General features: G+C 70.8%; 44 protein-coding genes and 1 riboswitch (1 of these 45 running past the window's edge). Of the genes, 15 read left to right on the forward strand and 29 right to left on the reverse strand.

The window, feature by feature from the left end; translation table 11 throughout:
* Positions 1-195: 195 nt before the first annotated feature.
* Entirely contained in the window at positions 196-1,014 is an 819-nt protein-coding gene (locus tag ACIQMX_RS32195; protein WP_402483408.1) for an inositol monophosphatase family protein, read from the reverse strand.
* Positions 1,015-1,052: 38 nt separating this feature from the next.
* Positions 1,053-2,180 carry a ferrochelatase gene (locus tag ACIQMX_RS32200; RefSeq protein ID WP_363078959.1) on the reverse strand — a complete coding sequence of 376 codons (1,128 nt, stop codon included), beginning with the start codon at positions 2,178-2,180 and terminating at the stop codon, positions 1,053-1,055.
* 273 nt (positions 2,181-2,453) lie between these two features.
* Here ACIQMX_RS32200 and ACIQMX_RS32205 point away from each other — a divergent pair, with 273 nt between their 5' ends.
* The gene (locus ACIQMX_RS32205; protein ID WP_402483411.1) at positions 2,454-3,701 is read left to right on the forward strand and encodes an MFS transporter; all 1,248 of its coding nucleotides are present in this window, start codon (positions 2,454-2,456) and stop codon (positions 3,699-3,701) included.
* Positions 3,658-4,980: a D-arabinono-1,4-lactone oxidase gene (locus tag ACIQMX_RS32210; protein ID WP_402483414.1), complete on the forward strand. Its 1,323-nt coding sequence runs from the start codon at positions 3,658-3,660 to the stop codon at positions 4,978-4,980. The genes ACIQMX_RS32205 and ACIQMX_RS32210 overlap by 44 nt, the downstream gene beginning before the upstream one ends.
* 285 nt (positions 4,981-5,265) lie before the next feature.
* Here the strand turns inward: ACIQMX_RS32210 and ACIQMX_RS32215 are convergent, their stop codons facing one another.
* Positions 5,266-6,441 (reverse strand): hypothetical protein, encoded by a 1,176-nt coding sequence (locus tag ACIQMX_RS32215; protein WP_402483417.1) that lies wholly within the window; start codon positions 6,439-6,441, stop codon positions 5,266-5,268.
* 497 nt (positions 6,442-6,938) lie between these two features.
* Between ACIQMX_RS32215 and sepH the strand changes: the two genes are divergently transcribed.
* Positions 6,939-8,012, forward strand: a complete 1,074-nt coding sequence (gene sepH, locus ACIQMX_RS32220; protein ID WP_363075017.1) for a septation protein SepH — start codon at positions 6,939-6,941, stop codon at positions 8,010-8,012.
* 108 nt (positions 8,013-8,120) lie between these two features.
* Here the strand turns inward: sepH and ACIQMX_RS32225 are convergent, their stop codons facing one another.
* Positions 8,121-8,954 (reverse strand): sulfurtransferase, encoded by an 834-nt coding sequence (locus tag ACIQMX_RS32225; protein ID WP_363075019.1) that lies wholly within the window; start codon positions 8,952-8,954, stop codon positions 8,121-8,123.
* A 233-nt stretch (positions 8,955-9,187) separates the two neighbouring features.
* Between ACIQMX_RS32225 and ACIQMX_RS32230 the strand changes: the two genes are divergently transcribed.
* Entirely contained in the window at positions 9,188-9,964 is a 777-nt protein-coding gene (locus ACIQMX_RS32230) for a VOC family protein (protein WP_363075021.1), read from the forward strand.
* Positions 9,965-10,041: 77 nt separating this feature from the next.
* Here the strand turns inward: ACIQMX_RS32230 and ACIQMX_RS32235 are convergent, their stop codons facing one another.
* Positions 10,042-10,446 carry a hypothetical protein gene (locus tag ACIQMX_RS32235; protein WP_402483422.1) on the reverse strand — a complete coding sequence of 135 codons (405 nt, stop codon included), beginning with the start codon at positions 10,444-10,446 and terminating at the stop codon, positions 10,042-10,044.
* Between the two features lie 133 nt (positions 10,447-10,579).
* Positions 10,580-17,014 carry an RHS repeat-associated core domain-containing protein gene (locus ACIQMX_RS32240; protein ID WP_402483424.1) on the reverse strand — a complete coding sequence of 2,145 codons (6,435 nt, stop codon included), beginning with the start codon at positions 17,012-17,014 and terminating at the stop codon, positions 10,580-10,582.
* A 429-nt stretch (positions 17,015-17,443) separates the two neighbouring features.
* On the opposite strand from ACIQMX_RS32240, the gene ACIQMX_RS32245 reads away from it, so the two are divergent.
* Positions 17,444-18,541, forward strand: coding sequence for a twin-arginine translocation signal domain-containing protein (locus tag ACIQMX_RS32245; RefSeq protein ID WP_402483427.1), 1,098 nt, complete (start codon positions 17,444-17,446; stop codon positions 18,539-18,541).
* Between the two features lie 53 nt (positions 18,542-18,594).
* Here the strand turns inward: ACIQMX_RS32245 and ACIQMX_RS32250 are convergent, their stop codons facing one another.
* The 4 genes from ACIQMX_RS32250 to ACIQMX_RS32265 all read right to left on the reverse strand — a co-directional run bounded on the left by ACIQMX_RS32250 (position 18,595) and on the right by ACIQMX_RS32265 (position 24,078).
* Positions 18,595-19,245 carry a thymidine kinase gene (locus tag ACIQMX_RS32250; RefSeq protein ID WP_363075029.1) on the reverse strand — a complete coding sequence of 217 codons (651 nt, stop codon included), beginning with the start codon at positions 19,243-19,245 and terminating at the stop codon, positions 18,595-18,597.
* Positions 19,246-19,301: 56 nt separating this feature from the next.
* Complete coding sequence (locus ACIQMX_RS32255; protein WP_363075031.1) at positions 19,302-20,492, reverse strand: nucleotide pyrophosphatase/phosphodiesterase family protein; 1,191 nt, start codon at positions 20,490-20,492, stop codon at positions 19,302-19,304.
* A complete protein-coding gene (locus ACIQMX_RS32260; RefSeq protein ID WP_363075033.1) occupies positions 20,492-21,088 on the reverse strand; it encodes a DUF5998 family protein in 597 nt (198 codons plus the stop codon). Before ACIQMX_RS32260 ends, ACIQMX_RS32255 begins: the two co-directional genes overlap by 1 nt.
* 74 nt (positions 21,089-21,162) lie before the next feature.
* Complete coding sequence (locus ACIQMX_RS32265; protein WP_402483432.1) at positions 21,163-24,078, reverse strand: GNAT family N-acetyltransferase; 2,916 nt, start codon at positions 24,076-24,078, stop codon at positions 21,163-21,165.
* A gap of 172 nt (positions 24,079-24,250) precedes the next feature.
* Between ACIQMX_RS32265 and ACIQMX_RS32270 the strand changes: the two genes are divergently transcribed.
* Positions 24,251-24,532: an HPr family phosphocarrier protein gene (locus tag ACIQMX_RS32270; protein WP_123462851.1), complete on the forward strand. Its 282-nt coding sequence runs from the start codon at positions 24,251-24,253 to the stop codon at positions 24,530-24,532.
* A 178-nt stretch (positions 24,533-24,710) separates the two neighbouring features.
* On the opposite strand, the gene ACIQMX_RS32275 is transcribed toward ACIQMX_RS32270, so the two are convergent.
* The 4 genes from ACIQMX_RS32275 to ACIQMX_RS32290 form a co-directional block, all read right to left on the reverse strand.
* On the reverse strand, positions 24,711-25,418 hold the full coding sequence (locus ACIQMX_RS32275) for a GntR family transcriptional regulator (RefSeq protein WP_363075037.1): 708 nt from the start codon (positions 25,416-25,418) through the stop codon (positions 24,711-24,713).
* Positions 25,419-25,625: 207 nt separating this feature from the next.
* Complete coding sequence (locus ACIQMX_RS32280) at positions 25,626-26,438, reverse strand: M23 family metallopeptidase (protein ID WP_402483436.1); 813 nt, start codon at positions 26,436-26,438, stop codon at positions 25,626-25,628.
* A gap of 13 nt (positions 26,439-26,451) precedes the next feature.
* Positions 26,452-26,617: riboswitch (cyclic di-AMP (ydaO/yuaA leader) on the reverse strand.
* A 227-nt stretch (positions 26,618-26,844) separates the two neighbouring features.
* Positions 26,845-28,227, reverse strand: a complete 1,383-nt coding sequence (locus ACIQMX_RS32285; RefSeq protein WP_402483439.1) for a M16 family metallopeptidase — start codon at positions 28,225-28,227, stop codon at positions 26,845-26,847.
* Between the two features lie 26 nt (positions 28,228-28,253).
* Positions 28,254-29,627 carry a pitrilysin family protein gene (locus tag ACIQMX_RS32290; RefSeq protein WP_363075043.1) on the reverse strand — a complete coding sequence of 458 codons (1,374 nt, stop codon included), beginning with the start codon at positions 29,625-29,627 and terminating at the stop codon, positions 28,254-28,256.
* A gap of 247 nt (positions 29,628-29,874) precedes the next feature.
* Between ACIQMX_RS32290 and ACIQMX_RS32295 the strand changes: the two genes are divergently transcribed.
* Entirely contained in the window at positions 29,875-32,325 is a 2,451-nt protein-coding gene (locus ACIQMX_RS32295; protein ID WP_402483442.1) for a DNA topoisomerase (ATP-hydrolyzing) subunit A, read from the forward strand.
* A 24-nt stretch (positions 32,326-32,349) separates the two neighbouring features.
* Here ACIQMX_RS32295 and ACIQMX_RS32300 read toward each other — a convergent pair whose 3' ends face one another.
* A complete protein-coding gene (locus ACIQMX_RS32300; RefSeq protein WP_402483445.1) occupies positions 32,350-33,453 on the reverse strand; it encodes a CobW family GTP-binding protein in 1,104 nt (367 codons plus the stop codon).
* Between the two features lie 19 nt (positions 33,454-33,472).
* The gene (locus ACIQMX_RS32305) at positions 33,473-34,633 is read right to left on the reverse strand and encodes a citrate synthase/methylcitrate synthase (RefSeq protein WP_402483448.1); all 1,161 of its coding nucleotides are present in this window, start codon (positions 34,631-34,633) and stop codon (positions 33,473-33,475) included.
* A gap of 106 nt (positions 34,634-34,739) precedes the next feature.
* Here ACIQMX_RS32305 and ACIQMX_RS32310 point away from each other — a divergent pair, with 106 nt between their 5' ends.
* On the forward strand, positions 34,740-36,029 hold the full coding sequence (locus ACIQMX_RS32310; protein ID WP_402483451.1) for a citrate/2-methylcitrate synthase: 1,290 nt from the start codon (positions 34,740-34,742) through the stop codon (positions 36,027-36,029).
* 29 nt (positions 36,030-36,058) lie between these two features.
* Here ACIQMX_RS32310 and ACIQMX_RS32315 read toward each other — a convergent pair whose 3' ends face one another.
* Complete coding sequence (locus ACIQMX_RS32315) at positions 36,059-37,078, reverse strand: LacI family DNA-binding transcriptional regulator (protein ID WP_363075053.1); 1,020 nt, start codon at positions 37,076-37,078, stop codon at positions 36,059-36,061.
* Positions 37,079-37,175: 97 nt separating this feature from the next.
* Between ACIQMX_RS32315 and ACIQMX_RS32320 the strand changes: the two genes are divergently transcribed.
* On the forward strand, positions 37,176-38,822 hold the full coding sequence (locus tag ACIQMX_RS32320) for a sensor histidine kinase (RefSeq protein WP_363075055.1): 1,647 nt from the start codon (positions 37,176-37,178) through the stop codon (positions 38,820-38,822).
* Positions 38,819-39,502: a response regulator gene (locus tag ACIQMX_RS32325; RefSeq protein ID WP_402483455.1), complete on the forward strand. Its 684-nt coding sequence runs from the start codon at positions 38,819-38,821 to the stop codon at positions 39,500-39,502. Before ACIQMX_RS32320 ends, ACIQMX_RS32325 begins: the two co-directional genes overlap by 4 nt.
* 16 nt (positions 39,503-39,518) lie before the next feature.
* Here the strand turns inward: ACIQMX_RS32325 and ACIQMX_RS32330 are convergent, their stop codons facing one another.
* Positions 39,519-39,902 carry a helix-turn-helix domain-containing protein gene (locus tag ACIQMX_RS32330; RefSeq protein WP_363075059.1) on the reverse strand — a complete coding sequence of 128 codons (384 nt, stop codon included), beginning with the start codon at positions 39,900-39,902 and terminating at the stop codon, positions 39,519-39,521.
* 105 nt (positions 39,903-40,007) lie between these two features.
* On the opposite strand from ACIQMX_RS32330, the gene ACIQMX_RS32335 reads away from it, so the two are divergent.
* The gene (locus tag ACIQMX_RS32335) at positions 40,008-40,361 is read left to right on the forward strand and encodes a DoxX family protein (RefSeq protein ID WP_402483459.1); all 354 of its coding nucleotides are present in this window, start codon (positions 40,008-40,010) and stop codon (positions 40,359-40,361) included.
* A 105-nt stretch (positions 40,362-40,466) separates the two neighbouring features.
* On the opposite strand, the gene ACIQMX_RS32340 is transcribed toward ACIQMX_RS32335, so the two are convergent.
* On the reverse strand, positions 40,467-41,369 hold the full coding sequence (locus ACIQMX_RS32340; protein WP_402483462.1) for a helix-turn-helix transcriptional regulator: 903 nt from the start codon (positions 41,367-41,369) through the stop codon (positions 40,467-40,469).
* A 219-nt stretch (positions 41,370-41,588) separates the two neighbouring features.
* Here ACIQMX_RS32340 and ACIQMX_RS32345 point away from each other — a divergent pair, with 219 nt between their 5' ends.
* Genes ACIQMX_RS32345 through ACIQMX_RS32355 form a run of 3 tightly spaced genes read left to right on the forward strand, consistent with a single transcriptional unit; the run spans position 41,589 to position 44,531 of the window.
* Positions 41,589-42,566 (forward strand): aldo/keto reductase, encoded by a 978-nt coding sequence (locus ACIQMX_RS32345; RefSeq protein WP_402483465.1) that lies wholly within the window; start codon positions 41,589-41,591, stop codon positions 42,564-42,566.
* A 47-nt stretch (positions 42,567-42,613) separates the two neighbouring features.
* Positions 42,614-43,642 (forward strand): zinc-binding dehydrogenase, encoded by a 1,029-nt coding sequence (locus ACIQMX_RS32350; RefSeq protein ID WP_402483468.1) that lies wholly within the window; start codon positions 42,614-42,616, stop codon positions 43,640-43,642.
* Between the two features lie 37 nt (positions 43,643-43,679).
* Positions 43,680-44,531 (forward strand): aldo/keto reductase, encoded by an 852-nt coding sequence (locus tag ACIQMX_RS32355; RefSeq protein WP_402483472.1) that lies wholly within the window; start codon positions 43,680-43,682, stop codon positions 44,529-44,531.
* A 201-nt stretch (positions 44,532-44,732) separates the two neighbouring features.
* Here the strand turns inward: ACIQMX_RS32355 and ACIQMX_RS32360 are convergent, their stop codons facing one another.
* The 6 genes from ACIQMX_RS32360 to ACIQMX_RS32385 all read right to left on the reverse strand — a co-directional run bounded on the left by ACIQMX_RS32360 (position 44,733) and on the right by ACIQMX_RS32385 (position 51,530).
* A complete protein-coding gene (locus ACIQMX_RS32360) occupies positions 44,733-46,325 on the reverse strand; it encodes a cation acetate symporter (RefSeq protein WP_402483474.1) in 1,593 nt (530 codons plus the stop codon).
* Positions 46,322-46,765 carry a DUF485 domain-containing protein gene (locus ACIQMX_RS32365; protein ID WP_402483610.1) on the reverse strand — a complete coding sequence of 148 codons (444 nt, stop codon included), beginning with the start codon at positions 46,763-46,765 and terminating at the stop codon, positions 46,322-46,324. The genes ACIQMX_RS32360 and ACIQMX_RS32365 overlap by 4 nt, the downstream gene beginning before the upstream one ends.
* Before the next feature lie 131 nt (positions 46,766-46,896).
* Entirely contained in the window at positions 46,897-47,574 is a 678-nt protein-coding gene (locus ACIQMX_RS32370; protein WP_363075073.1) for a response regulator transcription factor, read from the reverse strand.
* Complete coding sequence (locus ACIQMX_RS32375; RefSeq protein WP_402483477.1) at positions 47,571-48,737, reverse strand: sensor histidine kinase; 1,167 nt, start codon at positions 48,735-48,737, stop codon at positions 47,571-47,573. The genes ACIQMX_RS32370 and ACIQMX_RS32375 overlap by 4 nt, the downstream gene beginning before the upstream one ends.
* The gene (locus ACIQMX_RS32380; RefSeq protein WP_363075077.1) at positions 48,734-49,252 is read right to left on the reverse strand and encodes a DUF1453 domain-containing protein; all 519 of its coding nucleotides are present in this window, start codon (positions 49,250-49,252) and stop codon (positions 48,734-48,736) included. Before ACIQMX_RS32380 ends, ACIQMX_RS32375 begins: the two co-directional genes overlap by 4 nt.
* Positions 49,253-49,409: 157 nt before the next feature.
* Positions 49,410-51,530, reverse strand: a complete 2,121-nt coding sequence (locus ACIQMX_RS32385) for a DNA topoisomerase IV subunit B (RefSeq protein WP_363075079.1) — start codon at positions 51,528-51,530, stop codon at positions 49,410-49,412.
* A 435-nt stretch (positions 51,531-51,965) separates the two neighbouring features.
* Between ACIQMX_RS32385 and ACIQMX_RS32390 the strand changes: the two genes are divergently transcribed.
* Entirely contained in the window at positions 51,966-52,199 is a 234-nt protein-coding gene (locus ACIQMX_RS32390; protein ID WP_024489001.1) for a hypothetical protein, read from the forward strand.
* A gap of 103 nt (positions 52,200-52,302) precedes the next feature.
* Here ACIQMX_RS32390 and ACIQMX_RS32395 read toward each other — a convergent pair whose 3' ends face one another.
* The 4 genes from ACIQMX_RS32395 to ACIQMX_RS32410 form a co-directional block, all read right to left on the reverse strand.
* A complete protein-coding gene (locus tag ACIQMX_RS32395) occupies positions 52,303-53,133 on the reverse strand; it encodes a serine protease (protein ID WP_363075081.1) in 831 nt (276 codons plus the stop codon).
* A gap of 134 nt (positions 53,134-53,267) precedes the next feature.
* Positions 53,268-54,818, reverse strand: coding sequence for an RNA polymerase sigma factor (locus tag ACIQMX_RS32400; protein WP_328950813.1), 1,551 nt, complete (start codon positions 54,816-54,818; stop codon positions 53,268-53,270).
* Between the two features lie 323 nt (positions 54,819-55,141).
* On the reverse strand, positions 55,142-56,008 hold the full coding sequence (locus ACIQMX_RS32405) for a FadR/GntR family transcriptional regulator (protein WP_363075090.1): 867 nt from the start codon (positions 56,006-56,008) through the stop codon (positions 55,142-55,144).
* 181 nt (positions 56,009-56,189) lie between these two features.
* On the reverse strand, positions 56,190-57,671 hold the 3' portion of the coding sequence (locus ACIQMX_RS32410; protein ID WP_402483482.1) for an ATP-binding cassette domain-containing protein. The gene runs 408 nt beyond the window's last position; only the last 1,482 of its 1,890 coding nucleotides appear in the window; the start codon falls outside the window, past its right edge — the gene reads right to left on this strand; its stop codon occupies positions 56,190-56,192.

The following is a 57,671-nucleotide window of genomic DNA, read 5'->3' on the forward strand; positions in this document are numbered from 1 at the left end:
GGGACGTCTCGGTGGGGCCGCGGCCCGACCCCCCCCGCCGCCGGCCCGCCCCGGGTGTACACAGCCCCGCACAAGGGGTGGGCGCGTACATGAGAAGGCCCCGCGGATGCGCATGCGCATCCGCGGGGCCTTCTCGGTTCCGGTGACGTCCACGGCCCGCTCAGCAGCCCTCGCGGGGCCGTGGACAGCCGGTTCTCAGTCGTGCCAGGCGCCCAGCTCCTCCAGCAGCGTCTGCAGGGGTTCGAAGACCCCGGGCGCAGCGGCCACCGTCAGGCCGCCGTCGGCGGGCAGTCCCGGGCGCCCTCCGGTCAGCGCGCCCGCCTCCCGGGCGATGAGGTCGCCGGCCGCGAGGTCCCACGGGTGGAGGCCGCGCTCGTAGTAGCCGTCGAGGCGTCCGGCGGCGACGTCGCAGAGGTCGATCGCCGCGGAACCGCCGCGCCGGATGTCGCGCAGCCGCGGGATCAGGACGCGTGCCACGTCCGCCTGGTGCGCGCGGACGCCGGCGACGTAGTTGAAGCCGGTCGACACGAGCGCCTGGTCGAGCGGCGGGGCCGGACGGCAGCGCAGCCGGGCGCCTTCCCCGTACGCCCCGCCCTTTGCGTACGCACCGCCGCCGAGGACCGCGTGGTACGTCTCCCCGCGCATCGGGACCTCCACGACGCCCACGATCCGTTCGCCGTCGCGTTCCGCGGCGACGGAGACGGCCCACGTGGGCAGGCCGTAGAGGTAGTTCACGGTGCCGTCGAGCGGGTCGATCACCCAGCGGACGCAGCTGCTGCCCTCGGAGCTGGCGCCTTCCTCGCCGAGGAAGCCGTCGTGCGGGCGGCGCTCGGACAGGAAGCCGGTGATCAGCTTCTCGGCGGCGATGTCCATCTCGGTGACGACGTCCACCGGGCTGGACTTGGTCGCGGCCACCCCCAGGTCGGCGGGGCGGCCGTCGCGCAGCAGCGCTCCGGCGCGGCGGGCGACGTCCAGGGCGAGGTCGAGCAGTTCGGGCAGCAGGGGGTCGGTCACGGCGCTCCCAGAGGGTGAGGGGTACGGATCGGATCGCTCTACGCGTACGGGCTGTCGGCGCCCGCGGCGGCCGGCTTGAGCGCCCGGGCCGGGCAGCAGCCGACCGGGCAGAGGTCGTGGCTCGCCCCGAGGCTCCCGAGCGCGCACCGCTCCCGGTCCAGGCCCTTCTCGGTGGCGGCGCGCTCCAGCACCAGGTCGCGCACGGCGGCGGCGAACCGCGGATCGGCACCGACCGTCGCGGACCGGCGCACCGTGAGCCCGAGCTCGGCCGCCTTCGCGGTGGCCTCGGTGTCGAGGTCGTAGAGGACCTCCATGTGGTCCGAGACGAAGCCGATGGGAGCCATGACCACGGCGGGGACTCCGTCACCGTGCAGCGACTCCAGGTGGTCGCAGATGTCGGGCTCCAGCCACGGGATGTGCGGGGCGCCGCTGCGCGACTGGTAGACGAGCTGCCAGGGGTACGCGACGCCGGTCCGCTCGGCCACGGCCGCCACGATCAGCCGCGCCACGTCCAAGTGCTCGGCGACGTACGCTCCGCCCTCGCCGTGCGCCTCCACCGGGCCCGAGGTGTCCGCGGCCGAGGTGGGGATGGAGTGCGTGGTGAAGGCGAGATGTGCGCCCGCCCGCTGCTCCGGCGACAGCTCGGCCAGCGAGGCGAGGACGCCTTCCACCATCGGCTCCACGAAGCCGGGGTGGTTGAAGTAGTGCCGCAGCTTGTCGACGCGCGGCACCGGCAGGCCCTCGGCCTCCAGGGCGGCCAGGGACTCGGCGAGGTTCTCGCGGTACTGCCGGCAGCCGGAGTACGAGGCGTAGGCACTCGTCGCGAGGACGGCGATGCGGCGGTGTCCCGCGCCGGCCATCTCGCGCAGGGTGTCGGTGAGGTAGGGCGCCCAGTTGCGGTTGCCCCAGTACACCGGCAGATCCAGTCCGTGCTCCGCGAAGTCCTTGCGCAGCGCGTCGAGCAGCGCCCGGTTCTGGGCGTTGATCGGGCTGACGCCGCCGAAGAGGAAGTAGTGCTTGCCGACTTCCTTCAGCCGCTCCTCGGGGATCCCCCGGCCGCGGGTCACGTTCGCCAGGAACGGAACCACGTCGTCCGGGCCTTCGGGGCCTCCGAAGGAGAGCAGCAGCAGGGCGTCGTAGGGAGCGGGATCGCGCAGATCGGACATGACACCGATCCTGCCACCCGCCCGCGGCCCGGTTCCCACCGACATCCGCCCCGGGGCCACGGCTCGCCGTTCCACCACATCCCCCGGGGCCACGGCTCGCGTTCCACCGGCATCCGCCCCACGGCCACGGCTCGCACGCACAGGCCGTCCGGCACCGTCCGCCGGGACGGGCCGCCGGGAATCCCGCTGTGGGGCACACCGGCGCGCCGGTAAGCTGTATCGGCCACATTCACCCCTGACACCGCGTGTGATCACGCCGTAGCGGAGCCCCTCTTGCCCAGTCCCTACCGCGCGATCTTCGCCGCCCCCGGCGCCAAGGGGTTCTCCTCGGCCGGCTTCCTCGGCCGGATGCCGCTGTCCATGATGGGCATCGGCGTGGTGACGATGATCTCCCAGCTCACCGGCCGGTACGGGCTGGCGGGCGCGCTCTCCGCGACGCTGGCGATGTCGGCCGCTGTGGTCGGTCCGCAGGTGTCCAGGCTGGTGGACAGGCACGGGCAGCGCCGGGTGCTGCGTCCCGTGACGCTCGTCGCGCTGGCCGCGGTGGCCGGGCTGCTGGTCTGCGCGCAGCAGCGGCTGCCCGACTGGACCCTGTTCGTCTTCGCCGCGGGTGCGGGCTGCGTGCCCAGTGTCGGGTCGATGGTCCGGGCGCGCTGGGCGGAGATCTACCGCAGCTCGCCGCGGCAGCTGCACACCGCGTACGCGTGGGAGTCGATCGTCGACGAGGTCTGCTTCATCTTCGGTCCGATCATCTCCATCGGGCTCTCCACCGCCTGGTTCCCGGAGGCGGGCCCGCTGGTCGCCGCCGGGTTCCTGCTCGTCGGAGTCTTCTGGCTGACCGCCCAGCGCGGCACGGAACCGGTGCCGCATCCGCATGCCCGGCACACCACCGGCTCCGCGCTGGGCTCGCGCGGGCTCCAGGTACTCGTGGTCACCTTCGTGGCGACCGGGACGATCTTCGGGGCGATCGACGTGGTGACGGTGGCGTTCGCCGAGGAGCGGGGCCACAAGGCGGCGGCCAGCCTGGTGCTGGCGGTGTACGCGCTGGGGTCCTGTCTGGCCGGGGCCGTGTTCGGCCTGCTGCACCTCAAGGGCAGGTCATCCACCCGGTGGCTGGTGGGAGTGTGTGCGATGGCCGTGAGTATGATCCCCCTCCAACTGGCCGGGAGCCTGCCGTTCCTGGCCGTGGCGCTCTTTGTCGCGGGTCTCTCCGTCGCACCGACGATGGTCACGACCATGGCCCTCGTCGAACAGCACGTACCGCGCACCAGACTGACCGAGGGCATGACCTGGACCAGCACCGGGCTCGCCGTAGGCGTGGCGCTCGGCTCCTCGGCCGCCGGCTGGGTGGTCGACGCGTCCGGGGCGAAGGCGGGGTACGCGGTGCCCGCTGTGGCGGGAGCGCTCGCGGCCGCGGTGGCGTTCCTGGGGTACCGCCGGCTCACAGGGCCGGTTCCTACGGAAGGGCGCGGGGAAGATGACCGACACCTACGCACGGACGACGACGAGCGCGTGGCGTAACTGGGCGGGGAACGTCACCGCCCGCCCGGCAAGGGCCGTGTCCCCCGCCTCCGTGGACGAACTCGCCGAGGCGCTGCGCCGGGCGTCCGAGGACGGCCTGAAGGTGAAGCCGGTCGGCACCGGCCATTCGTTCACCGCGACCGCCGCCACCGACGGGCTGCTGATCAGGCCCGATCTGCTCACCGGCATCCGCGACATCGACCGCGCGGCGATGACGGTGACCGTCGAGGCCGGCACCCCGCTCAAGCGGCTCAACCTCGCGCTGGCCCGAGAGGGGCTCTCGCTCACCAACATGGGCGACATCATGGAGCAGACGGTCGCCGGGGCCACCTCGACCGGCACCCACGGCACCGGCCGCGACTCGGCTTCCATATCCGCCCAGATCCGTGCCCTGGAGCTGGTCACCGCGGACGGCACGGTGCTGACCTGCTCGGAGACGGAGAACCCGGAGATCTTCGCCGTCGCCCGGATCGGGCTCGGCGCGCTGGGCGTCATCACGGCCATCACCTTCGCCGTGGAGCCGGTGTTCCTGCTGACGGCACGTGAGGAGCCGATGGCCTTCGACAAGGTCACGGCCGACTTCGACCAGATGGTGGCCGAGAACGAGCACTTCGAGTTCTACTGGTTCCCGCACACGGGCAACTGCAACACCAAGCGCAACAACCGCAGCGCGGGCCCCGCCGCCCCTCCCGGCAAGGTCAGCGGCTGGATCGAGGACGAGCTCCTCTCCAACGGCGTCTTCCAGGTGGCCTGCTCGCTCGGCCGTGCGGTCCCCGCCACGATCCCCTCGATCGCCAAGCTCTCCAGCCGGGCCCTGTCGGCGCGTACGTACACCGACATCCCCTACAAGGTCTTCACCAGCCCGCGCCGGGTGCGGTTCGTGGAGATGGAGTACGCCCTGCCGCGCGAGGCCGCCGTGGGTGCGCTGCGCGAGGTCAAGGCGATGGTCGACCGTTCCCCGCTGCGGATCAGCTTCCCGGTGGAGGTGCGCACCGCGCCCGCGGACGACATCGCGCTCTCCACGGCTTCGGGCCGCGAGAGCGCGTACGTCGCCGTCCATCTGTACCGGGGCACGCCCTACCAGGCGTACTTCACGGCGGTCGAGCGGATCATGACGGCGCACGGCGGCCGTCCGCACTGGGGCAAGGTCAACACCCGTGACGCCGAGTACCTGTCCGGGGTGTATCCGCGCTTCGGCGAGTTCACCGCCGTACGGGACCGGCTGGACCCGGACCGGCTCTTCGCCAACGACTACCTGCGCCGGGTCCTGGGCGACTGACCGGTCCCGTCCTGGGGCCTGGGCGACTGACCCGGTTCCGTCCCGGGACGCCGGGGGGGGCCCCCCCCCCCCGGGGGGGGGGCCCCCCCGGGGGCGGGGGGGGGGGGGGCCGGGGGGCCCCCCCCGCCCGCGGGGGGGGGGGGCGCCGGGGGGGGGGCCGCCGCGGCGCGCGGCCCGGGGCGCCCCCCCGCCCCCCCCCCGGCCCCCCCCCCGGGGGCGGGGCCCCCCCCCCCCCGGGGGGGGGGGGCCCCCCCCGGCGTCCGAGGGGCTGAGCTGCCCGGTTCCTCACTCGCTCCCGGTGTCCGTGCCGGCGGGCGCGTCGCCCTCCTGCGCCGGAGCGCTGCCCGTACCGGTCGGAGCGGGTGTGGAGCCGCTGCCGTCCCCGGTGGTCGGGCTGGGGGCGGGCGCCGGAGCCGTGGCGTCGCCGGTGGACTGCGACGGCGTGGGCGTGGGCGTCGGGTCGGCCGTGGAGGCGCCGTCCCGGTCCTGGTCCGGGTTCGCGCTCCGGCCTTCCTGCGGACCGGTGCCGGGCGCCGTGCCGTCGTCCTCGCCGGGCGTCGTGGCGTGCTGCTCCGGGTCGGCGCTCGTGGACGGTGCCGGGTCGGACGGACCCGAGCCCCGCTCGCCGCGCACGACGGAGCCGACCGTGGTTCCGTTGCCGCCGCTCAGGTCGTTGCCGGAGGCCAGCTCGAACGTGGTGATCCCGATCATCGACACGGCGAACACCACGGCCGCTCCGAGGACCGAGCGCTTCCAGCCGCGGATCCGGGTGCCGTGCGTGGTCGCGCGGGTGAACTCGTCGTCGGGCGCCGGAGCCGCGGCGAGTTGCCGGGTTCCGGCCGCCGCCTCGACGAGCCGCGTACGGTCCGGGTCGGCGGTCGCCCCGCGCAGCACGGTCGTGGCGTCCACCTGACGCAGGACGGTGGTGGCATCGGCGTCCTTCGCGGCACCGCGCCCGGGCATGTCCGCGGGGTCCACCTGCCGGAGCACGGTGGTGGCGTCGGCGTCCTTCGCAGCGCCGCGCCCGAGCATGTCCGCGGGGTCCACCTGCCGGAGCACGGTCGTGGCGTCCAGGGGGCGCAGCACCGCGGTGGCGTCGGCGGATCCGGCGGCCTCGCGCAGGGCGACCCGCGTACCGGAGGTCTCCCACCGCGCGTCCGGGTCCCCGCCGTCACGCGTCTGGCGCGTGTGGACCGTCACCTCGCGGCCCGGGTGCTTCACCTGGACCGTGACCTCGCGGATCTGCTCACCCGTGCGGCGGAAGAAGTGCTGGAAGACCGAGCCGCCGCAGGTGGCCACGATGCTCATCACTCCGGCGCCGAGAATCGTCCCGTACACGCCCAGTTGGGAGGCCGCCACCGCCGCCGCGACCGCTGCCACCGCGCTGCCCGCCACCTGGGGCAGGCTCAGATCTATCCGCCTTTCTCTGGGTTCTGTGTCACTTTCCGGCTTCTGCACCATTTCCAGCCCTTGGTTGACATCTCTCCCACCATGCAACAACAAGGGACATTTGAGCGAAGCGGATAGTTCCGCTTAAGTTGATTCTGTGAAGGAGGACACGCATTGCGGGCATCCCGCCGCCAACGGGGTACCTCAACTGCCGTGCCTCACGAGAACTTCGGCGGCGCGGCGGTCCACCCCGATGGCCCGAATGGAGTACTGTGGCGAGCCCTGGGGCCGGACTCCCGCGTGGAAGTCCGGAACCTTCGGGAGGGGGCCGAAGGAGGCACTCGATCCGGCGGCGCCGCGGCATCGCACGGAGGCCGGCTACGCGGAGTGACCATCGGTCACTTTGTGTTGCGCAAGAGGTCACCGTGTCATACCGGCGATCAAGGGCTCACGCCCGACACGCCGGGCAACACGGCAATGTTGTGGCAGGCTGCACCCGGGCAGGCCACACTCGACTAGCGGAAGCAGCGACGCACGTGACGTCGGCAGGCACCACCCGGGAGGTCCCCATGCCCGAACTGCGTGTCGTGGCCGTCTCCAACGACGGCACACGACTGGTGCTCAAGGCTGCGGACAGCACGGAGTACACGCTTCCGATCGACGAGCGGCTGCGAGCCGCCGTGCGCAACGACCGCGCGCGGCTCGGCCAGATCGAGATCGAGGTGGAGAGCCACCTCCGCCCCCGCGACATCCAGGCCCGGATACGAGCCGGTGCCTCCGCGGAGGAGGTCGCTCAGTTCGCCGGGATTCCGGTCGACCGTGTCCGCCGCTTCGAGGGCCCCGTGCTCGCGGAGCGCGCCTTCATGGCCGAGCGGGCCCGGAAGACTCCCGTGCGCCGTCCCGGCGAGAACACCGGCACCGGCCCTCAACTCGGCGAGGCGGTGCAGGAACGCCTTCTGCTGCGCGGCGCCGACAAGGAAACCGTCCAGTGGGACTCGTGGCGCCGCGACGACGGCACCTGGGAGGTCCTCCTGGTCTACCGGGTCGCCGGCGAGCCGCACTCGGCGAGCTGGACCTACGACCCGCCGCGCCGGCTGGTGCAGGCCGTCGACGACGAGGCACGCTCGCTGATCGGCGAGACCGACGACGTCGCCGCGCCCGAGCCCAGCTTCCCGTTCGTTCCCCGGATCGCCCGGCTGCCGCGCGACCGGCCGCTGGACCGCGCGCTGGACCGCCAGATGGAACGCCCGGTGCCGCCTCCGCCCCCGGAGCCGGAGGAGCGCATCGGCGGGGTCACCGCGAGCGAGCGGGATTCGCTGACCAGCCTGCTGGAGGCGGTTCCGAGCTTCCGCGGCGACATGGTCGTACCGGAACGGCCCGCACCGCCCGAGCCCCCGGCGCTCGAACCCGCCCCCCACGAGCCGGAGGCGGAGGAGCCGCCGGCCCCCGCGGCCTCGGCGGCGGGCGCGGGTTCCGCGTACGCGGACGTCCTGATGCCGCGCGCCGTCGCGGGGCACCGCGACCGGCTCACAGGTACGACGGACCGGCAGGCGGAGGCGGACGGGGTCCGGCCCGGCCGGCGGGCCGCGGTGCCGAGCTGGGACGAGATCGTCTTCGGCACCCGCCGCAAGAAGCAGGACTGAGAGAGTCCGGGTGACAGCAGCATGACGAGGGCCCGTACGCAGCCGCGTACGGGCCCTCGTGCGCGGTCCGGGCGGGTCCGGACGCTTCCGGACCGCCGGACGACTCCCCTACTGCGGGTCGGGGCCCGTGGCGACCGGACGGGACTCGTCACGCGTCCAGTGCGACCAGGAGCCCGCGTAGAGGGCGGCATCCGCGAATCCGGCGAGCTCAAGCGCCAGGACCTGGTGGGCACCGGAGACCCCCGAACCGCAGTAGACGCCGACCTCCCCGGCGTCCTCGGTGGCACCCAGCCCGAAGAACCGCGAGGCCAGCTGCTCGGCGGGCAGGAAACGTCCGTCCGCTCCGACGTTCTCCACCGTCGGGGCCGACACCGCACCCGGGACATGCCCGCCCACGCGGTCCAGCGGCTCCACATCGCCCCGGTACCGTTCGGCCGCCCGCGCGTCGAACAGCAGGCCCGAGCGGGCCAGAGCGGCCGCGCCGTCCGCGTCCAGCAGAGGCAGTGCGCCGGGCACAGGGACGAAGTCCCCCTCCTCGGGGCTCGGGATCTCCTTCGACAGCTCACCGGTCCACGCGGCGAGACCGCCGTCCAGCACCCGGACATCCCGGTGCCCCGTCCAGCGCAACAGCCACCAGGCACGGGCCGCCGCCCAGCCCAGGCCACCGTCGTACACGACCACCGAGCTGTCCCGGCTCACTCCGGCACGGCGCATGACCGCACCGAATTCCACGGGATCGGGCAGGGGGTGGCGTCCGCCGTCGCCCGCCGGCCCGGAGAGTTCCGCCTCCAGATCGACGAAGACCGCACCGGGAAGGTGCCCGGCCTCGTAATCGGGCCGGCCGTGGGGGCCGCCCAGCTGCCAACGTACGTCCAGGAGCACCGGCGGACGCGGCCCCGCCGACTCGCTCGCACATTCGGATGCGGTGATGATGGGCTTCATATGTGCCATCTTCGCGCAGAGGTCGGCACACCCGTAACAGCGCCGAAATGCATGTATCACCACAAACCGGACAGCCTCGGTCGAGTTCACGAAAAGTGCGGCGCGGCCGGGGCGCATCACGCGCCGGGTGGTGCAAGCATCTGCACGGGGCGTACACATCCCGTACCGCACAACGGCGCGCCGGCCCCGTTCCCCCTGTACGGCCACCACGATGGTCGGAGGAGAGTGTGACGATGACCGAGGCTGCCGCTCGGCGAGTGCCCGGAACACCTTGCTGGGTGAGCCTGATCGTGCACGGCCTGCACACGACGCAGAACTTCTACGCCGAGCTGTTCGGCTGGGAGTTCGGGCCGGGACCCGAGCAGCTCGGCCCGTACGTCCGGGCACTGATCGACGGGAAGGAGGTCGCGGGCATCGGACAGCTGCCGCCGGACCGGCACCTGCCGATCGCCTGGACGACCTATCTGGCCACCGACGACGCCGATCTCACGGCGGAGGCGATCCGTGCCTGCGGCGGCACGGTCGGTGTCGGGCCGCTCGACGCCGGGGAGGCGGGCCGGATGGCCATCGCCTCCGACCCGGTCGGCGCGGTGTTCGGGATCTGGCAGGCGGCCGCGCACCTCGGCACCACGCTGGCCGGTGACCCGGGCACTCCGGTCTGGAACGAGCTCGTGACCCGGGAGACGTCGACGGTCGCCAAGTTCTACCAGGCGGTCTTCGGCTACGAGACCGAGGCGGTGGTCTCGGCCGACTTCGACTACCAGACCCTCCACCTGGACGGCCGCCCGGTGGCCTCGCTGCACGGGGTCGGCAACGCCCTGCCACGCGACCGGGGACCGCACTGGATGACGTACTTCGAGGTCGACGACACGGACGAGGCCGCACAGCGCGTGGTGGAGCTCGGCGGCCACATCCTGCAACCGCCCAGGGAGGGCTCGGGCGGCAGGGTCGCCACGGTCGCGGACCCGGAGGGCGCGGCGTTCACGATCGTGCGGTCGACAGGGCGCTAAGGCGCATACCGCCGCGGACGCGGCAGGGGCCCGGCACCCCCTCGTGGGTGGTGCCGGGCCCCTGCCGCGTCCTCACTTCAGCGCGTGTAGGTGCAGTCGTTCCCGTCATCCGGGTCGCCGACCCACTGGTGGAGCTTGAAACCGTCCCCGTCCTTCCCGAAGGACAGGGAGTAGAACTCCTTCTCCCCCTCCAGTTCCAGCTCCGGCTCGGTCCGACCGGCCGAGTCGAGCAGGGTCCAGCCCCCCTTGCCGGATATCAGGCGCGGCCTGCCACCGGCCTCGTCCTCCGTGGGGAAGTCACGGAACTCGTACGTGCCTGCGGCGGCGAGATCGATCGTCGCGCCGCAGGTGCCCTTCCAGTGTCCGGGCATGTCGCCCTCCGCCACCTGCGGCGCCTCTTCGCGGGCCGCCAGGGAGCAGGCGGTGCCCAGGGTGAGGGCCGCGACACAGAGGGCACGGGCGGCGGTACGGCCGAACAGCACGGGTCGGTTCCTGTCGCTGAAGGTACGGGTGACGGTTCCGGACGGGCATCCAACCCGTCCGGCACTGGGCGGTCCCCCCGCCTTGAGCGAGCGTGCCAGGCGTCGCCGGGCAGGGGGAATTTCCAGGAACGCCCTAGTTCCAGAACGGCCCGCTCATGTGGGAGTCCACGTACTCCCACTGATCCTGCTGCGGCTTGGGCAGGGTGGAGACGTTGGCCTGGATGAAGCGGGACCCCGAGGAGGACGAGGGAGGACTATAGCTGATCGTCTCCGTCCAGGTGATGGTCTGACTGTGCTTCGACATGACCCCTTCCTTGAAGTACACCTCGTTCAGGGGGTTAGCGATGTTCTTCTCCCACCAGTCGCCGTAGCCGCCCAGAGCCGGCGACGTGTGCACGGCGGAGTTGATGGTGCTGTCGTTCATGACCTTGAAGCTGACCACGGCCGTGCCGTCGTTCTTGTCCACGGAAACGATCTTGTAGTCGAGCTTGTACGAGCCGAGGAACGCGGCGGACTGATTCTGGGTGAAGTCCTTGAAGATCTTGTTCAGGCTGTCCGACCCACCGAGACCGTGCGGCGAGTGGTGCGTCTTGTTGCCCGCGCCGACCTTCCCGCTGCGGAGGTCCGCCGCGATGTCCTGACGGGTCTCCTTGACGTGGTAGTGGTCCTTCAGCGTCTGGGTGAACCGTGAGTTCCCGTCCAGATCGCGGTGGGTGGGGCCGGTGTTCGTCGCCCACTCCCAGCCGATCCCGATGGCGGTCGGGTCATCGCCCGTGCCCGTGATGGCGGTGATCCCAGGAAGGTGGCGCACGACCGGGTCGGCCACCTTGAGCGAGGTGCCCACCATGTGGCCGCCGACGTTCACCGACGCCACGAAGGTAGTGGCGAAGACGGTCTTGGCGCCCCCTGTCACCGTGTCGACCACGTCACCGAAGGAGAAGAGCCCACTCGGGTCGGAGAAGTTGACGGGGTTGTTCCGCGAGTAGCTGTAGACGTTCAGCGTCTGGGGCGACTCCGGCCCGGTGACCGGGTCGACGCTGAGGAACCGGCCGAGCGCCGGGTCGTACAGCCGCGGGCCGAGGAGCGAGAGTCCGGTCGACTCGTCCTCCGACTTCCCGAGGAAACCGCGGTCGGTTCCCGCGGGCAGGGCCGTACCGGTGCGCTCCTGGCCGAAGGCCGTGTAGCGGCGGCGCGTGACCTCACCGGCCTGTGAGACGGCGAGCTGGGTGGACGCCTGACCGTCGCCGAGCACCCAGGTCAGCGTGCCGTCGTCGGCACGCATCGCCACGGTCGTGCCCGCGGCTGCGTAGTACCGGGTGGCCTTCGCCGCGCCGGTCCCGGTCGTGCGGAGCTCGTGGCCCTCCACGTACAGGACCGTGTCCGCGCCGGAGGTACGCAGCAACGGGTTGCCGTCCGGGTCGTAGACATACGTGCTGACGTGGTCGCCACCGGCCCGGTGCTGGGTGATCCGCTGGATGCGACCCTGCTTGTTCCAGGCGAGGTCCGAGGCGACACCACTCACGGTGCGGCTCGTCATCCGGCCCGCGTCGTCGTAACCGAAGGAGTCGTCTCCGGCCTTGCCGACCGCGTGCGGCCGGGGCTGGCCGGCGGTGTACGCGCTCTCGTCGGCGTTGTAGCCGGGGTAGGTGTAGTCCTTCGTGGTGGAGCCGGCCGCCGTCGTGTCCGTGACGGACTGGATGTTGCCGATCTCGTCGTAGGTGTACCGGGTGTCGTACGGGTCCAGGGCACTGCTGAGGTCGGCCGCGGCCGCCCCGGCGCAGCCGGTGGCGTCCGCCGTGGTCCAGCCCCGGCTGACCCGGTTGAGCTCGTCGTACGTGAAGCACTCGCTCTGGCCCGTGAGGGCGTCCGAGATGCCGTTGATCTGTCCGGCGAAGTCCCGTGTGTAGGTGTCGTCCTGAGCGGTCTTCGTGGTGCCGCCCCTGGTCGTCGACGTCTCGATGCGCTTCAGGGAGCCCAGACCGGTGGAGTCGTCGAACGTGTAGGCGCGGTTGACGGCTGCGTCCGTGGCCGTGCTCGTGCCGTAGGCACGCGAGTTGAGCCTGCCGAGGTTGTCGAAGCCGATGGCCGACTGGTAGGTGGCCAGGGGGCTGGACAGCTTGGTGGGGTTGCCCTGCGCGCTGTAGGCCGTCGTGACCGTCTCGGCGGGCAGGGAGCCCGTCGCCGGATAGGTCACGCTGGTCATGTGATCAGCGGCGTCGTAGCCGTAGGCCACGCCATAGGTGCCCGCGAGCCCGGAGACGGTGGACGGCACGCTGGTCGACTTGCCCGTCGCACGGCCGCGGTCGTCGTAGCCGGTGACGCTCTGGGTGAAGGCGGCACCGTCCGAGTAGGTGGTGGCGGTGGCGAGCTGTCCCAGGCCGCCGGGGGCGGAGTCGTAGGTGCGCAGGGACAGTGTGGTGGCGCCGTCCTTGACCGTGGTGGGCCGGTTGAGCCCGTCGTACGCGTACGTCAGCGTGGCGTTCGCGCCGTCGGTCGTGGTCGCGATCTGGCCGTTGGCGTCGTAGGTGTTGCGGGAGGGGCCCGCGTCCGGGTCGACGGCCGTCAGCCGGTCGCCCTGCCAGTTGTAGGTGTAGCCGGTGGTGTTGCCCTTGGCGTCCGTCACCTTGGTGAGCTGGCCGCTGCGGTTGAAGACGTACGACGTGGTGGCTGGTCCGGTCGGCCCGTACTCGACGACCTTCGTCGTCTGGCCGAAGACATCGGTGTAGGTGTCCCGGCGCTCACCCGCGGCCGGGATCACGGTGCTGCGGTCGGCGAAGAAGTGGGTGCGGGTGTTGCTCTGTGCCTGCTCCACTCCCTTGACCAGGATCTGGGTCTCGATCGTGCGGCCCGCCCAGTCGATGATCGGGTCGGTGTACGAGGGGAGGTCGGCGGTGGTGGGGAGGACCATGCCGGAGCCCGCGGCGGAGGAGTTGTAGAACCCCGCCGAGGTGCCCGTGACGTTGCCCGAGGTGTCGTAGCGGGTGGAGACCACGGTCCGGCCGGTGCCGCTCGGCGCCGGGGTCTGTGTCTCGCGCACCCGGCCCAGTCCGTCGGAGTAGGCGTACGAGGACGTGTAGGTGGAGCCCGACTGCAGGGTACTGCTGGTCACCTTGGACGGTCCGCTGACGAGGTCGGGGACACCGTCGGCGTTCGTCGTGGTCGGGACCGAGTAACTGAACTTGGCCGACGGGTTCCCGTCGGGGTACGCCGCGACCTCGGTGGGCCTCCAGACGGTGCTCGTCCGTCCGATGGAGTCCTGGACGATGCGAGTGGTCCTGCCGTTGGCGTCGAGGACCCGGTAGGGCACGCCCCACAGGCGCGAGGACCAGGTGGTCGTCGACATCGCCTTGCCGGGACCGGTGCCGTCCGGGTCGGGTCCGGTGACCTTGACTCCGTTGACCGGCCAGGACGTGGCGGGCGAGTAGACCGTGGTGGTGCGGTTGCCCTTGCCGTCGATCTCCGCCGTCACACGTCCGGCGTCGTCGAACTCCTGCTTGGCGCTGCGGTAGCCCGTCGCGTCGGTGTAGGCACGGACCTCGGTGGGGTTGGCGTCCGTCAGGGCGGCGTCGTTGCCCGTGACACTGGTGGAGTTGTCGTACAGCGTGACGGTGTACCCGTCCTGGTTGGCCGCGGCGCGGTCCGCACAGTCGGCGGCGTAGTGCCGCTGTTCGTCCTGGATGATCATCCAGCGCTTGACGTCGGAGTCGGGGAAGTTCGCCGTGCTGTAGGCCCGCCCGTAGGTGGTGCAGCGGTTGTCGCCGACACCGGCGAGGCCCCAGTCATTGGTGCGCATGGGCAGCCCGTAGGTGGCGCTGACCGGGTCGGTGGCGTCGTACTCGTCCTTGACCGTGTGCTCCCGCCAGCCGGTGGAGGCCAGGTCGAACGTGGTGGTCTTGGAAGGGCGGACGAACCGGGCGTCGGGCAGGCCGTCGTAGGTGGCGGTCGTGTAGGCCCAGTACTCCGACAGCACCTTCTGGTGCTCGGTTCCGGCGCCGTCGCCGGTGCTCGTCTGCAGACTCTTCCCACCGAGCCAGGCCGAGTCGGTCCACTCGGTGCCGAAGCCGTCCTTGACCTTCACGCTACGGGTGGTGGATGAGTCGGTCTTGGTGGTGCGGTCGCCGTCCAGGCCCCGGTAGAGCCAGTGGTGCGTGGTGGTGGCGTTCTCCTTGGTTCCCTTGACCACCTCCACCTGCTGGTATCCGCGCCAGTCGGACCACGTCTCGTCCTCGTCCTTGACCAGTGGGTCGCCCGAGAAGCGCCAGCCGGCGCCCCCGATGTAGGAGTAGGTGGTCGTCATGGTGGGGTCGCCATCGGAGTCCGCCCCCTTTCCGACCCCCGGATCGACGGAGATCTTCGTGACCACGTACTTCTTGAACCAGCCGGTCTTCTCCGCCGAGGCCCCCTCGGGCACCCAGCGCTGCCAGAAGCAGTTCTGGGTGTTGGATCCCTGGCTGGGAAGGTCGGCGATGTCACACGCGTCGGGCTGGGAGTAGGTGACGCTGACGACCGAACCCAGGTCCCCGTACACCTTGGTGACGCGCCGGAAGTTGATCAGCGCGGATCCGACCTGGTTGTCCTTCCACTCACCGTTGAAGTTGATGACGGGCAGCCGCAGGTCGGTTCCGTCGCCGTAGCCCTTGCGCTGGATGTAGTCCAGCCACAGGGTCTTGCCCACGGTTCCGTCAGGGTTGGGCAGCCCGTACTTCATCTGGTACTGCATCGCCGGATCCCACGCAGCGGTGTCGCTGTCGCGGACCCAGGTCTTGACCTCCCACAGCATGTCCGTGGTGAAGAAGGTCGGGAAGTACGTCATGCCGGCGCAGTTGTCGTCCGCGGCGGTGCCGTCACACATCAGGTCGGTCGGGACGTCCGGGTAGGAGTCCGGGTTCGAGGAGATGCCGGGGCAGGCCGCGGGCTCCTTGCCCAGCGGGTCGGTCTCCTTCATCCGCTCCACACAGCGGCCGACGTGCTTGAGGTCGACCTTGGCCGGCAGCTGCGCGCCGGGGATCTGCGAGGCCCAGCCGTACTCGATGCGGGTGAGGTAGCCGCCGGCGTCGTAGGAGCGCGCCTTGTCCGCGTTGGCCACGGAGCGGTAGTGGTTGGTCTGCTTGTCGTAGAAGTAGGCGTTCTCCACCTCATTGGGGTCGACCACGCGGTCGAGACCCCAGCGCCAGGCCTGGGTGCAGGGCTCGGGGAAGGAGGCGTGGCACGGCTCGCCCACGTCGTTGCCGACCACGGGCATCGTGTAGACGGAGTTGGTAGCGGCGTCGTCGCGCTCGCTGCGGCCCCAGCCGAAGTAGTAGCGCATGCCGTTCTGGTCGGACACGACCCAGTACTCGTCGTCGCTGCCGTGTCCGCCGCTCAGGTGCTGCACGCGCCAGCCCGGGTCGTCCTGGACGTGGTACGCCCCGGTGCCCTGGTCGTCCTGGACCAGTTGGGAGGTGACCCCGTTGAGGCTGATCGTGTAGGCGGCGCCGTCGATCTCCTTGGCGCTGTTGGGCGAGTCCCAGCACACGTCACCGATGGTCGGCAGGCCGTCCTGCGAGCAGTTCTTGTACCGGCGCTCGATGAAGCCGACTTCGAGGTCCCAGCCCATGCCCGCCCACGAGGCCTGGTTGTTGGTGGCCGAGGTGCGTCCGTCCACGGACTGCGAGTTGTAGGACAGTGCCAGCTTCGGTGTGACCCCGGCGGGAGCGTTGGGGATCTGGAAGGGCACGTTGTAGGTGAAGGCTCCCGAGCCCACTGACACGTCCCAGGAACCGGAGGGGTTCAGGGCGGAGGCCCGGTAGTCGCCCTCGTCCGAGGACGAACCGCTCACCAGGGCGAACACGGTCGCGGCGGACTGTGCGGCCACCTGCCGGCGGGCGCCGAGCAGGCCGGCCACCGCGTCCGGGTCACCGGCCGGGTCGGCGTCGGCGAGCACCGTGGCGGACATCGTTCCCGCTTCGACGTCGTTGTCGGCCTCGACGTAGGTACGTCGGTCCGGCGAACAACCCGGTGCCTCGGGCGTGGTCAGCGCGCAGGCAGGCATGCTGACCAGCCGCAGCCGGGCGGCGAAGTCCCCACCGTGGGCGTACTTGAAGCCCGAGTAGTCGATGGCCAGACGGACGGGGCCGCGCTCCTTCTTGGCGTCCCTGCGCGTCAGTTGCACTCCGAGGCCCACGCCGCCCACCGGCTTGACCCGGGTGCGGTCGAGGACCTCGACGTCGACCGCGGAGGGTGTCGCGCCCGATCGGGCGGTCCTCTTCGCGACCCGCGCGGCCTCGGCGGCGGTCGGCGTGGCCACGGTGACGACGGCGGAATCGGCCGCCTTCGTACCGGCGTCCACCACCGCCCCCGACGGCGCGACAGCGCGAGCCTTCGAGGGAGTGGTACCGGTCAGATCGACCCGCGCCTCGGTTCCCCTGGGCCACACGACCTCGGGTGCGGCCGACATCGTCGGCTCCGCCTCCTGCCGCGGCACGGTGCCGGCACGGCCCGCGGGCACGTCGGACACCTTGCCGCCCGGGGTGGCCACATCGGTATCGACCGCAAATGCGGGAACCGTCAACAAACTGGACAACAACACACCTGACAACGCCACAAATGCAGCGCGTACGGCAGACGACACCGAGAATCCCCACCCCATGAAAGCCAGAATTGCAGCAGGGTCACGGAATTCCGGCCCGCCGAGCCACGAGCCCGCCCAAGGGGCCACGGGCGGTCCCGCAGCCATTCCGGACAGAACACGCCAGCAAATCGGCAGAGTATCCCAGTGGAGGGCGACGGTCCACTTTTTCCGGCCGCCCACAAAACGAGCAAATAGGAAAGAAACCGCAGATCACGCCAGGTACCAGCGCGGCCAAGCCTGTCCGGCGATCACCTATCGGCAGAACTCCCCCACTGCTGCTTTAATGACGTTCCAACGGCACAGAAATGGGCTGTGGATCGCTATGCCCATTTCCGGATCGCATTGTCCGGTTGTGCACGTTAATCATTCGGAGAGGTCCCACACATCATGCTCGACCGCAGACAACTCCTGAAGTTCGCGGGGATCGGCGCCGGCGCCCTCGCCGTTCCCGGCATCGCGGTCGCCACGCGCAGCGCACTCCCGGAGACGGCGGCCGCCACCACCGAAATTCCGGTCGGCGCCGTGCCCGCGAGCAAGCAGTTCGATCTGACCGGCCCCTCCGAGCCGCTTCTGCGGGAGGTGAAGCTGCACGAGACCCGCGTTCTGCAGTCGTTCGCCTTCGACAACACCCGTAAGTTCACGTTCTTCGTACAACTCGTCGACGGCGGCCGCACCCTGACGGGTGAGACCCGCGCATACACGGGAGCGGAGCGGCAGGCCAACGGCGACCTGTGCCTCACCCGTCTGGACACCGATTCCGGCCTCTACCTCGGCTCGATGTACCTGCGCGGCTTCGGCCACGGCGTGCAGATCGGGGTGGAGACGACGGCGTCAGGAAGCTACGTGTGGACCGAGACGAAGGCGGTGCAGTCGGCCGATTCCGCAGGCGTCGTCACGGGTTGGGGCAGCCGCATCGCGCGGTTCAAGTTCGCGAACGGCACAGTCCTCACCCCCGAGTCACCGGAGCTGACCTCGTACGCACTGGAATCGGGCACGGACCGCACCACCGTGGCACTGGACCCCTCGTACCAGCGACTCACCGTCCGTCTCCGCGTCGACGGGGTCTTCAAGTTCCGCCTGTACGACCTCGCCGCCTTCAAGAGCGGCAACCTGACACCGCTCGCCGAGGTGACCCAGCCGGCCGAGCTCCAGCCGGGGTTCGCCGACACGTTCCAGGGCTTCACCTCGTTCGGCAGCCAGTTGTACCTGCTGGCCGGCACGGCCTACGGGCAGAGCGGCTCCGTGGCCCCGGACGGGAACGCCTTCATCACGCGGATCGACTGGAACACCGGGGCGGTCACGCAGCAGAAGCTGACCAAGGCCGCATACAGCCTGCTGTACCGCGAGCCGGAAGGTATGGCGGTCCAGATCCCCGACCCGGCCAGCCCTCTGACGGCCCGGCTGTGTGCCGGATTCGCCTCTTTCACCTCGGAGACGGACGAGCGCAAGACGGCCAGCGTCTACTACAAGCAGCTTCTCGTCTGACGTCTGCCGGAGAGGGCCGTCGCGCTTGGCCGGCGGCCGGCCGGCGCCGCCCCTCAGCCGGAGGCCACCGGCAGGACGTCCGGGGAGAGCGCCCCGGCGCGGGCGGAACCGCTCGTCATGCGGCGGCGATGGTGGCGCCGGCACAGCACCTCGTAGCCGGTCTCCGCGGCGGGGCTGCTCACATCGCCGACGACGACCTGTTCACCCTCCACCACCATCGCGCCGCCCACCGTCCGGGCGTTGTGGGTGGCACGCGCCCCGCACCAGCACAGGGCCTCCACCTGAAGGGCCTCTATGCGGTCGGCGAGCTCGATCAGCCGCTGGGAGCCGGGGAAGAGCTTGGTACGGAAGTCCGTGGTGATACCGAAGGCGAAGACGTCCAGGCCCAGGTCGTCCACGACGCGGGCCAGCTGGTCGATCTGTTCCGGAGCGAGGAACTGCGCCTCGTCGACGATCACGTAGTCCACCCTGCCGCCCTGGGAGAGCTGATCGACGAGGTGCGCGTACAGGTCCATGCCCTCGGAGGCCTCGATCGCCTCCGTGACCAGGCCCAGCCGGGAGGACAGCTTTCCCTCTCCCGCCCGGTCGTCACGGGTGAAGATCACGCCCTGGAGCCCTCGCGCCGAACGGTTGTGGCCGATCTGGAGGGCCAGCGTGCTCTTTCCGCAGTCCATCGTTCCGGAGAAGAACACAAGCTCGGGCATGAGGGGTTGAGAACCTTTCGGGACGGGCGGGAGGAGGGTGGGACCGACGACGGAGGTCAGGTACGTATTTCGAGGAGCGGGACGAGCTGCTCGACAGGGGTCATCGAGCCGTGCATGCCGACCATCGCGGACTCGTGCGGCTCGTTGACGGAGGCGGTGATCACCACGTCGTCGTGGGCCGCCGCGACCACGTCGCCGATCCTGCCGAGGACCCGCTCGTCGATCCGCGGGCCGAACCAGCCCGCCTCGACGGCCTCGTCACGGCTCGCCACCCAGAACTGCTCGCCGAGCACCTCACGCCAGACGGTCAGCACGTCGGCCTCGGCGCCCGGCACGGCGTAGACGTGGCGGGCACGGCCCTCGCCGCCCAGCAGCGCGACACCGGCGCGCAGCTCCCAGTCCTCGTCGAAGTCGATCCTGGACTGCTCGTCGAACGGGATGTCGATCATGCCGTGGTCGGCGGTGATGTACAGCGCCGAGCGCGGCGGGAGCTGCTCGGCGAGACGCCGGGCCAGCCCGTCGACGTACATCAGCTGCCCGCGCCAGGCGTCGGAGTCGACACCGAAGCGGTGTCCCTTGCCGTCGACCTCGCTGTAGTACGTGTAGACGAGGGACCGGTCACCGGCCGCCAGCCGCTGGGCGGCGACGTCCATCCGTTCCTCACCGGTGAGCCGGCCGAGGAACGAGCCGCCGCTGAGCGCGACCTTGGTCAGCGGGGTCTGCTCGAAGGTGGGAGCGGAGACCTGGGCGGTACGGACTCCGGCGGCGTCGGCCAGCTGGAAGACGGTGGGGTACGGCTGCCAGGCCTTCGGCGGTGTCCACGGCTTCCAGCGGAGCTGGTTCATCAGCTCGCCGGTCTCCGGATTACGGGCCGTGTACCCGGGCAGGCCGTGCTCGCCCGGCGGGAGCCCGGTGCCGACCGAGGCCAGCGAGGTCGCCGTGGTGGCCGGGAAGCCCGCGGTGAGCGGGCGGCCCGTGCCGCCGCGCGAGGTGGGCAGGAGGGAGTGCAGGAACGGAGCCTCGTCCGGGTGCGCCTTGATCTGCTCCCAGCCGAGTCCGTCGATCAGGAAGACGCAGTTGCGGTCGGCGGGCGTGAGCTCGGGGATCGCCGCGGTGAAACCGGGGACGCCCTGTCCCGCCACGAGCGTCGGCAGCAGATCGGCCAGCGAACCGCTGCCGTACTCCGGCACGGGGGCGGTGTCGAGGGGCAGCAGTACGGGGTCGTCCTGCCAGGCCGGGTGGACCATCAGCGGCCGGCCGCCGAGGTCGCGGCCGTGGCCTCGGAGAGCGCCTGGGCGAACGCGAGCGTCTGGCGCACGGTGTCGGGGCCGTCGCCGGCCTCGCTGACCCGCAGGCTCAGGTCGTCGGCGGTGGAGCTGCCGGTGTAGCCGTGGTCGGCCTCGCAGTTGGGGTCGCCGCAGGCCGCGGGTTCCAGGTCGATCCGGGAGACGGCGCCCCAGCCGATGGTCAGGACGACCTCGCGGGGCAGCGTGCCGGGGACGTACTTCTCCGGGTTGGCCACGACCCGGCTCACCACGACCGAGGAGATCCGGTCGAGCTTGACCGACTCGGTGGACGTGGTGGCGTACGGCGTCGGGGAGCTGGTGTCGGCGTTCTGCTCGTCGGTGTGGCTGACGATGAAGCGGGTGTCCGTGAGCACCAGCACCGTGACGTGCCTGCGCACCTCGTTGGAGTCGAAGGTCGTCTCCTGGTGCACCAGGTACGAAGCGACCGGCTCACCGCCCACGGCGGCCTCCACCGCCTCGGCCACGAGGGCCGGGTAGTAGCCGCTGCGCTCGATCGCCGCGCGCAGCCCCTGGGTCGTCGTACCGGTCTTAGCCATGGGCACCATCCTACGGGGGGCCGGTGGCTGCCGGGGACGGTCCGCCGCCGCTGCCGGAAGGGGCGCGGGGCGGGTCAGTAGTTGGACAGGCGGCGGGGGCCGAGGTCCGTGCGGGCCGGGGGCGGCGAGAGCCGGACGCTCGCTCCGAGGACGGTCAGTCCCTGGGTGGCGACCACGACCGGTTCCAGGGCGATCGCGACCACCTCGGGGTGGTCGTCGACCAGCCGTGAGACCCGCAGCAGCAGTTCTTCCAGTGCGGCGGTGTCCACGGGCGCCGAGCCGCGCCAGCCGAAGAGGACCGGGGCCGCCCGGATGGACCGGATCAGTTCGGCGGCGTCGCGGTCCGTGGCGGGGACCAGGCGGTGCGCGGTGTCGCCGAGGAGTTCGGAGGGTGCGCCCGCCAGGCCGAAGGACAGGACGGCGCCGGCCGCCGGGTCGATGGTGGCCCGCACCACGGTGTCGACGCCGCGCGGGGCCATCGACTGCACGACGGGCCGGAGCTCGGCGGGCTTGCCGAGCAGGTCGGTCAGTTCGCCGTACGCGCGGCGCAGTGCGGGCTCGCCGTCGAGGTCCAGGCGGACTCCGCCGAGGTCGGCCCGGTGGCGCAGATGGGGTGCGGTGGTCTTGAGCGCCACCGGGTAGCCGAGCCGCGCCGCCGCGGCCACGGCCTCCTCCGGGCCGGGCGCCGGGAGCGTGGGGCGGACGGTGATGCCGTAGCAGGCCAGCAGCTCGCGGGCCTCGTCGTGTTCCAGGGGCCGGCCGCGCGGGTCGGGGTCCTGGCCGAGCAGGGTGTCGATGAGGGTGCCGGCGGCCGCCTCGTCGATGGTGTCGCCGAGGAACTCGGGCACCTTTCCGGGTACGGCGGCCTGGCGGCGCCACTGGGCGTATCGCACGGCTTCGGCGAGCGCCCTGACCGCGCGTTCGGCGGCGGGGTAGGCGGGGATCCGGCCCATCGGACGGGGGGCGTCGGGTGCGGGGGCCGCGTCGCCGACCGCCTTGTCGGGGGCGGGCGGGCCGGTGGGGGGCTGTTCCGTGGCCGGCCGGCGCGGGGCCGCGGTGGCGGGGCTCGCCGGTACGCCGAGGGCGGGCGGCGCCGTTGGCGGGCGCTGTTGCGCCACCGTGCTGGTCGCGGCGGCCAGGGCCTCGGCGAGGCCGCCGATCTCCACATGGACCACGGCCACCGGCTTGGCGGGACCGGTGGCGGCCGCCGCGTGCAGTGCCGTGGCCAGGACCTCGCCGTCGCCCGACTCCGCCTCGCCGTTCTCGCCCACCCACGGGATCGCCGTCACGACGACCGCGTCGCAGCCGTCGTCGGCCAGGGCCGCGGACAGCGCGTCCCGGAAGTCCTGCGGGGTGGCGGCCGTGGTGAGGTCGACGGGCGGGCGCGGGCGCAGCCCCTCCGCCAGGCAGGCGTCGTACGTGAGCAGTCCGAGGGACTCCGAGTTGCCGAGGATGGCGACCCGCCCGCCGGCCGGGAGGGGCTGGTCGGCGAGGAGGAGGCCCGCGTCGACCATCTCCGTCACGGTGTCGACGCGGATCACGCCCGCCTGCCGCATCAGCGCGGAGACCGTCGCGTCCGGGATCCGGCTGACGGGGACCGCGTGGCCGGGCGGCGTGGAGCCGCTGTGCCGGGCGCCCTTCACCACGACCACCGGCTTCACGGCCGCCGTCCGCCGGGCGAGGCGGGTGAACTTGCGGGGGTTGCCGAGCGACTCCAGGTACAGCAGGGCGACGTCGGTGTCCGGGTCCTCGTACCAGTACTGGAGGAAGTCGTTGCCGGAGATGTCGGCGCGGTTGCCGGCGGAGATGAACGTGGAGAGCCCCGCGCCGCGCCGGTAGAGCCCGGAGAGCAGGGCGATGCCGATGGCGCCGGACTGGGTGAACAGGCCGATGCGTCCGGAGGCGGGCCGCTCGGGTGCGAGGGAGGCGTTGAGCCGGACCGCTTCGGAGTTGTTGATGATGCCGAAGGCGTTCGGGCCGATGATCCGCATGCCGTACGAGCGGGCCTGACGCACCAGTTCGCGCTGGCGTTCGCGGCCCTCGGCGCCCCACTCGGCGTATCCGGCGGAGAGGACGACCAGTCCCTGGACGCCGTGCTCGCCGCAGTCGGCGACGGCCTCCGGCACCCGGTCGGCGGGGACGGCGACCACGGCGAGGTCGACCGGTTCACCGATCCCGCCGAGGGAGCGGTGGGCGGGCACGCCGTCGATGGTGGCCTGATCGGCGGCGAACGCACTGTTCACGGCGTAGGCGCGGCCGGTGAAGCCGGCACCCAGGAGGTTGCGCAGGACCGTTCGGCCGACGCCTCCGGGGGTGCGGCCCGCGCCGATGACGGCGACGGAGCCCGGGGCGAGCAGGCGCTGCACGGAGCGCGCTTCGGCACGCTGTTCGCGGGCGCGCTGGACGGCGAGCGACTCGGCGGTCGGTTCGAGGTCGAGAGTGAGGTGGACGGAGCCGTCCTCGAAGCTGCGCTGCTGGGTGTATCCGGCGTCCCGGAACACCTTGATCATTTTGTTGTTGGCGGGCAGTACCTCGGCGGCGAAGCGCCGGATGCTGCGTTCGCGGGCGACGGCCGCGATGTGTTCGAGGAGGGTGGAGGCGACGCCCCGGCCCTGATGGGCGTCCTGGACCAGGAAGGCGACCTCCGCCTCGTCGGCCGGGGCCGAGGCGGGCCTGCCCTGCGCGTTGATCCGGTCGTAGCGGACCGTGGCGATGAAATCGCCGCCCACCGTGACGGCCAGTCCCACCCGGTCGACGTAGTCGTGATGGGTGAAGCGGTGGACGTCCTTGGCGGAGAGCCGGGGGTAGGGGGCGAAGAAGCGGTAGTACTTCGACTCGTCGGAGACCTGCTCGTAGAAGCTGACCAGCCGTTCGGCATCGTCCGTGGTGATGGGCCTGATGCGCGCGGTGCCGCCGTCGCGGAGCACCACGTCCGCCTCCCAGTGATCGGGGTAGGCGTGATGCGGACTCTGCTCCGGAGAGGGCTGCATGGGCAAAGCGTACGGCTCCGCCAGCGGTCGCGTAGGTGCCGGGGCCGGGGCAGTCTGAGGGGTGCCGGGCGACCCTCGGCGCGGGTGTGAAGCGGTCCGCGGGTCGGCCGGAGCATCGCGCACTGCATGAGAGACTGGTCTAGACAACCATTGATTCGTGAAGGGCAGAACCATGGCTGAGCGCCGCGTCAACGTCGGTTGGGCCGAGGGCCTGCACGCCCGCCCCGCTTCCATCTTCGTCCGTGCCGCCACGGCTTCCGGCATCCCCGTGACCATCGCCAAGGCCGATGGCAACCCGGTGAACGCGGCCTCCATGCTCGCCGTGCTCGGACTCGGCGCCCAGGGCGGCGAGGAGATCGTTCTCGCGTCCGAGGCCGACAACGCCGAAGCCGCTCTGGACCGTCTGTCCAAGCTGGTCGCCGAGGGGCTCGACGAGCTCCCGGAGACCGTCTGACCCCGACGGGTCACGACCGCGGGAATTCCTGCGAAAGAGCCGCGCCACCCTCGACCGGGTGCCGCGGCTCTTTCGTTCAGCCATAAAGAACGGGTCGCCGAATGGCTCAGCGGTGGCGAATGAGGGCAGCAGAAATAAAGCCCTTCGAATTGCCCACTCTTTGTATACGGCGCAATTGTTAATGCCGGCCGCTCGGGGTGTTTACGGCATGTTGCGAAGTCCTCACCCGGCCGGTCCCGGCCTCGGCGGACTCCGGCCGGCCGGGGCGGCGCAGCCGATATGCGACGGCGGCCCGCTCGGCGTGCTGGGCGGTCAGCGCCCGCGCCCTCTCCGCGTCCCCGCGCGCCACGGCGTCCACGATGGCCCCGTGCTCGGCCCATGAGTCGGCCGGCCGGGCCGGGGACTCGATCGCGTACATCCAGGCGGTCTTGTGCCGCAGCTGGGTGAGCAGCGCGATCAGGCCGGGGCTGCCGGAGGCCTGTGCGAGCGTCTCGTGGAACCAGCCGCCCAGGGAGCGCAGGTCCTCGCCCTCGCCCCGGCGGGCGCGCTCCTGGCCGAGCCTGACCAGGCCGCGCAGCACCTTGAGGTGTGCGTCCGAGCGGCGGTGGGCCGCGCGGGCCGCGCCGAGCGGCTCCAGCAGCATCCGGACCTCCAGGAGGTCTGCGGCCTCCTGCTCGGTGGGCTCGGCCACGCAGGCTCCGGCGTGCCTGCGGGTGACCACGAACCCTTCGGACTCCAGGGTGCGCAGCGCTTCCCGTACCGGCACCCGGGAGACCCCGTAACGCCGTGCGAGCACCTCCTCGGTGAGTCGGCTGCCGCGTTCGAAGACACCCGAGACGATGTCTTCACGGATTGCCGTGCATACCGAATGCGCCGGAATGCGCATGTCCGAACCTCCGCCTTAATCCCCGCGAAACGCGGCCGATCGACGCCTGTCCTGCGACTCTATTGCAATGCGGTCGCATTTCCGACAGCGGGCGGAAATTCATGAATATCTTTTGGTCACCGGGGCCGTTCCGGCACGGGTCCGGCCCACGGACACGACGAAGGCCCCGGCGCTGTGCCGGGGCCTTCGTCGCGGGATCGTCGTCGGTCAGACGGAGACGCCGTGGGCGCGCAGGTAGGCGACCGGGTCCATGTCGGAGCCGTACGAGGGCGTGGTGCGGGCCTCGAAGTGGAGGTGCGGGCCGGTCGAGTTGCCCGTGGAGCCGGAGAGGCCGATCTGCTGGCCCGCACCGACGCTCTGGCCGACGGACACGCCGATCGAGGAGAGGTGGCCGTACTGGGTGTAGGTGCCGTCCGTCATCCGCAGCACGATGTTGTTGCCGTACGCCCCGCCCCAGCCGGCCTCGACGACCGTGCCGGCGCCGACGGCGACGACGGAGCTGCCGGACGCGGCGTGGAAGTCGATGCCGGAGTGGCTGCCGGAGGACCACATGGAGCCGCTGGACTTGTAGCCGGTGCTCACGTACGTACCGGCGACGGGGAGCTGAAAGGCGCCGAGCCGGGTGCGCTCGGCGGAACGGGCGGCGCGGGCGGCGCTCGCGCGGGCCTTCTCGGCCCGGGCCGCCTTCGCCTCCGCGGCGGCCTTGGCCTTCGCGGCGGCCTTGGCCTTGGCTTCGGCCTTCTTCTTGGCCTCGGCCTTCTTCTTCGCGACGTCGGCCTGGTGCTGCTGTGCGTCCGCCTGCGCGTCGATCTGCTCGGCGAGGGCGTTCTCGATGGCGATGACCTGGGTGAGGCCGGTGTCGCCGACGGCGGGGGCTCCGGTGTCCGCGGCGAGGGCCGGGGAGGCCAGTCCTCCGATGACGCCGGTGGTGGCCAGGGTCGCGATGCCGACGGCCTTCGCGCCGGTGCGCGTCAGACGGCCCGGGGCACGATGCTTCCCGGTGGCACGGGTGAACGCCATGAAGTGGCTGGTCCTTTCCTTCCTTCTCGCCTACCGGGTTAGCTGACGGGTTCGGAGCAGGAAGGTCTCCTACGGATCCCCGGCCCCTACGGGACACGGTCGTCCGATTCACCCCAGGGACTGCGTGGGTCCCCGGCTCCCCGGGCTCGCGCCTGACGGGGACTCGGCGATGACTGCCCGGTACGTCACGGATGCGGCATACGAGTGGCGGACAGCCGAGCCGACGCTAAGCGGGGGCACTTCCCGCCACCAAACGGACAGGCCGTTTTGTAGCGCATCCCACAGGGCGGAGAGGCGATCTCTCCCGCAAAGCGGACAAAAAGGAAGGTCCCGGCGGAGACCACTCCGCCGGGACCTTCCTCATGCTTCCGTCCCGCCCCGGTACCGGGGCGGGACGACCGGTGTCTCAGCCGGTCACCACCGACACCTCACCGATGCCGAGGGCCCGGACCGGGTCGGCGATCTGCGCGGCGTCCCCGACGAGGACCGTGACCAGCCGGTCCTCCGGGAAGGCGTTGACCACGGCCGCCGTCGCCTCCACGGTGCCGGTGTCGGCCAGGCGTGCGTAGAGCTGCGCCTGGAAGTCGTCCGGGAGGTGCTGCTCGACCTGGTCGGCGAGGGTGCCGGCGACGGAGGCCGCCATCTCGAACTTCAGCGGAGCGACGCCCACGAGGTTCTGCACGGCCGTCTCCCGCTCGGCGTCCGTCAGCCCTTCGGCCGCCAGGGTCCGCAGGACCTTCCACAGGTCCTCCAGCGCCGGCCCCGTGGACTCCGTGTCCACGGAACCGCTGATGGCGAGCATCGCGGCGCCCGTGGCCCCGGAGGCGGAGTCCGGAGCCGTCGACCGCAGCACCTGGGCGAAGGCCCGTACGCCGTAGGTGTAGCCCTTCTCCTCGCGCAGCACCCGGTCGAGCCGGGAGGTGAGCGTGCCTCCCAGGCAGTAGGTGCCGAGCACCTGGGCCGCCCAGACGCTGTCGTGCCGGTCGGCGCCGATCCGGCCGATCAGCAGCTGCGTCTGCACCGCGCCGGGTCGGTCCACGATCACCACACGGCCCGTGTCGTCGGCGGTGATCGGCGGGACGGGGCGGGGCTCCGCCGTGTTGCCCGACCAGTCACCGACGGTGTCGGCGAGCAGCGCGTCCAGGTCGATGCCCGTGAGGTCCCCCACGACCACGGCGGTCGCCGTCGACGGGCGGATGTGGGCGTCGTAGAAGGCGCGCACGGCCGCGGAGTCGATCCGGGCCACGGTCTCCTCGGTGCCCTGGCGCGGGCGCGACATGCGCGCCGTGGCCGGGAACAGCTCCTTGGAGAGCTGCTTGGCGGCACGCCGGGCCGGGTTGGCCTGCTCGTGCGGGATCTCGTCCAGCCGGTTGCCGACGAGACGCTCGATCTCGCTGTCGGCGAAGGCCGGCGCCCGCAGCGCCTCGGCCACCAGGCCGAGCGCCTTGGCCAGCCGGGAGGCCGGAACCTCCAGGGAGACCCGGACACCGGGATGGTCGGCGTGGGCGTCCAGGGTGGCGCCGCACCGCTCCAGCTCGGCGGCGAACTCCTCGGCGCTCTGCTTGTCGGTGCCTTCGGACAGGGCACGGGACATGATCGTGGCGACCCCGTCCAGACCCTCGGGCTCGGCGTCCAGCGGGGCGTCGAGGAAGATCTCGACGGCGACGACCTGCTGGCCGGGGCGGTGGCAGCGCAGCACCGTGAGGCCGTTGGGCAGGGAGCCGCGCTCGGGCGCCGGGAAGGCCCAGGGCCTGGCCACGCCGGGGGCGGGCTGCGGGTGGTACTCCATCGAAACTCCAGTCGCGGCAGCGTCGGTCACTGGTCCGCCCCTTCGTGCGCGTCGGTGTCGGTGGCGGCATCCGCCTCTTCGTCGGCGGCCTCGGCGGGCTCGACCGGCTCGTACACCAGCACCGCCCGGTTGTCCGGCCGCAGCTGGGCCCTGGCGGCCGCCTTGACCTCCTCGGCCGTCACGTCGAGCACCCGGTGCACGGCGGTCAGGGCGAGCTGCGGGTCACCGAACAGCACGGCGAACCGGCACAGTTCGTCGGCGCGGCCCGCGACCGTACCGAGACGGTCCAGCCACTCGCGCTCCAACTGAGCCTGGGCGCGCTCCATCTCCTCGGGCGTGGGGCCCTCCTCGGCGAACCGGGCCAGCTCCTCGTCGACCGCGGTCTCGATCTGCGCCACCTCGACACCGCCGGACGTCTTGACGTCCAGCCAGCCGAGCGAGGGCGCACCCGCAAGGCGCAGCAGCCCGAATCCGGCGGCGACGGCCGTCCGGTCGCGGCGGACCAGGCGGTTGTGCAGCCGGGACGACTCGCCGCCGCCCAGCACGGTCAGCGCGAGGTCCGCGGCGTCGCACTCACGGGTGCCGTCGTGCGGCAGCCGGTACGCGGCCATCAGCGCACGCGCCGGAACCTCCTCGCGGACCTCCTCACGCAGCTGGCCGCCGATGACCTCGGGCAGCGCGCCGTCGCGCGGCGGCTGCTTGCCGTCGTGCGAGGGGATGCTGCCGAAGTACTTCTCGATCCAGGCGAGCGTCCGCTCGGGGTCGATGTCGCCGACGACGGAGAGCACCGCGTTGTTGGGCGCGTAGTACGTACGGAAGAAGGCCCGCGCGTCCTCGAGCGTCGCCGCGTCCAGGTCGGCCATCGAGCCGATCGGGGTGTGGTGGTACGGGTGGCCCTCGGGGTAGGCGAGCGCCGTCAGCTTCTCGAACGCGGTGCCGTAGGGGACGTTGTCGTAGCGCTGGCGGCGCTCGTTCTTGACGACGTCGCGCTGGTTCTCCATGGACTCCTCGTCGAGCGCGGCGAGCAGCGAGCCCATCCGGTCGGCCTCGAGCCACAGGGCCAGCTCCAGCTGGTGCGTCGGCATCGTCTCGAAGTAGTTGGTCCGCTCGAAGCTGGTGGTCCCGTTGAGGGAGCCGCCGGCGCCCTGCACCAGCTCGAAGTGTCCGTTCCCCTTGACCTGGCCCGAGCCCTGGAACATCAGGTGCTCGAAGAGGTGAGCCAGGCCGGTGCGTCCCTTGACCTCGTGGCGCGAACCGACGTCGTACCAGAGGCACACCGCGGCGACCGGGGTCAGATGGTCCTCGGAGAGCACCACGCGCAGGCCGTTGGCCAGACGGTGCTCGGTCGCCGTCAAGCCGCCGGAGCCGGCCTGGGCTGTGGCCGTGTGACCCATGGGCATGTACGTCCCTTCGATCGCGATACTGGTTTTACTGCGAGACCTGCCACTGTAAGCAAGCGCACAGGCACCTGGCGAAGTTCCCGTGCCGCGAAAGTTAGCGGGAAAGAGGGTCCCGAGGGCCTCGGGACGGGTGGAGAACGCCCTTTGGGACGGGTCGAGGTCCGCGTTGTCAGTGGGGCGGTCCACAATGGTGCGCGTCAGAACCTGAGGTTGCCCGAACAGAATCCGTGAAGGAGTCGCAGCAGCGATGGCCCGCCGCAGCACGAAGACCCCGCCGCCGGTCGACTTCGAGGAGAAGATCCTCGACATCGACGTCGTCGACGAAATGCAGGGCTCCTTCCTCGAGTACGCGTACTCGGTGATCTACTCACGGGCCCTGCCGGACGCCCGTGACGGCATGAAGCCGGTGCACCGCCGCATCGTGTACCAGATGAACGAGATGGGCCTGCGCCCGGACCGCGGCTTCGTGAAGTGCGCCCGTGTGGTCGGCGAGGTCATGGGCAAGTTGCACCCGCACGGCGACGCGTCGATCTACGACGCGCTGGTGCGGATGGCACAGCCGTTCTCCATGCGGCTCCCGCTCGTCGACGGACACGGGAACTTCGGCTCGCTCGGCAACGACGACCCGCCGGCCGCCATGCGGTACACCGAATGCCGCATGGCCGACGCGACGTCGCTGATGACGGAGTCGATCGACGAGGAAACCGTCTCCTTCCAGTCGAACTACGACGGCCAGGAGCAGGAGCCCGTCGTCCTCCCGGCCGCGTATCCGAACCTCCTGGTCAACGGCACCACCGGGATCGCGGTCGGCATGGCGACCAACATGCCGCCGCACAACCTGGGCGAGGTCATCGCCGCCGCCCGCCATCTCATCAAGCATCCGGGTGCGGACCTGGAGACCCTGATGCGGTTCGTCCCCGGTCCCGACCTGCCGACCGGCGGCCGGATCGTGGGCCTGGGCGGGATCAAGGACGCCTACACGGCCGGCCGCGGCTCGTTCAAGATCCGTTCCACGGTCACCGTGGAGAACGTCACGCCGCGCCGCAAGGGCCTGGTCGTCACCGAACTGCCCTTCACCGTCGGCCCGGAGAAGGTGATCGCCAAGATCAAGGACCTGGTCTCGGCGAAGAAGCTGCAGGGCATCGCCGACGTCAAGGACCTCACCGACCGTTCGCACGGACTGCGTCTGGTCATCGAGATCAAGAACGGCTTCGTGCCCGAGGCCGTGCTGGAGCAGCTCTACAAGCTGACGCCGATGGAGGAGTCCTTCGGCATCAACAACGTGGCGCTGGTCGACGGACAGCCGCTCACGCTGGGCCTCAAGGAGCTGCTGGAGGTCTACCTCGACCACCGCTTCGACGTGGTGCGCCGGCGCAGCGAGTTCCGCCGCACCAAGCGCCGCAACCGGCTGCACCTGGTCGAGGGCCTCCTCGTCGCACTGATCGACATCGACGAGGTCATCCGCCTCATCCGCTCCAGCGACAACTCGGCTCAGGCCAAGGAGCGGCTCATGGAGCACTTCTCCCTGAGCGAGATCCAGACCCAGTACATCCTGGACACCCCGCTGCGCCGGCTGACCCGGTTCGACCGGATCGAGCTGGAGAGCGAGCGCGACCGGCTCGATGCCGAGATCGCCGAGCTGACCGCCATCCTCGAATCGGACACCGAGCTGCGCAAGCTCGTCTCCACCGAACTGGCGTCGGTCGCGAAGAAGTTCGGCACGGACCGGCGCACGGTGCTGCTGGAGTCGGCCGGTTCGCAGGTCGCCTCGGTTCCGCTGGAGGTGGCGGACGACCCCTGCCGGGTGCTGCTGTCCTCGACCGGGCTGCTGGCGCGTACGGCCAACGACGACCCGATCGTGTTCGCCGAGGACGCCAAGCGGGCCAAGCACGACGTGATCGTGTCGGCGGTGCCGGCCACGGCGCGCGGCGATGTAGGTGTGGTGACGTCCACCGGGCGGCTGTTGCGGCTCGCGGTGATCGACCTGCCCCAGCTGCCGGACACCCACGCGGCACCCAACCTGTCGGGCGGGGCCATGGTCGGGGAGTTCCTCACGCTGGAGGCGGACGAGGAGGTCATCTGCCTCACCACGCTCGACGAGGCCTCGCCGGGCCTGGCGATCGGCACCCTGCAGGGCGTCGTGAAGCGTGTGGTGCCCGACTACCCGGCCAACAAGGACGAGCTGGAGGTCATCACCCTCAAGGACGGTGACCGGATCGTCGGTGCGGCTGAGCTGCGTACCGGTGAGGAGGATCTGGTCTTCATCACCTCGGACGCGCAGCTGCTGCGCTACCCGGCGGCACAGGTGCGCCCGCAGGGACGCCCGGCCGGCGGCATGGCGGGCGTCAAGCTCGCGGAGGGGTCGGTGGTGCTCTCGTTCGCCGCGGTGGATCCGGCGGTGGACGCGATGGTGTTCACGGTCGCGGGTTCGCACGGCACGCTGGACGATTCGGTACTGACGTGCAAGCTCACGCCGTTCGACCAGTATCCGCGCAAGGGCCGGGCCACCGGCGGGGTGCGCTGCCAGCGGTTCCTGAAGGGCGAGGATGTGCTGGTGTTCGCCTGGGCGGGCGCGACGCCGGCCCGGGCCGCGCAGAAGAACGGCACGCCGGCTTCGCTGCCCGAGGCCGATCCGCGGCGCGACGGTTCGGGGACTCCGTTGGAGAGCCCCGTCGCGGTGATCGCCGGCCCCGTGTAGGCCGCGGGCCCGGCGGGTCCGGCGCTACGCGTCGTCGTCGCCGGGCTGTTGCACGTACCGCAGGACGCCCCACATGGCTCGCTCGTGTGGGGCGTCCTGCGTCGTTTCCCGTCCCGGCTCCCCCGGCGTCCGGCAGCCTTCCAGCTCCTTGCGCAGGGCATCGGCGTCGATACCTGAGCCGATCAGGACAAGCCGTGTGAGCCGCGGCTCGCCGCGCGTCCAGGGCTTCGGCACGAACCGCAGGAACCTGCCGACGGCGTGCACCGCGTAGGCGTTGTCGACGTCGCCCGCGCCGAAGTCGACGTAGCCCTTGATCCGGTAGAGGCCGCCGGGCCGGGAGTCGAGGAACTCCATCAGCCGGCGGGGGTCCATCGGCGCGTCGGAGGTGAAGTCGACGCTCTCGTACGCCGTGTGCAGATGCGTCCCGTGCTCCTCACCGGACTCCTGCGCGCGCTCCTCCAGGTACAGGTCCTCGAAGGTGAGCTGACGCGCCTTCTCCTCGCCGTCGGGCCGCAGCGCCGGATCGAAGAGCAGTTCCGGGTCGATGCGTCCGTACGTGGCGGGGATGACGGCCGCCCTGCTGCCGGCCGCCTCGACGGCCTCCCGGATGTGCTCCCGCTCCTGCTCACCGGCCCGGTCCGTCTTGTTCAGTACGACGAGGTCGGCGACGGCAAGGTGCCGGCCGATCTCCGGGTGGCGCTCCCTGGTCGCCCCGAACTCGGCGGCGTCCACGACCTCGACCAGTCCCCCGTACAGGATGTGCGGGTTGTCGCTGGCCAGGAGCATGCGTACGAGTTCCTGGGGCTCCGCGAGCCCGCTCGCCTCGATGACGATCACGTCGAGGCGGGCGGCGGGCCGGGTCAGGGTCTCCAGGTAAGTGTCCAGTTCGCTCGCGTCGACCGCGCAGCACAGGCAGCCGCCGCCCAGCGAGACGGTGGAGCCGACCTGTCCGGAGACGGTCATGGCGTCGATCTCGATGGCCCCGAAGTCGTTGACGATCACCCCGATGCGGTTTCCCGCGCGGTGGCGCAGGAGGTGGTTGAGAAGCGTCGTCTTGCCGGATCCGAGGAATCCCGCGAGGACGATGACGGGAATCTGCCGGCTGCGGGGCGGGGGCGACGCGTTCAACGGGTACCTTCCTGCGGGGTCAGACTGCCGGGACCGGCTGCGGCGGGGGCGGGCCGACGTAACGGGCCGCCGGCCGGATGATCTTCGAGTCCTCCGCCTGCTCCAGGATATTGGCGCTCCAGCCGACGACTCGCGCCGCGCAGAAGGTCGGGGTGAACATCTCGCGCGGCAGCCCGCACAGCTCCATGACCACTCCGGCGTAGAACTCCACGTTGGTGTGCAGTTCGCGCCCCGGCTTGAGCTCGGCGAGGATCGCCTCGACCTGCCGCTCCACCTCTACGGCCAGGTCCACGAGCGGGCCGCCGAAGCCCTGGGCGAGGGTGCGCAGCATGCGTGAACGGGGGTCCTCGGTGCGGTAGACCGGGTGCCCGAAACCCATGATCCGGTCACCGGCGAGGACCCGTTCGCGGATCCAGCCGTCGATGCGGTCGGGGGTGCCGATGGCGTCCAGGGTGTCGAGGGCCCGGCTGGGCGCACCGCCGTGCAGCGGTCCGGACAGTGCGCCGACCGCGGCCACCAGGCAGGCGGCGATGTCCGCTCCGGTGGAGGCCACGACGCGGCCGGTGAAGGTGGAGGCGTTGAAGCCGTGGTCGACGGTGGAGATCAGGTACTGCTCCACCGCCCTGACCCGGCCGGCGTCCGGTACGGAACCGGTCAGCATGTAGAGGTAGTTGGCCGCGTAGGGCAGGTCGTCGCGGGGTTCCACCGGTTCGAGACCCCGGCCCAGGCGGTGGAGGGCGGTCAGCACGGTGGGAACGGCGGCACAGGCGGTCAGGGCGTCGCTGCGGCGCCGTTCCGTGTCGATGTCGTACACGGGCCGGAAGCCGGCCGAGGCGCCGAGCAGGGAGAGCGCCGTGCGCAGCCCCGCGAGAGGACCGGCCGCCGCGCCCGCGCGGGCTATGGCCGGCAGGGCGTCGCGGACCTCGGCGGGCAGGCGGCGCAGGCGGGCGGTGCGGGCGGCGAAGTCGGCACGGGCCGCCGGGCCGGGCAGTTCGCCCTCGGTCATGAGGTACCAGACGTCCTCGAAGCTGCGGGTCTGCGCCAGCTCGATCGCCGAGTACTGCCGGTAGTGGTAGAAGCCCTCGCGGCCCCGGACGTCACCGAGCGCGGTCTCCGTGACGACGACACCGGCGAGGCCCCGGGGGACATCGAGCGGTGTGCCGGCGGTGGTGGTCGTCATTGCTTCCTCCATGGACATTCCATTGCCGTTGACATTGATTCGACTGTCCATGCTTGACTTGAGATCTGTCAATGTTGATTGAATCAATATGGATACGGTGGACACCATGACGGATCAAGCAGGTGCGGCCGGCTTCACCGAGCCTTCGGCACAGCGGCTCACCACGCGCGAGACAGCCGAGCGCCTGGGGGTGAAGCCCGAGACGGTGTACGCGTACGTGAGCCGGGGGCAGCTCAGCAGCAGCCGCGCCCCGGGCGGGCGTGGCAGCACGTTCGACGCGGCGGAGGTCGACGCCCTGGCGCGACGCACGGGGCGCAGGGAACCCACGCCGGCGACCGGTGCGCTGTCCTTCCCCACCGGCATCACGCTCATCGGGAGCGACCGGTACTTCTTCAGAGGCGTGGACGCCGCGGAACTGGCCCGGCGTCATACGTACGAGGAGGTCGCTGAGTGGCTCTGGACCGGGGAGCTGCGGCCCGGCATGCGTTTCACGGCGCCGTCCGAGACGCTGGCCGCGGCCCGCCGGGCGGTCGGCGCCCTGCCGGCGCACTGCGGCGCGACCGACCGGCTGCGGGTGGCGGTCGTCGCGGCGGCGGCGGCCGACCCGCTCCGTTTCGACCTGTCCCGCGAGGCCGTGCTCGGCGGCGCCCGGAGCCTGATCCCGACCCTGGCCGCCGCACTGCCGACGGTCGACGGGGAGGCTGCGGAAGCGGACGTTCCTCCCGGTCTCGCGCGTCAACTCTGGCCGAAACTCACCGGTCGCCCGGCCGACGAGGCGTCACTGGCCGTGCTGGACACCGCCCTGGGGCTGCTGATCGACCACGATCTGGCCGCCTCCACCCTGGCGGCGCGGGTCGCCGCCTCCGCCCGCGCGCATCCGTACGCCGTGGTCTCGGCGGGCCTCGGAGTGCTGGAGGGCCCCCTGCACGGCGCCGCGAGCGGGCTGGCGCACCGGATGCTGACCGAGGTCCTGGAGCGGGGCGGGGTGGCGCCGGTGGTCGCGGACCATCTGCGCAGCGGACGCCGGATTCCGGGACTCGGCCACCGGCTGTACGCCGACGAGGACCCCCGGGCCCACACCCTGTTCGCGCTGCTCGCCGAGGTTCCGCGGGCCGCGCCCGCCCTGGCTGCCGCCCGTGACGTCGTCGCCACGACCGCCCGGCACACCCCGCTGCACGCCAACGTCGACCTGGCGCTCGCCGTCCTGTCCGTCTCCTCGGGCATGGCCGTGGAGGCGGGCGAGACGGTGTTCGCGATCTCCCGCACGGCGGGCTGGATCGCGCACGCCCTGGAGGAGTACGGGGAACGTCCGCTGCGGATGCGCCCCAGCGGTCAGTACACCGGCCCCCGGCCACCCCAGCCGCTCCCCACCGGCCACGGACCCGCTTCGCAATAGACGATGTCCGCAGTGTAAATTCTCGACGCTCAGCGGGAAGCGCTGCGCGGGGGCTGGGCCGTCGAACCCCGCACCACCAGCTCCGGCTCGAAGAGCAGTTCGTCGGAGGGCACCGTACGGCCCCCGATCTGCACCGAGAGCAGTTCTACGGCGGCTCGCCCCATGGCCTCGATCGGCTGACGCACGGTGGTGAGCGGCGGCTCGGTGCAGTTCATGAACGCCGAGTCGTCGTATCCCACGACGGAGACGTCCTCGGGCACCGACAGGCCCCGGCGGCGGGCCGCGCGGACCGCGCCGAGAGCGAGCGGGTCGCTGGCGCAGATGAATCCGGTGACCCCCTGCTCCAGCAGCCGCATGGCGGCCGCCTGCCCGCCCTCCAGCGAGAACATCGCCCTGGCCACCCACTCGTCCGGGATGGCCGTGCCGGATGCCGCGGCCAGCGCCCGGGCCGCGGTCAGCTTGCGCTGCGAGGGCATGTGGTCCGAGGGGCCGAGCACCAGACCGATGCGTTCGTGACCCAGCGAGACCAGATGGCGCCAGGCCTGCTCGACGGCCACGGAGTCGTCGCAGGAGACGCAGGGGAAGCCGAGGTGGGCGATGGCCGCGTTGATCAGGACGACGGGGATCTTGCGGTCGGCCAGCACCTTGTAGTGGTCGTGCGGGGCGTCGGCCTGGGCGTAGAGGCCACCGGCGAAGACCACGCCCGAGACCTGCTGCTGGAGAAGCAGCTCGACGTAGTCCGCCTCGGAGACCCCGCCCTTGGTCTGGGTGCACAGCACCGGGGTCAGGCCCTGCTGGGCGAGCGCGCCGCCGACCACCTCGGCGAAGGCCGGGAAGATCGGGTTCTGCAGCTCGGGCAGGACGAGACCCACCAATCGGGCGCGTTCGCCGCGCAGCTGGGTCGGGCGCTCGTAGCCGAGGACGTCCAGGGCGGACAGGACGGCCTGCCGTGTGGCGTCGGAAACGCCCGGCTTGCCGTTGAGCACCCGGCTGACCGTGGCCTCACTGACTCCAACCTTCTGTGCCACCTGAGCAAGTCGTCGCGTCATGCGCGCAAGATTAGCGCAAAAAGTGCAAGCCGATTGCGTGGACCGGGAAACGAGACGAATTTCGGAAAGCACCGGAATGCCCTCTACCGTTCACCCGATGAGCGCCCCACCGCCCACGGCCAGGAGGCCGCGCCGGCTCGGCTGGCCCCAGCGGGTCTTCTCGCAGGTACTGCTGATGCAGCTGGCCATCGCCACCGGCGTCACCGTACTCGCCACCGGTCTGTTTCTGGCACCCCTCAGCGCACAACTCGACGATCAGGCGATGCGCCGGGCCCTGTCCATCGCGCAGAGCACGGCCGCCCAGCCAAGGATCGCCGAGGCGCTGCTCGCCACGGACCCGGCGCCGGGCGGCGCCGTCCAGACCGCGGCGGAGCGGATCAGGCGCGCCACGGGCGCCGAGTACATCGTCGTGATGGACCTCCGTGGGGTGCGCTGGTCGCATCCCGACCCGTCCCGGATCGGGCGGACCGTCTCCACCGATCCCGGCCGGGCCCTCGCGGGCCAGGACGTGATGGAGATCGACAGCGGCACGCTCGGACGCTCGGCCCGGGGCAAGGTCCCGTTGCGCGACGGGTCCGGACACATCGCGGGTGCGGTCTCCGTGGGAATCGCGTACGACAGCGTCCGGGCCCGGCTCCTCGCGGCGATCCCCGGCCTGCTCGCCTACGCGGGCGGAGCGCTGGCCGTGGGTGCGCTCGCCGCCTACCTGATCTCCAGGCGCCTGCAACGGCAGACCCACGACCTCGCCTTCTCCGACATCGCCGCCCTGCTGACGGAGCGCGAGGCCATGCTGCACAGCATCCGGGAAGGAGTCGTCGCGCTCGACCGCGGCGGCCGCATCCGGCTGCTGAACGACGAGGCGCAGCGGCTGCTCGGGGTCGGGCCGGAAGCGTCGGGCCTTGCGCTGACCGAGGTGTTCGGCACCGGGCGGACCGCCGATGTGCTGGCCGGCGACGTGTCGGGCGAGGACCTGCTGACCGTGCGGGGCACCAGGGTGCTGCTCGCCAACCGCATGCCGACGGCCGACGGAGGAGCCGTCGTCACCCTCCGCGACCGCACCGAGCTCGAACACCTCGGCCGCGAGCTCGACTCCACCCGCGGGCTCATCGACGCCCTGCGCGCCCAGGACCACGAGCACGCCAACCGTCTGCACACGCTCCTCGGCCTGCTGGAGCTCGAGCTGCACGAGGACGCGAGGGAGTTCGTCACCGAGGTGGTCGGCGCCCACCGGGCCACCGCCGAACAGATCACCGAGAAGGTCCGTGACCCGCTCCTCGCCGCACTGCTGGTGGGCAAGGCCACGGTCGCCGCGGAGCGCGGCGTGGCTCTGCGCATGGCACCGGACAGCCTGCTTCCGGACCGGCTCGTCGACCCGCGCGGGCTGGTGACGATCGTCGGCAACCTGGTCGACAACGCTCTGGACGCGTCCGCGGGACCGGCCGGTGCCCTGATCGAGGTGGGGCTGCACGCCGAGGGCCGTACGGTGATGCTGTGGGTCCGTGACAGCGGCCCCGGCATTCCTCCGGAGCAGCGTGAAACGATCTTCACGGAGGGCTGGTCGACCAAGGAGGTCCCGGCGCACGGCAAGCGCGGCCTCGGGCTGGCGCTGGTGCGGCGGCTGGCGGAGCGCCAGGGCGGCAGCGTGGCAGTGGACGCGGCGGACGAGGCCGGCGCCGTGTTCGCCGTCGTCCTTCCCGAGGCCATGACCGAATCGGAATCCGACAAGGCGGGTGCGGCGCAGTGATCGAGGTCCTGGTCGTCGACGACGACGTCCGTGTCGCGCGGATCAACGCGGCGTACGTCTCGAAGGTGCCCGGCTTCCGGGTGGCCGCCCAGGCGCACAGCGCCGCCGACGCCCTTGCCGCGGTCGAGGAGCGTTCGGTGGATCTGATCCTGCTGGACCACTACATGCCCGACCGCACAGGGCTGGCCGTGGTGCGGGAGCTGCGCAGCCTCGGCCACCGCACCGACGTGATCATGGTGACGGCGGCGCGCGATGTCGCCACCGTCCAGGAGGCCATGCGCCAAGGCGCCCTGCAGTATCTGGTGAAGCCGTTCACCTACGCGGGGCTGCGGACGAAGCTGGAGGCCTACGCCACGCTGCGGCGCTCCCTGGAGAGCGGTGGCGAGGCCGAGCAGGGCGACGTGGACCGGCTCTTCGGCGCCCTGTGGGCGGTGGGCGAGCCCGATCTGCCCAAGGGCCATTCGGCCACGACGGCCGAACTCGTCCGCCAGGCGCTGCGCGGCGCCGACGGGCCGCTCTCCGCCCAGGAGATCGCGGAGAACGCCGGGATGAGCCGGCAGACGGCCCAGCGCTATCTGAAGCTGCTGGAACGGTCGGGCCGCGTCCGGCTGACGCTGCGGTACGGGGAGACGGGGCGCCCCGAGCACCGCTACGCGTGGGTCGCCGCCGGCGGCCGGTGACTGCGGCGGCCGGGCGCTACGGCTTGGGATGCTCCGAGTCGTAGGCCGTCCGGCTCAGCTCGATGCCGGGGTTGTTGTCGACGGCCCACTCGGCCAGCTGCACGGCGGGCCCGATCAGGGTGCGCCCCCTCGCGGTGAGTTCGTACTCGACCCGTGGCGGAACCTCGGGGAACACCGTGCGGGTCACCAGACCGTCGCGCTCCAGGTGCCGGACCGTGCGGGTGAGCATGCGCTGCGAGATGCCGGGAACGCGCTGCTGGAGCTCGGTGAAGCGCATGCGTTCACCGTCGAGGGTGGCGACCACCAACAGGGTCCACTTGTCACCGACGCGGTCCAGGATTGCGCGGATCGCCCGTCCTCCGTCACCGCGGATGAGGCAGCTGTGGCGGTACTTCGACATCGGCGTCCCCTGTTCGCAAGGCACACCCGTGTGCCTTTTGTAAGCGCTCCGATGGTCACCGATCATGTGCTTGCTTACAAGTCGTCACCATGTCGGAGGACGAAGATGGAGAGCGCCTACTGGATCGTCGCCGGGCTCCTGGCGGCCTTCTATCTGTACGCGGGCGGCAAGAAGGCCGTCCAGAGCCAGGAGCAGCTGGCGCCCATGATGGGCTGGGTGGACACGGTTCCGATGTGGCTGGTCCGGGCCATCGGCGGCGTCGAGATCCTTGGTGCGGCCGGTCTGGTGCTGCCGCCGCTCACGGGCGTCGCGCCCGTCCTCGCGATGGCGGCGGCGCTCGGCCTGCTCGTACTCCAGGTGCCGGCAGGCGCCCTGCACCTGTCCCGGGGCGAGGTCAGGGAGACCGGCCTCAACGCCGCCCTGATGGCGCTGGCCGCGGGGGCGGTGTGGCTCGCGTAGGGCCTCGCCGTTGCCGGCAAGGGACGGTGGGATCTCACCGCCCATGGCATCGCACCCTCCCGGCGCGGGACGGTGGCGTCTCACGCCGATGGCACCGCCGCTTCCTCAGCTGTTCGAGGAATGCGGCGTTCCGGTGTTCCTGAGGGCGGGGCGTGGTGCGGTCATGTCGAGGAGCAGCAGGGCGTCGTGGTCGGGGGTGCCGGGTTCGGCGGTGTAGACGCCGATGCGCTGGCCGGGGGTTCCTTCGATGTGCAGGGACTGGGAAGTGAGGGTCAGGGTGCCGACCTGTGGGTGCTGGAAGGTCTTCTGGGCGGGTTTGCGCCCGGTGACTTCGTAGCGCTCCCAGAGTCCGGCGAAGTCGGGGCTCTTGAGGAGGAGTTCGCCGACGAGATGGGTGAGGTCGGGGGCATCGGGGGCGGTGCCGGCGATGGCGCGCAGGCGGGCGACGCAGGCGGTGATCTGCCGGTCCCAGTCGGGGAAGAGATCGCGGGCGGCCGGGTGCAGGAAGAGGTAGCGGGCGAGGTTGCGGTGCTTGACGGGCCAGTCGTCCAGGCCCGCGTACAGGGCGATGCCGCCGGGGTTCGAGGCCAGCATGTCCATGCTGCGGCTGATGACGTAGGCCGGGTTCGGGCGCAGTGACTCGAGCAGCTGCTTGAGGTGGGGGCGCACGGTACGGCCGGGGGCCGGTGGTGGTTCGCCGACGTAGCGGGCGGCGCGGGCGGCGAGCTCGCGCAGGTGCTGGTGCTCCTGGTCGTCCATGTGCAGGGCGCGGGCGAGGGAGTCGAGCACGGCGGGGCTGGGGCGGGTCTCCTTGCCGCGCTCGAGCCGGACGTAGTAGTCGATGCTGATGCCCGCGAGGGTGGCCAGCTCCTCGCGGCGCAGCCCTGGGGTGCGGCGTACGCCGGCGCCTGGAGTGAGGCCGACGTGCTCGGGGCTGGTCTGGGTCCGGCGGGCGCGCAGGTAGCGGCCCAGCTCGGCGCCCTCGCTGTGCGCGTTCTGGGATGCCATGACTCCAGTCTCACGCGCCGGGCACCAACCGCGCGGCAGAAAGGGGGGCCCCGTCGTTACCCCCGAAGAGCTCGCCCTGCCACACCGCCGCAATCCGGGCGAAGGTGAATGAGCAAGACGCCGGCATCTTGATCACTTCGCCGGTCCGGCACAGGCAGGATCTGCCGGTCCGGACGACGATGAGGGTGCTGGGCGACGCCACGACACGAAGAGGGCGAGATGCGGTACATCAAGCTGCGTGACCTGGAGGTTTCCCGGATCGGTCTGGGCGCCATGGGCATGTCCCACGGCTACACCGGCTCCGGCACCGACGACGACGAGTCGATCAGGACCGTGCACCGGGCGCTGGACCTGGGCGTCACGCTCATCGACACCGCCGAGATCTACGGCCCCTACACCAACGAGGAGCTGCTCGGCCGCGCGCTGAAGGGCCGCCGGGAGCAGGTGGTACTGGCCACGAAGTTCGGCCTGGTCTCTCACGGCGGCGACGGCGCCTGGAACCTGGACTCCGGCCCCGCCAACATCCGCACCGCCGTAGAGGGCTCCCTGAAGCGGCTGGGCACCGACCACATCGACCTGTACTACCAGCACCGGGTCGACCCGAACACGCCGATCGAGGAGACCGCCGGTGCGGTCGCTGAGCTGATCGCTGAGGGCAAGGTGCGCGCGTTCGGCCTCTCGGAGGCCGGCCCGGACACGATCCGCCGTGCCCACGCCGTGCAGCCCGTCACCGCGGTCCAGTCCGAGTACTCCCTGTTCACCCGCGGTATCGAGGAGCGGGTCCTGCCGGTGCTGCGGGAGCTGAACATCGGGCTGGTGCCGTTCTCCCCGCTCGGCCGGGGCGTTCTGACCGGCACCGTGCGGTCCACCGACGAGTTCGACGAGAACGACTTCCGCCGCGGCAACCCGCGCTTCACCAGCGAGAACTTCCGGCGCAATCTGGCGATCGCCGACGAGGTCAAGGCCCTGGCGGACGAGGCCGGTGCCACGCCCGGCCAGGTGGCACTGGCCTGGCTGCTGGCCCAGGGCGACGACATCGCGCCGATCCCCGGCACCAAGCGCGTGGCGCGGGTCGAGGAGAACACCGCCGCCGACGCCGTCACCCTGACCACCGACCAGCTCGACCGGCTCACCGGCCTGCCGCCCGCCGCCGGCGCCACCCACACCGAGGCCCAGGCCCGGATGCTGGAGCGCTGACACTCTCGTCGCGTCCCCAGGGCCGCCCCCTGTTTGGAGCAACCCTCATGCGTGCAGCAGTCATGTACGGAGCCGGAGACGTCCGCGTCGAGGACCGGCCCGACCCCAAGATCGTCCAGCCCACCGACGCCGTGGTCCGCGTGGTCGCCTCCTGCGTCTGCGGCAGCGACCTGTGGCCCTATGCGTCCATGCCCGCCACCGGCACCGGCCGCCCCATGGGCCACGAGTTCCTCGGCGTCGTCGAGGAGACCGGCACGGACACGACCGGCCTGAAGGCGGGAGACCTCGTCGTCGCGCCGTTCACGTACAGCGACAACACCTGCGACTACTGCGCCAAGGGCCTGCACATCTCGTGTCGCAACGGCGGCCGGTACGGGTTCGACGGTGTCGACGGCGGGCAGGGCGAAGCCGTCCGTGTCCCGTACGCGGAAGGCACCCTTGTGAGACTGCCCGTGGCCCCGGACTCCGCGCTGCTTCCGTCCCTGCTGGCGCTGTCCGATGTGATGACGACCGGCCACCACGGCGCCGTCACCGCCGGCGTCGCCCGCGGCGACACGGTGCTCGTGGTGGGTGACGGCGCGGTCGGCCTGTGCGCGGTCATCGCCGCCGAACGGCTCGGCGCCGAACGGATCGTGCTCGCCGGCCGCCACACACCGCGCACCGACCTGGGCCGCCGCTTCGGCGCCACCGATGTCGTCGCCGCCCGCGGAGAGGAGGGCATTGCACGGATCCGAGAGCTGACCGGCGGCGTGGACAAGGTCATCGAGGCCGTCGGCACCCGTCCCGCCCTCGACACCGCGCTCGGCGCGGTCCGCGACGGCGGCACGATCAGCCGCCTCGGCGTCCCCCAGTACGAGCAGGGACCGATCGGACCGGCCCAGTTCATGCGCAACATCACCCTGACCGGCGGCGCCAGCCCCGCCCGCGCCTACGTCGAGCAGCTGCTGCCCGACGTCCTGGACGGCACCATCGCCCCCGGGCTCGTCTTCGATCAGACCTTCACCCTCGACCGGACGCCGGACGCCTACCGGGCCATGGCCGACCGCCAGGTACTCAAGGCCCTCATCCGCCCCTGAACCCGAACTCCTCCTGCACAGCGAAGGACTTCCCCTCATGCAGCACATGACCCTGAACAACGGCGTCGAAATGCCCCTGCTCGGCTTCGGCGTCTACCAGATCCCCGCCGAGGACACCGAACGCGCCGTCTCCGATGCGCTGGCCGCCGGCTACCGGCTCCTGGACACCGCCGCCGCCTACGGCAACGAGGAAGCCGTCGGCCGCGCCATCGCGTCCAGCGGTGTCCCGCGCGAAGACCTGTTCGTCACCACCAAACTGTGGGTCCAGGACGCGCCCGCCCAGGACAACACCCGCCGCGCCTTCGAGACGTCCCTGGCCGAGCTGGGCCTGGACCACCTCGACCTGTACCTGATGCACCAGCCCTTCGGCGACGTCTACGGCCAGTGGCGCGCCATGGAGGACCTCAACCGCGAGGGTCTCGCGAAGGCGATCGGTGTCGCCAACTTCTACCCCGACCGCCTGATCGACCTGATCGTCAACAACGAGATCACCCCGCAGGTCAATCAGATCGAGACCCACCCCTTCTTCCAGCGCGCCGACTACCAGGACCTCATGCGGGAGCATGGTGTGCAGATCCAGTCCTGGGGAGGCTTCGCCGAAGGCAGGAACGGCTTGTTCAGCCATCCTCTCCTCACCGAGATCGGCAAGGAACACGGCAAGTCGGTCGCACAGGTCGTGCTGCGCTGGCTGACCCAGCGTGGTGTCGTCGCCATCCCCAAGTCCGTACGCGCCGAGCGCATGGCGGAGAACATCGACGTCTTCGACTTCGAGCTCACCGAGGCGCAGATGACCCGGATCGCCACCCTCGACACCGGCAGCTCCCTGTTCTTCGACCACCACGACCCCGAGATCGTCACCTGGCTCGCCAAGCGCCGCCTCGACGCCTGAACTGCGTACCGCAAAAGGCCGGGCGACGGGTCCGGCGACCGGCCGGGGCGTCGGGTCCGGCGACCGGCGACCGGCCGGGGCGTCGGCTTGGTGAGGCCGGAGGCCCTGAGCCCCCGGTCCGGGCCGCCCGGACCGGCCGGTCAGGCCAGGCCCGGTCAGGTCAGGTCAGGTCAGGTCAGGTCAGGTCAGGGTCCGGCCCGGTCACACGGCGCCGGCTCCCGTCAGCGCACGCACCTCGGTCTCCGCGTGCTTGGCCTCGTCGGGCGGCTCGGTCGAGGTGACCGTGCCGATCCAGCCGGCGAGGAAGCCCAGCGGGATGGAGACGAGGCCGGGGTTCTCCAACGGGAAGAGCTGGAAGTCCACTCCGGGGAACAGAGAAGTGGGGCTGCCCGAGACGACCGGGGAGACCAGGACGAGCACAACGGCGGGAAGCAGACCGCCGTAGACCGACCAGACCGCCCCGCGCGTGGTGAACTTCCGCCAGAACAGCGAGAAGAGCAGTACCGGCAGGTTCGCCGACGCAGCGACCGCGAAGGCCAGGCCCACGAGGAAGGCCACGTTCAGGTCCTGGGCGAGCAGTCCCAGCCCGATGGCGGCCACCCCGATCCCGGCTGCGGCGACCCTGGCCACGGCGACCTCGCTGTACTGCCGGGCCCCCGGACGCCTGAGCGAGGCATAGAGGTCATGGGCGACCGAGGCGGACGAGGCGAGGGTGATACCGGCGACGACGGCGAGGATGGTCGCGAAGGCGACCGCGGCGACCACCGCGAACAGGATCGTTCCCCCTGCCGAGCCCTCGCCGCCGCCGAGGACCAGGGCAAGCAGCGGAACGGCCGTGTTCCCGGCGGGATTCGACTCCCGTACCTCGGCGGATCCGACCAGCGCCGCCGCTCCGAACCCGAGGACGATCGTCATCAGGTAGAAGCTGCCGATGAGGCCGATGGACCAGACGACGGACCGCCGGGCCGCACGGGCCGTGGGGACGGTGTAGAAGCGGGACAGGATGTGCGGAAGGCCCGCCGTGCCGAGCAGCAGGGCCAGCCCCAGGCTGATGAAGTCGACGCGCGCCGTCCAGCTTCCGCCGTAGCGCAGTCCGGGCGAGAGGAACGCCTTGCCGTTCCCGCTGCGGTCGGCAGCCGAGTTGAGCAACTCGTTGAAGTTTCCGTGGAAGTGGACCAGGACCAGCACGGTGAGCACCACCGTGCCCGCCATCAGCAGTACGGCCTTGACGATCTGGATCCACGTGGTGGCGCGCATGCCGCCGAGCGACACGTAGACCACCATGAGCGCCCCGACACCGATGACCGTCCACGACCGTGCGGCGCCGCTCGTCCCCCCGAGGAGCAGCGCGACAAGGCTGCCCGCTCCCACCATCTGCGCCACCAGGTAGAGCACGGAGACGGTCACGGACGATGTCCCCGCCGCGATCCGGACCGGGCGCTCCGCCATGCGGGCCGCCACCACGTCGGCCAGGGTGAACCGGCCGCAGTTGCGGACGAGTTCCGCCACGAGCAGCAGCACGACGAGCCACGCGACCAGGAAGCCGACCGAGTAGAGCATGCCGTCGTAGCCGTAGAGGGCAATCACCCCGGAAATGCCGAGGAACGACGCGGCGGACATGTAGTCGCCTGCGATGGCGAAACCGTTCTCCATGGGGGAGAACAGCCGGCCGCCCGCATAGAACTCCTCGGCCGACCCCTGCCGGTTGCGGCCGACCCAGGTCGTGATGCCGAGGGTGACGGCGACGAAAGCGCTGAACAGCAGGAGCGCCAGGGTCTGATGGTTCTCGCTCAACGTCCGATCCCCCGCGTCATCTCCTGGGTGTCCCAGCGAAGATCGAGCGCGGCCCGGTCTCTGCGCAGCCGCGCATGCCGTGCGTAAGCACCGGTGAGGAGGAACGTGGTGAGGAACTGCCCGAGTCCCGCGATCATGGCGACGTTGACCGCACCAGCCACCGGACGGGCCATCAGGCCGGGTGCGCTGACCGCCGTGACGACGTAGGCGAGGTACCAGGCGAGGAAGGCGAGGGTGGCGGGGACGACGAATCGCCGGTACCGGCGGCGCACTTCCTGGAAGGCCTCGCTGCGCTGCACCTCCAGGTAGATCTCCGCCGCGCTGGGACCGCGCCCGGGTGTGGTGGGGGCGGGGACCGCAACGGGTGCGAAGCTTCCCGTGCCGTCCAGATCCCCCCACCCGGAGGCCAGTGCGTCGTACCACGGGTCATCGAGCCGCATCCCTGCGGCCTCGCGCCCTGCTTCCTTCTCCACCGAACAACTCCCCTTGTCCACGGACCACTTCGGCCGCGTATCCAAGAATGGGCAGATCGGGAAGATCCCGGGCACTTCATTACCCGGACTTCACCTCTTCAGGTGAAGGTTGTCCCGGGCTGCTGTGCGATCCCTCGAACGTACGCATAGCGGACCGCCTGGGCCCGGTCGCGGAGCCCGGCCTTGGCGAACAGGTTGTTGATGTGGCTCTTCACGGTGGCCTGCGAGATGTGGAGGCTTCGGGCGATCTCCGCGTTGGACATCCCGTCGGCGATCAGGACGAGCACTTCGGCCTCACGGGGAGTCATCCCGTCGGGCAGCTCCGGCGCAGCACTCCCCGACCGTTGCAGTGGCCCCTCGGTGACCTGTTCCAGCAGGCGGCGCTGAATGGCGGGCGAGAGCCCCGCCTCTCCGGAGAGCACGGCCTGGACGGCCCGCACGATCTCGTCTCCCCCCGCGTCCTTCGTCAGGTATCCCCGGGCCCCCGCCCGGAGCGCCGGGAAGAGTGAGTCGTCGTCGTCGAAGGTCGTCAGCACCACGACCTGCGTGCCGGGAAAATTCGAGCGGATGCGGCGCGTCGCCTCCACTCCGTCGCAGCGGGGCATCCGCAGGTCCATCAGGACAACGTCCGGGGCGTGCTCGGCCACAAGGGCGACGGCCTCCTCCCCGTCCTTCGCCGATCCGACCACCTCGATCCCGGGCAGCAGCCCCAGCAGCATGACGATCCCCTCACGCACCACCGACTGATCGTCGGCGACCACCACCCGCGCGGTCACGCGGGCACTCGCAGACTCACCACGAACCCCTCCTCACCGGGACCGGCCTCCAGACTGCCGCCGAGCAGCTCGGCCCGCTCCCTCATCCCCAGCAGACCGTAGCCGGAGCCACTGACAGCGAGCTCTCCCCCGGCGCCCTCCCGGCCCGAATCACTGACTTCCAGCGCAACGGCGTCCGGCTGATACTCCAGCCTGATCAGCACGCTGGCCCCCGGCGCGTGCTTGCGCACATTGGTGAGTGCCTCCTGCGCCACGCGCCGGACCGTCTGCGAGGCCTCGGCGGCGAGCGTCCGCCGCTCACCCTCCACCCTGACCTCGACCGGCTCGGCCGCCACCAGCTGCCGCAGGAAGTCCTCCACGGGCGCCACCTCCCCGCGCAGGGCGGAGAGGGCCTGACGAGTCTCCGCAAGCCCTTCACGGGCCATGGAGCGGGCACCGACCACCCGCTGCAGGACCTCGTCCCGGAACTCCCCGGCCGGCTCCCTCTCGATGAGCAGCCGCGCCGCCTCCAGGTGCACCAACTGGGCGGAGAGGCTGTGTGCGAGCACGTCATGGATCTCCCGGGCGATCCTGGACCGCTCGTCCAGCGCCGCCGTCTCGGCCTCAGCCACCCGTGCTGCCCGTTCCTGTGCCAGAAGGCGCTGCTCGCTTCCACGGGCCTCGGCATCCAGGCGCAGGACGTACCCCGCCAGGCAGAGCCCGGCCGTGGTCACGGCCGTGGTCAGCCAGTCATCGGTGTTCACCAGGGCGTAAGCGATGAGCGCCACCGCCGTGGACGGGACGCCTGCACACAGTGGAAGTCGCTCCATTGCGGTGACGGCGCAGCCGCACCAGAGCACCGTCGCGGGTACCTCGGCCCCCACCTGCTGCGCCCCGAACGCCGCAAGCATCAGCAGGAACAGCAGGCCGAGCGAGGGCCACAGGCGGTTCTCCAGACTGGCCCGGAAGAAGGCCACGGCGACTGCGGCGCATCCTGCCACTCCGACGACGCCGGCCACGATCTCCCACGGGCCGAACGGTCCATCCGTGAAAGTCCCCCAGAGCATCAGGGTGATCAGCCCGGCCGTCCGCACCAACCGGCTGATGACGGTCCGCGACCGGGTACGGGTTTCCCGCGCGAGCGCTTCCTTCGATGGCCAGCTCGTCCAGGCGGCGGCTGTCACACAGGGTCCTTCCGCGTCGGCCGGAAGCTCACGCCCGCGGCAGATCCATGGCAGGGCTCCGGTATCTCCGCGGCCCGGCGGGCCAGGATGCCACTGCGCGCCAGCAAGGTGACCGCGAGAGCCATCATCAGGGCGGCCGTGCCCTGATGTATGCCCATGGCCGCGGCAAGCCCGTACAAGCCCGCTCGCAGCGTCAGGCCTGCGCACCAGACGCAAACGGTCGCCTTGGTGCCCATGGCCCAGAGTGTCCCGTCCTCGGCGCGCCGGAGCCGGGTGGTCCATGCCCAGCCTGCACCGGTGACCAGGCCCACGGTCAGTTCGGCGCCGAGAACGAGGACGGACAGCGCTTCATGGCGCGGATCCACGAGTCCGGGCTCGCGAAGGGCCAGGACCAGCAGTATCCCCGGCAGGACCCACCAGCGGCGGTCGCCGGAGATCCGCTGCGCCGAGCACTGGCGCACCACGACGAGAGCGATGACCGCGATGATCACCAGAACGTTGACGAGCCCGGGCATGGGCGCCTCCGAGTTGCGGGAAGTGCTGACACTCCGACGCTACGGAAACAGCCCGCTCGGCAGATCGGCCGAGGGGTGGATCACGGGTGGAGTCGTTGTCTCCACCCGTGGGTGGAGACAACGGCTCGATCCGGCGGCATGCCGGGGAAAGGCTGCCTCAGACGTCGATGCGCGAACGGTCCAGCGTGGCCGCCGAGCTCGTGATGAACTCCTTGCGGGGCGCCACCTCGTTGCCCATCAGCAGGTCGAAGACCTTCTCCGACGATTCCAGGTCACCGATGTTGATCCGCCGCAGCGTGCGGTGGCGCGGGTCCATCGTCGTCTCCGCCAACTGGTCGGCGTCCATCTCGCCCAGACCCTTGTAGCGCTGGATCGAGTCCTTGTACCGGACGTTCTTCCGCTGGAGCTCCAGCAGCCGCTGGCGCAGCTCGTTGTCCGAGTACGTGTAGATGTACTTGTCCTGCCCCTTCTTCGGCTGGACCAGCTCGATCCGGTGCAGCGGAGGCACCGCCGCGAAGACCCGTCCCGCCTCGACCATGGGCCGCATGTACCGCTGGAAGAGCGTCAGCAGCAGGATGCGGATATGGGCACCGTCCACATCGGCGTCGACCAGCAGCACGATCTTGCCGTAGCGGGCGGCGTCGATGTCGAAGGTCCGTCCGGACCCCGCTCCTATGACCTGGATGATCGCCCCGCACTCGGCGTTCTTCAGCATGTCGGAGACGGATGCCTTCTGGACGTTGAGGATCTTCCCGCGGATCGGCAGCAGCGCCTGGAACTCGCTGTTCCGCGCCAGCTTGGCGGTGCCGAGCGCGGAGTCGCCCTCCACGATGAACAGCTCGCTGCGCTCCACGTCGTCACTGCGGCAGTCGGCGAGCTTGGCCGGCAGCGAGGAGGACTCCAGGGCCGTCTTGCGACGCTGCGCATCCTTGTGCTGGCGGGCAGCGATCCGGGTGCGGGCGGCTGCCACCGCCTTCTCCAGGACGGCCCTGGCCTGGGCCTTCGCGTCCCGCTTGGTGGACGTCAGGAACGTCTTGAGCTCCTTGGCCACGACGTTGGCGACGATGCGGTTGGCCGCGGAGGTGCCCAGCACCTCCTTGGTCTGTCCCTCGAACTGCGGTTCCGCCAGCCGTACGGTCACGACGGCGGTGAGGCCCTCCAGCGCGTCGTCCTTGACGATGTCGTCCTCGGCGACACGCAGCATCTTCGCGGACCGGAGCACCTCGTTGACCGTCTTGGTCACCGAGCGTTCGAAACCGGACACATGGGTGCCGCCCTTGGGGGTGGCGATGATGTTGACGAAGGACTTGACGACGGTGTCGTAGCCGGTGCCCCAGCGCAGCGCGATGTCCACGCCGAGCTCGCGGGTGACCTCCGTCGGGATCATGTGACCCCGCTCGTCCAGGACCGGCACGGTCTCCTTGAAGCTTCCCTGCCCCGTCAGCCGCTGAACGTCGCACACCGCCTTGTCCTGCGCCAGGTACTCGCAGAACTCGCTGATGCCGCCGTCGTAGTGGAAGGTCTCCACGCTGGCGGGCGCGCCGTCGATCCCTCGCTCGTCGCGGACGACGAGAGTGAGGCCGGGCACCAGGAACGCCGTCTGACGTGCGCGCTGGTACAGCGTGTCCAGGTTGAGCTTGGCTTCCTTCAGGAAGATCTGCCGGTCGGCCCAGTACCTCGTGCGCGTGCCGGTACGGGCCTTCGGGATCCGCTTGGTCTTGCGGAGCCCGTTGGCGGGATCGAACGGGCTCTCCGCCCCCTGCTCCGTGAAGATGCCGGGAACGCCGCGGCGGAAGCTGATCGAGTGGGTCGAGCCGTTGCGGTCGACCTCGACGTCCAGCCGCGCGGAGAGCGCGTTGACGACGGAGGCACCCACACCGTGCAGACCGCCCGACGCGGCGTAGGAGCCGCCTCCGAACTTTCCGCCCGCGTGCAGCTTCGTCATCACGACCTCGACGCCGGAGAGCCCCGTCTTGGGCTCGACGTCGACCGGGATGCCGCGCCCGTTGTCACGGACCTCGACGGAGGCGTCCTCGTGCAGGATCACCTCGATGTGGTCACCGTAACCGCCCAGGGCCTCGTCGACGGAGTTGTCGATGATCTCCCAGAGGCAGTGCATGAGGCCGCGGCTGTCGGTGGACCCGATGTACATGCCGGGGCGCTTGCGAACCGCTTCCAGCCCCTCGAGTACGAGCAGGTGCCGCGCGGTGTAGTTGGAACCGTCTCGGTCTGCTCCGGTCAGCAGCGCAGTGGACGGCACGGACGTATCGGCGGTCACGCGGTTCGCTCCTCGCTGAATTTCATTTGGGGCCCAGTGGGTAACGGGCTCGGCTTCGGTCGCCGCTGAGAGGGTACCGAGGCCTGGTAGAGCGGTTGTCACGCCACCCTCGGAGAACGCTCACACTAGTCCAGCCTCGCATACACGTTCGATCCCTCCTTCAGGTGACGTGCACATCACGTTCCCTTCCAGGCATGAACCATTTAGGCTCCGGGCACGTCCTCATGAACAAACCGGCAAGCCGGCCGGTGGGACCGACCGAAGACAAGCAACGCGAAACCGTAGCGCCACGCAATACGGCACATTCGCCGCGAACCGGCAACAGACAGCCATCCTGAGAAGAAGTTTCGAAGAAATGCCACGAGCGGGAACGTTTTCGGCCTGGTTGGATGTTGACCCTGGTACGACAGCTCGTCGAGCTAGAGAAGAGGCGACGTGACTACTGTTCTGACCCCCGCGAGCCCGCTGACCGCAGCAGACCGCTGTGACCGTTGCGGCGCCCAGGCATACCTGCGCGTCGTCCTGATCAGCGGCGGTGAACTGCTCTTCTGCGCCCACCACGGTCGCAAGTTCGAGCCGGAACTCAAGAAGATCGCCGCGGAAATACAGGATGAGACGGACCGACTGACGGCCGTGCAGGCCCAAGCCGCCGAAGAGGAACAACACTGACACCTCGCATCCACGACGAGCCAGGGGCCGGTTCCGCACCGGCCGACGGGCGGCTCCCCGACCGGGGAGCCGCCCGTTCTCGCACCCGCCCGGACCGCACCGGTCAGGCGGCGCCCTCCATCCACTCGATGGCGGCGGAGACCCGCGTGTAGACACCCGGGCTGCCCGGAAGTCCACAGCCGTTCCCCCAGGACACCAGGCCGACCAGCTTCCCCTGGGCCACCAGAGGCCCTCCGCTGTCCCCCTGGCAGGCGTCGTAGCCGCCCTGGGGTTCTCCCGCGCAGAGCATCGCGGAGGCGTCATAGGTGCCGTTACGGCCTCCGGAGTAGGCCTGTTCGCACGAGCTGTCCGGGAGCACGCTCACCTTCGCCGACCTGAGCGACGACGCGTAGTCGCCGTTGCCGGTCGTATCGCCCCAGCCGTAGACCACCGCGGGAGTATCCGCGTCGTACGCGGAGTCACCGGCTGCGGCCATGGGGATCACGCTCTGTTCGGGCAACGCCTCGGCGAGAGTGAGCACGGCGACGTCCCCGCTGTTGGTGGCCGCGTCGAAACCGGGATTGACCCAGGTTCCGCTCACCGCTATCTCCTTGCCGCCGGTGCCGTTCAGTTCGTCCCGGCCCGAGATGATCCGCAGATCGCGCACCTCGCCGACATCGACACCCAGCGCCTCCCGGCTCAGGCAGTGCGCGGCCGTCAGCGCCTTCTTCGGCCCAACCACGACGGCCCCGCAGAACTGACCGGCTCGCGTACCACCGAACCGGTCACGGCTGGAGAGCGCCACCACCCACGGACTGTCCTTGACGTGAGCGGGCTGGCCGCCGATGACGATGCTGTCGGCGACCGCCTGGGCAGGTGAGACGAGCGGTATCACGGCCGTTGCGGCAGCGAGGGCGAGTGCCCCTGTCATGGTGCGGACGACGGTACGAGACATGCGTGCTCCTGACTCTGTGATGGACTATGCCTACCCAGAGTCATTCCGCCGGCCGCAACCCGCACCCGCACAGAACCGAGGGCCCGGATCCCCCTGGGGGATCCGGGCCCTCGGCCACTGCCTGACTGAGCGACCTAGTCGAGATAGTCGCGCAGGACCTGAGAACGGGACGGGTGACGCAGCTTGGACATCGTCTTGGACTCGATCTGACGGATGCGCTCACGCGTCACGCCGTAGACCTTGCCGATCTCGTCCAGCGTCTTCGGCTGCCCGTCGGTGAGGCCGAAGCGCATGGAGACCACGCCCGCCTCACGCTCGGACAGCGTGTCCAGCACCGAGTGCAGCTGCTCCTGGAGGAGCGTGAAGCTGACCGCGTCGGCCGGAACGACCGCCTCGGAGTCCTCGATCAGGTCACCGAACTCGCTGTCCCCGTCCTCACCCAGCGGGGTGTGGAGGGAGATCGGCTCGCGGCCGTACTTCTGGACCTCGATGACCTTCTCGGGGGTCATGTCGAGCTCCTTGGCCAGCTCCTCCGGGGTGGGCTCACGGCCCAGGTCCTGGAGCATCTGGCGCTGCACGCGCGCGAGCTTGTTGATGACCTCGACCATGTGCACCGGGATACGGATGGTGCGGGCCTGGTCGGCCATGGCGCGGGTGATCGCCTGACGGATCCACCAGGTGGCGTACGTGGAGAACTTGTAGCCCTTGGTGTAGTCGAACTTCTCGACGGCACGGATCAGACCCAGGTTGCCTTCCTGGATCAGGTCCAGGAAGAGCATGCCTCGGCCGGTGTAACGCTTTGCCAGCGAGACCACGAGACGGAGGTTGGCCTCCAGCAGGTGGTTCTTGGCGCGGCGGCCGTCCTCGGCGATGATCTCCAGCTCGCGCTTGAGCTTGGGAGCGAGCTTGTCGGAGTTCGCCAGCTTGTCCTCGGCGAACAGACCCGCCTCGATACGCTTGGCGAGCTCGACCTCCTGCTCGGCGTTGAGGAGCGGGACCTTGCCGATCTGCTTCAGGTAGTCCTTGACCGGGTCGGCCGTGGCGCCGGCGACGGCGACCTGCTGCGCAGGTGCGTCGTCCTCGTCGTCGTCGGAGAGGACGAAGCCCTTGTTCTCGCCCTCGCCCTCCTCTTCCTCGCCCTTGCCGGCCTTGACTTCCTCGGCTGCGTCATCGCCGTCGAGGATTTCGTCGTCCTGCTTGCCGGCCTTCTTGGACGCGGTCTTCTTCGCCGCCGTCTTCTTCACGGCGGTCTTCTTGGCAGCCGTCTTCTTGGCTGCCGCCTTCTTCGCGGGTGCGGCCGCAGCGGCGTCATCGGCCACCGCGTCCACGGTCTCGGCCGACGCGGCGGCGGTGGCCGCGACGGTCCGCGTCACGGTCGTCTTTGCCGCGACGGTCTTGGTGGCGGTGCGCTTGACCGGGCTCTTCGCTGCGACGCTGCTCTTGCGGGCGCGCTTCGACGGCTCCGCGGCACTGACCATCAGCGTCACACCCTCTTCCTCGAGGATCTGGTTGAGGCTGCGCAGAACGTTCTTCCACTGGGTTGGCGGAATCTGGTCAGCCTCGAAGGCCCGACGCACGTCATCGCCGGCGATCTGCCCATCAGCCTTTCCCCGCTCGATGAGCGCCATGACAGATTCGGACTCGGCGATCTCCGGCGGGAGCGTACGGGATGTGCTGGCCGACACGAACAACCTCTCGGAACGATGGAAACGGCTTCCGGCCCTGCCCTGAGAGGGCTGGTACCGACGACCGTCGGGCTGGGAATGTACCGACGGCGCGGGCTAGGCCTCAGAACTGCACAGCGCACTGAACGGCTGCTGTATTCCTTCCGCGGCGGTCACCTCTTAAGTCATCGCGCTGTTTCGAGGAGTGTTACGCCCAATCCGCGTGGCCCGAGTCACACCTCATTTGCGACGAACGAGACCAGGGGCGACATCTCTCCACAATTGTGCCGCCGGACCGCGAGGGTCCGACGACACATGGCCCGTACACCCTGACTGTGCCGCCGTCAGTGCTCGCGTTCGCGCGGCGCCGGCACCACTCGTTCCACCTGGACCACGAGCAGCTGACGCATGGCCGCTTCGGCGCCTGCGGCGTCCCCGGTCGCCAGGGCGTCGACGATGCGGGCGTGGTGGCCGAGCGATGCCTCGTTGGGCCGGTCGCAGCCCGTGACCGGCCCTCCCGAGACCTGGAGCGCGGCCGACACGATGCCGGAGAGGTGCTCCAGCATGCGGTTTCCCGCGGCCTGGATGAGCAAGGAGTGGAACTCCGCATCGGCACGGGCGCACGTGATCACGTCTCCCTGCCCGAGCGAGTGCCCCATGATCTCGACCATGTCCCCGAGCCTCTGCTGAAGGTCGTCACGCTTGTGACCGGCGGCCAGTCGGGCGGCAAGGGGCTCGATCGTCCACCGGAGCTCACCCAGTTCGCGACGCTGATCGTCACGCTGCGGACCGAACGCGCGCCATTCGATGATGTCGGGGTCGAGCAGATTCCAGTCACTGACCGGCCGCACCCGGGTGCCCACGTTGGGCCGGGCGCTGACCAGGCCCTTCGCCTCCAGCACGCGCAGAGACTCCCGGACAACGGTGCGGGAGACCTCGAATCGCTGGCCGATCTCCTCCGGCACCAGCGGCCGGTCCGCGCCGAGGTCGCCGGAAACGATCATCTGACCCAGCTGCTGAACAAGTTGGCCGTGCAGGCCTCGGCCCCGGCTGGCCGATCCTCGCCGGCCCACACGGCCGAGTTCGGAATCGGGGTCCCCCCAGGACCGGGCGGCGGCACGCTCGCCGGCCGGCGCATCCGCATGGGTGTATCGGTCAAGTTCGCCCGGGCCGGCAAGGCCGGTGTCGGCGGCGCGGGCGGCGGTCATCATGGTGTGCGAAAGGGTACTCACGCATCCTTTGTCGGCGCCGCTCAGCCGCCCCTTGAGGTCTTTGGTGAAAAGCACACGAAAGGGTGATCGGCACTCACCTCCCAATTGACGCCTTAGTGGTATAAAACGGGCACTTTCAATGGAGTTGTGGATCTTGGCAGCTTCAGATTCCCTTCGCCGATCACCAACGCACTCTGCCGCGAAGGCTCGTGAACAGATACGCGCAGACAAGGACCGACAACGACAGGGTCAGCGCGGTCCCCACCGGGTGTGCCACGACCTTCACCAGGCCCAGCACCCACCGGTCCGCCTCATGCGGCCACTGCAGCCAGGCCAGTTCCCTGAGACGGCCCAGAAGTCCGCTCGTCGAACGGGCGGTCGGCGCCTTCGGCACTGCCTCGATGAGCGGAACCATCAGCACGGGAACGGCGAGTACGGCGGCCACACCCGCCGCCGTCACACGGAAGATTCCGGCGGCCAGCAGCCCCGCCCAGGCGCAGCCGACCATCAGCCCCGACCAACTCAAGGCCAGCGGAATCGCATTCGAAGGCACCTGGACCAAGTCCTCGCCGTACACGAGGCGGAGAGATTCGCCCGAGACCAGGACGACGAGCAACGCCAGCGACAGCGCGACACCCGCCGAGACGGCCAGTTTGGCGAGCAGCAGCCCGAGTCTGCGCGGGACGCCGCCGCGGCCCGCGGCGAGCGCGGGGTAGCGGAACTCATCACCGAAGGAGAGGGCGCCGAGCAGACCTGCCCCGAGCGCGGCAGGCGGCAGCGGCAGCAGAGAAGGCCAGGCGACCAGTACGTGCGGCAGCGGGGCGCGACCGTTACGGGCAAGCACCACGGACACCACAGCCGAGGCGACAAGGGTGACGGCGACGATCAGGGTCGTCGTCCTGACGCCGAAGAGGCGGCGCAGCTCGTATCGCAACGGGCGCAACGGTCCGCGGGCCGGGCGCCGCCTGATCCGCGGCGGCAACTGCGCCCTGCCCGGCGCCGCGGCCGGCTCGGGGCCGTCCGCGGAGCGCCCGGCAGCGGTGGCGAGCGCGACGGCCTCGGGGGCGGGTCCGGCATCCACGGCAGCGCCGCTGCCGTCGCCGCGAAGGCCCTCGCCGCGGGCGCCGTCGACTCGGAGGGCGTTGCCGCCGGGACCGCCGCCGAGGCGGCCGTTGTCGGGAGGGCCGGATGCCGGGCCGGTGTCGCCCACCTCGTCGGCGAGCTGATGGACGGGAAGTCCGTGGCGGAATGCCGTGTCTCCGATCTCCGCACAGCTGCTGCCGTAGACGGAGAGCCGGCTGCTGCTCGCCTCCGTAACGACTTCGACGGAACGCCGGGCGGCACGGGCCTCTCGGCTGACGATCGCGGCAAGGCGGGCAGCGTGCGGGGAACGGACCGCGACGCGAGGGCGCAGCCGGGTACGGGAGAACTCCGCGGCTTCCTGGTCGGCGACGAGACGTCCCGCGTCGATGGTCACCACATGACCGGCCGACCGCGCGGCCTCCTTGGGGTCCTGCGTGGTGAACAGGACCGTTCCGCCTCTGTCCGCATGGGACCTGAGCATCCCGTGCACCCATTCCGCTTCCCTCGCACCCAGGCCCTCCGCAGGTTCGTCGAGGATCAGCGTGTGCGGGTCGGCGAGCAGCGCCGAGGCGAGAGCCAG

Source organism: Streptomyces sp. NPDC091416 (assembly GCF_044756845.1).
Lineage (GTDB): Bacteria > Actinomycetota > Actinomycetes > Streptomycetales > Streptomycetaceae > Streptomyces.

What these genes read in the sequence shown, in the direction of transcription:
- ACIQMX_RS32355 (WP_402483472.1), top strand. Translation starts at nt 43,680, where the DNA reads ATGCAGCACATGACCCTGAACAACGGCGTCGAAATGCCCCTGCTCGGC.
- ACIQMX_RS32295 (WP_402483442.1), top strand. Translation starts at nt 29,875, where the DNA reads ATGGCCCGCCGCAGCACGAAGACCCCGCCGCCGGTCGACTTCGAGGAG.
- ACIQMX_RS32255 (WP_363075031.1), bottom strand. Translation starts at nt 20,492, where the DNA reads ATGGTCCACCCGGCCTGGCAGGACGACCCCGTACTGCTGCCCCTCGAC.
- ACIQMX_RS32230 (WP_363075021.1), top strand. Translation starts at nt 9,188, where the DNA reads ATGACCGAGGCTGCCGCTCGGCGAGTGCCCGGAACACCTTGCTGGGTG.
- ACIQMX_RS32335 (WP_402483459.1), top strand. Translation starts at nt 40,008, where the DNA reads ATGGAGAGCGCCTACTGGATCGTCGCCGGGCTCCTGGCGGCCTTCTAT.
- ACIQMX_RS32270 (WP_123462851.1), top strand. Translation starts at nt 24,251, where the DNA reads ATGGCTGAGCGCCGCGTCAACGTCGGTTGGGCCGAGGGCCTGCACGCC.
- ACIQMX_RS32265 (WP_402483432.1), bottom strand. Translation starts at nt 24,078, where the DNA reads ATGCAGCCCTCTCCGGAGCAGAGTCCGCATCACGCCTACCCCGATCAC.
- ACIQMX_RS32250 (WP_363075029.1), bottom strand. Translation starts at nt 19,245, where the DNA reads ATGCCCGAGCTTGTGTTCTTCTCCGGAACGATGGACTGCGGAAAGAGC.
- ACIQMX_RS32365 (WP_402483610.1), bottom strand. Translation starts at nt 46,765, where the DNA reads ATGCGGCTCGATGACCCGTGGTACGACGCACTGGCCTCCGGGTGGGGG.
- ACIQMX_RS32395 (WP_363075081.1), bottom strand. Translation starts at nt 53,133, where the DNA reads ATGTCTCGTACCGTCGTCCGCACCATGACAGGGGCACTCGCCCTCGCT.
- ACIQMX_RS32340 (WP_402483462.1), bottom strand. Translation starts at nt 41,369, where the DNA reads ATGGCATCCCAGAACGCGCACAGCGAGGGCGCCGAGCTGGGCCGCTAC.
- ACIQMX_RS32245 (WP_402483427.1), top strand. Translation starts at nt 17,444, where the DNA reads ATGCTCGACCGCAGACAACTCCTGAAGTTCGCGGGGATCGGCGCCGGC.
- ACIQMX_RS32200 (WP_363078959.1), bottom strand. Translation starts at nt 2,180, where the DNA reads ATGTCCGATCTGCGCGATCCCGCTCCCTACGACGCCCTGCTGCTGCTC.
- ACIQMX_RS32320 (WP_363075055.1), top strand. Translation starts at nt 37,176, where the DNA reads ATGAGCGCCCCACCGCCCACGGCCAGGAGGCCGCGCCGGCTCGGCTGG.
- ACIQMX_RS32380 (WP_363075077.1), bottom strand. Translation starts at nt 49,252, where the DNA reads ATGCCCGGGCTCGTCAACGTTCTGGTGATCATCGCGGTCATCGCTCTC.
- ACIQMX_RS32350 (WP_402483468.1), top strand. Translation starts at nt 42,614, where the DNA reads ATGCGTGCAGCAGTCATGTACGGAGCCGGAGACGTCCGCGTCGAGGAC.
- ACIQMX_RS32210 (WP_402483414.1), top strand. Translation starts at nt 3,658, where the DNA reads ATGACCGACACCTACGCACGGACGACGACGAGCGCGTGGCGTAACTGG.
- ACIQMX_RS32290 (WP_363075043.1), bottom strand. Translation starts at nt 29,627, where the DNA reads ATGCCCATGGGTCACACGGCCACAGCCCAGGCCGGCTCCGGCGGCTTG.
- ACIQMX_RS32315 (WP_363075053.1), bottom strand. Translation starts at nt 37,078, where the DNA reads ATGACGCGACGACTTGCTCAGGTGGCACAGAAGGTTGGAGTCAGTGAG.
- ACIQMX_RS32330 (WP_363075059.1), bottom strand. Translation starts at nt 39,902, where the DNA reads ATGTCGAAGTACCGCCACAGCTGCCTCATCCGCGGTGACGGAGGACGG.
- ACIQMX_RS32345 (WP_402483465.1), top strand. Translation starts at nt 41,589, where the DNA reads ATGCGGTACATCAAGCTGCGTGACCTGGAGGTTTCCCGGATCGGTCTG.
- ACIQMX_RS32260 (WP_363075033.1), bottom strand. Translation starts at nt 21,088, where the DNA reads ATGGCTAAGACCGGTACGACGACCCAGGGGCTGCGCGCGGCGATCGAG.
- ACIQMX_RS32405 (WP_363075090.1), bottom strand. Translation starts at nt 56,008, where the DNA reads ATGATGACCGCCGCCCGCGCCGCCGACACCGGCCTTGCCGGCCCGGGC.
- ACIQMX_RS32225 (WP_363075019.1), bottom strand. Translation starts at nt 8,954, where the DNA reads ATGAAGCCCATCATCACCGCATCCGAATGTGCGAGCGAGTCGGCGGGG.
- ACIQMX_RS32310 (WP_402483451.1), top strand. Translation starts at nt 34,740, where the DNA reads ATGACGGATCAAGCAGGTGCGGCCGGCTTCACCGAGCCTTCGGCACAG.
- ACIQMX_RS32280 (WP_402483436.1), bottom strand. Translation starts at nt 26,438, where the DNA reads ATGGCGTTCACCCGTGCCACCGGGAAGCATCGTGCCCCGGGCCGTCTG.
- ACIQMX_RS32215 (WP_402483417.1), bottom strand. Translation starts at nt 6,441, where the DNA reads ATGGTGCAGAAGCCGGAAAGTGACACAGAACCCAGAGAAAGGCGGATA.
- ACIQMX_RS32275 (WP_363075037.1), bottom strand. Translation starts at nt 25,418, where the DNA reads ATGCGCATTCCGGCGCATTCGGTATGCACGGCAATCCGTGAAGACATC.
- sepH (WP_363075017.1), top strand. Translation starts at nt 6,939, where the DNA reads ATGCCCGAACTGCGTGTCGTGGCCGTCTCCAACGACGGCACACGACTG.
- ACIQMX_RS32305 (WP_402483448.1), bottom strand. Translation starts at nt 34,633, where the DNA reads ATGACGACCACCACCGCCGGCACACCGCTCGATGTCCCCCGGGGCCTC.
- ACIQMX_RS32285 (WP_402483439.1), bottom strand. Translation starts at nt 28,227, where the DNA reads ATGGAGTACCACCCGCAGCCCGCCCCCGGCGTGGCCAGGCCCTGGGCC.